Source organism: Desulfovibrio inopinatus DSM 10711, from assembly GCF_000429305.1.
In the GTDB taxonomy this organism is placed as follows: Bacteria; Desulfobacterota; Desulfovibrionia; order Desulfovibrionales; family Desulfovibrionaceae; genus Alteridesulfovibrio; species Alteridesulfovibrio inopinatus.
The window spans coordinates 57,672-111,502 of sequence record NZ_AUBP01000028.1 but is presented as its reverse complement, the minus strand read 5'-3'; the positions used below and the strand labels follow the sequence as shown (position 1 = coordinate 111,502).

Below are 53,831 nucleotides of genomic sequence, written 5' to 3'. Positions count from 1 at the left end.
ATACGCAGCGTTTTCCGCAGAAGAAGCCAGACGCCTTGCGCAACGCCTTGAAATACACCATACCCCCAAGCATGGGAGTTGGTTGAACATTGCTGAAACAGAATTGAGCGCCTTGAAACGTCAGTGCCTTGCCGGCCGGATTGATTGTATTGAGAGAATGCGTACCCAAGTCCAGGCATGGAACGAAGATAGAAACAACCGCCAGTCACAGGTCGACTGGAGATTTACGACCAAGGATGCGCGCATCAAGTTAAAGCGCCTGTATCCGAAATTTTAAATTATACTATGTACTAGTTCGAGACTGTTATTCTTTGCCATACATTTTGGCTAAATCTATGGTGTCCCTATCTGTAAAACGACGGTAAACCCGAGCGTGTACGATTTTGTTGTTTTCGATATTGTAGAATCCTGTATCGTAGAAAATTTCTTTCTCACCTTTTTTTCGGTCTTTGATGTAAAATCCATCTTTGATGGCAATAAGTTCTATTTGCAGCTCAACGGCGACGAGATTATCTTTTTTGATGTAGTGTATGAGGGTAATTTCTTCTTTAACGACAGCACTTAAAACTTGAGAAAAATGGTCTGCAAGATTTTGCGCGCCATGTATTGTATAGCCTGTCTTTTCAAAGATGGCGTCTTCGGCATAATACTTCGGAACGAAGTCGTAAAAATTTCCAGAATTGAAATCATGAAGGTATTTGTGAAATCCTTCTTGTGTATCAATCATTTTTTCTCCACGGTATTGAGGTTATTTTTGACAATAAATCAACCTCGACGAACAAACATTTAGTTGAATTTTGTGTATACACGACATGATGAAATCGTGCCATCATTATCAAATGTATATACATCAGCACACCAAAATTCGACGATACTTCCCTCTGGATATGATTTACCCCAAAATTCACCATCTTCCAAGAACTCCATGGTAATGGGAACCTCCAGATAGGCTGTGTTTTCTCCGAATACGACATTGTGTGGTTTACCAAGAGTTTCCTTAATGGCAGCATGATACGTACACCAGTACGCTTCCATGGCCTGGCGTCCTTGTACGGTCTGTTCCGAGGCGTTCCAGATACAGTCATCGTGAATATACTGAAAGAGAGTATCCCAGTCGCGGGTATTGTATGCCTGAAAAAAAGCTTCGAAATCTTCAGCTGTCCGAATGGGCTTCTTCGCCATGTGATATCTCCTGTTGTAAAGGAGCGAGGAACCAACGGAGTTCCTGTTCTGATTCCAATGACCAGATTCGACGAATAATATCTCGGGCGGTCTGCTTGTCAGTCAAATACGCAAGATAGCTTTCTGCCTTGGCCGTGATGTCTTCATCGCTCAACGGTGTATGCGGGTCTCCTTTCGGATACTCCAAAGAAGCTTCAAGTGGAGGACCTTCTTCACTATGCACCACAATGCGACATGGGGATTTCAGCGGATACGATGTCGTCATATCCGGGTCTTCATGTAAAATAATCTTGGACATGATGTTTTTGAGCGTGGAAGTCTGAGCTGCCTCATCGCTGAACGTATTGTAGTCGATGGTCCCCCACAACAATGCAGCAGCTACACAATAGGGGAGTGAATGGGTTCTTCCCGCACGACTCATCGGGTTTGCGGAATCGGGTGTTCCAGCTTGAATCATGGCCATATGGTAATTCCATACCTCCACATGGCGCACACGGGTAATATCAAGCTGCACAAAGCGCGAATGGAGCTCCAGAGCCGTGTCAATGGCTGTTTGGCAGAAGACGAGCGCTTGCCACCGTTTGAATACGATCCGGTTAAGATCGGGCAATGTTTCCATGAATGAAGAGACATGCGGCAGAAAGCGATCTATCCCGGCTTCCCCGCGATAGATATCCACGGGACCTTGCAATCCTGCACGTGCCATAATTGCTGCGCTGACTCCGCGCATGGCGCACGATGCATATGTACAGTGTTTCCAGTCCGTAATAACGCCAACTCCCGCTTGATTTGGATTCAACCCCATGGCGCCAGCCATGCGTTGCACCTCTATGAGTTCTTTGGGTGTCAATTCCAAGATATGTCCTGTGATCAGAGCCGTGTAAACACCCGAAGCCGCATCATGATCAAAGCCGCCGCCTTCCGGATTGTAGTAATCAGAGAATGCACAGGATAATATATAGGCTATCGCGGTTCCACGCAGAAATTGTTCTCCGTTGAGGTCTCGCCAGTCCGCAAGGGTGAGCATTAAAGAAAGATTGTCCGAGGGGTGGTTCCCCCCCATGTGATCAGGAGACAGATAAGTATTAACCAAGTCGCTTCTCCGACCCAAGATACCATTCATAAAAACGGCATGAATTAACTGCGTCTTGCGGCCGGTGCCCCAAGCAACGACACCATGATCATCCGGAAAAAAGGCCGTATAGTGTTTAAACTTCTCGATCAGCGAAGTGTCCAATAACGAAGCGCAAATCCCTGCGAAGGAGTCCAAAATATTGCGTTTGAGGATGGTTCGTATTTCATCTGACAATTCTTGTTTCTGTAATTCAAGAATTTTTTCAGCAATTAATTTTTCTAGCACCGAAACAACCTCCATATAAAGTTATGCTCGGGTACTATTACATGATTTATTGCATTGTATCACGCATAATTAAATCAATGCATACTTTTGTTGCGATTCCAGTCATAATGATTGGTTAAATATCTGTCGGATATAATGCTTCATGTGTTTTTGATTTCTCACTTATGAAAACAACATGTCGATTTTCATTGATAATACGATCATAATCTGTATCGTAGCGCATTAAACAAGGTTTGTACTATTTTAGGGGGAAACGCCTATGCCGCAAAACTTGATGGGGTACAGAATTTTTATAATCACACTGTGTAGAAGTGATCGGTGTCCAAAAAGTAAATGACAATGTGTTCATGGGCATGTATTTCATACTGAACTGGTTTGTTTATGGACTATACGAAATATAATAATAAGGGCAATTAAAAATTCGTTGAGAAATTTCAATATATGCAAATACATGGTTAAGAAAATTTGATAATGTATGGTTGAGTCATACCATATTGTGTCTGTACTTTTTTTTCATAATGTCACGATTTGAATCGTTTGAGTATTATTATTTTTACAATAACAGAGATCGGTGTAGAATTTCTTTCTATACCCATATTTCTATCTTGACTTTGACTTGCCTAGACATATGGTTCATTTTACTCGCTAATGGTACACCTTTTATTGCTTGGAGTCCGAAGGGCAATGAATTCATTAAAGGAGGACTACGGTATGAATACAGCTGAAGCCCTGCGTCTCGCAAAAGAATCACAAGAGGCTTTTGAGAAATTGCGTGTTTTAAAAAAAGAGCAGGATGAAAAGATAGAGGCGTTGTGCGCCGAAGCGGAAAAGTTAGTCCCTTTGGTTGATATTCATCTCCCCTGGGACTCGTTGAACGATGATCAAAAAAAACAAGCGAATAAGCTCGTTAAAGATCTGGGTCTCGAAGACACACATTCTGCCGACGTGGTTCGAATTCAAGCATAATGTCGGCGGGTTCGGATTAAAATTTTTTTCAGAAGCGAGGGGATATATGGTTGAACAGCAAACCGCTCAAAAAGGATACGCTCCTGAACAAGTGCAGAAGGTTCTCGACGGCGAGATAACAATTAAGGAAGCGTTAAAGCTCGACGACTCAATTGAAGAGGCGATGTATTTACTTGCTTACACCAAAATGCAGTCTGGTCATTGGGGGGAGGCATTTCAGGCGCTCGGTGTCCTCTCTGCGCTTAACCCCGCGGACCCACGGTATCCCAAAGGCATGGGAGTATGCCTTCAGCAGATTGGTCAATATGGACCGGCGGCATTCTATTTTTTATGGTCCAATGCCATTGATGAGTCAGATCCGTCACCTCTTCTGGATGTGGCGCAGTGCTACACTGCAGACGGCGACAACGATCATGCTCGGATGGCGTTGGAGCTTTTTTTGAAGAAAGCGAATGAACTTGGCGGCTACGAGGACAAAGTGAGCCAGGCCGAAGTCATGATGGCGAATATTTTCTAAGATCAATCCTCGCGCTCAAACTGAATTGAGGCATTCGTTTCACAACCATAAGGAGTGAACAAATGGTTGATGGTATATCGACACAAAATTTGAGCAGCTCGTCACAAATGATCATGCAAGATGGTCAACTGGACAAGCAAGTAACGACGGAAGAAAAGGTAATGCAGCAGTTGTCGCCGGATAAGATGAAGATATCATATGAAACGGTGACAAAGCTGTTCAACCCATCGGCTCAGGGGTCGGGGGCTATGGCGGAAATCGGCCAGCCCAAGATGGATGTCATTAAGTCCTGCAACGAATACAAGGCCGGCACCTTTGACGCCAAGTTTCACCATGCGATGGACGATGTCGGGCATTTCTTCGGTGATATGTGGGGAGATATCTGCAAAGGCGCGAGCTTTCTATTGTTGAAGTTACCCAATGAAATCGTGCACGGTGCCTCGGAAGTCATAGGCGACATCACGCCCTTTTTGCAGGCCGCTGCTCCGATGCTGGCTATGATTCCAGGTTGGGGAACTGTGGCGGCAGGCATCGCTGAAGGCGTCGTAAAGCTTAACCCCGAGGTTGAAAAGTTATCTGGTATGGGAGAGAAGCTTGGCACGGATTTGACCAACTACGGCAATAAGGTGCTCGAAGACTCTTCAAAGCTTGGTTCCACCGCCAGTCCTTTCGCCACGCAGGCGGCAAAGTTAGCGAAGAAGTTGACCAGCGAAACAGGCCCCGGTCCCGCCATACCGTCCAATACGGTTTCTTCCAAAATGCCTCAAGGTACTGTGGGAATAACTACCCCGGACTCGACTACGCTTTCTTCCAAAGTGCCTCAAGGTACTGTGGGAATAACAACCTCGGACTCGACTAACCCGTATGCCAATATGTTCAGCGCCATGTCCCGCGTCTTCACCCATGATCTGACCGAGGCAGGGAAGGCCGCAGGAAAGAAGACGGGCAAAAAGGATGTGAAAGTGTTGCCTAACGGGCAGTTCGAAGTTGGTGGTAAAGCTGTGGACTTTTCTGGCCTAATGCTGATGCTGGGCGTTGCCAACTTGAAGAACGAGGATAGCCAGCTCGCAAACATGTATAATGAGACCGAGGCCAAAAATCAGAAGATGCAGACGCTTAACTCGGCGCTGGCTACAGTCAATTCGGTCGCCTCTGAGAAGAGCCCAAGCTTAAGCACCTCGCAGCAGGCGGCTCTGGAGAAGCTGGCCAAAGACGGCGGCGTCACCTTCCCCAATGGTTTTTCGTTCACGAAGCCGACTCAGTCTGACTTAAAAACGTTGGAACAGAACATCAGCTCGGCCATCAGCAGTCAGTCTGGTGAAAATCAGATTCAGATGATGAAGCTAAACCAAGCTGCGTCCGCGCGTAGCACCATCGTGCAGCAGGTCTCCTCGCTTATGCAGACCGCGCAACAAGCAGCCCAGGCAGCTGCAAGGGGATAGTTGTTTTTTGCTCTATCAAAAACAATGCAACCTTGTATATTGCGCTGCATTATATAGCCTATGCATAAGATTTTGACTTTGAGGGCTAATCCTCAGCATTCATGCTGAGGACAAAATAACAGTAATCTCACACACGCGCCGAAGACGAGAAGAATGTTTTCGGCGCGTGGAATTTCAGTACATGGGGAGTAAAACCTTGTAAGAAGGGTGGAATGGTGGTATTTGGCTCGCAATTACGTCGTATCTGTCCAAAATAGTTACACTTGCGTTGTTTAATTTGTTATCGTCCTGGTTATAAAATAATATGCGAGCCCTTTGCCTCCGTGTGGTGTTTATCGCCCTTGTCCTAGCCCCTCTCATCGTCTATTCCAGCGCGCAAAGTCGACCATGGGTAAAGGGATCTTTTACCTATGTTGCGGACAATGTTTCTCTTCGCGATCTGTTGCAAGATTTCTGTAAAGCGCAAGGGGTCACGGGAGTCATCAGTTCCTCCATTACAGGACATGTATCGGGGAATTTCGACACTATTCCTTCCAGTGATTTTCTGTCAATAGTCACTAAAAATTATGGGCTTTCGTATTATTATGACGGAAGCAATGTGTTCTTTTATAAGAACACAGAGAATAAAAGCGAACTCATTAACCTAGGAATTCTTTCCCCTGGTCGACTTATGAGTATGCTTCAATCTCTTGGAGTATATGACCCGCGTTATCCATGGCGTGAATGGCCGGAGGGAAAAGTTATCTTTCTCTCTGGGCCGCCTCGATATGTTGAGCTGGTGGCTACACTCGCCAAGCAATATGGTGAGGCTGCCTTAGAAGAGAAGGTTATGCGAGCCTTCCGCTTGAAGCATGCCTGGGCGGGAGATCATGAAGTGCAGCTTATGGACAAGCAAGTTACCGTTCCGGGTATGGCGACACTGCTACGAGAGATGGTTACTGGACAGAACGCCCTTGATGCCGACGATGACGCTTCTCAGTCTACAGAAACGTCTTTAAAGCTTAAAGATCTTACTGGCGCTAACGATGCGACGGACCCAGCCCAGGCGATTAGCAAGATTCAGACAGGCGGGGTTGTCGACACCGGTCCAGGCTCTAGTTCCGTGAACCAGGGACCGCGCATTCTTGCCGACCAGCGACTGAATGCTGTCATTGTGTGGGATGTGCGCGAGAAAATGCCGTACTATGCAGCGATGATCCGCGAACTGGATGTGCCGGTGAATTTGGTAGAAATCAAGGCCGTGATCATGGATGTTGCCGTAGACAAACTTCGAGAATTGGGTGTGAGCTGGGTGGTGAAAACACCTCCCGAAGGAGGTTCCACTGTCGGTGTTGTCGGCGGTGCGAATGTCGGTACAGACGGTTCAGCGGATGATTTACTGGATGTTGCGGGAGAAGGCCTCAATTTATCCACCATCTATTCTAAAAGTCTCACGCAGATCATGGCACAGGTACATGCTCTGGAAAGCGACGGACAAGCGAAAGTCTTGTCACGTCCTTCTGTGCTTACGATGGACAACATTCAGGCGCAGATGGAGTCCTCACAGACTTTTTATGTGCGTGTACCAGGAACGTATGATACTGATTTATATAAAGTCACAGCCGGTACTGTTCTTAGAGTGACACCTCATCTTGTAGAAGAACACGGTGAACGCAAAATCAAGCTACTGCTGAACATTGAGGATGGAACCCCGGACTCCGGAGAAACCGTAGACGAAATTCCTACGGTTAAAAAAAGCATGATCAATACGGAAGCAATCGTTCCTCCCGGCCAGAGCCTGATTATCGGTGGTCAATACTATGAAGAGATGGAAGTAAAAGACGAAGGCATTCCGTTTCTCAAAGATATTCCTTATCTCGGTACGCTTTTTGGTAAAGAGACCAAAACCGTCAATCGTCGGGAACGTATTTTTATCATTACCCCAAAGTTTGTCGATTACCGACAACATCAGGTTGATGACTTCAAAGAGGAGTTCGTTGTCTCTATGGTGGATAAGAAGAATCCTACGGAGACGGACGCATCCAAGACCGAGGCTACGCAAGGTGTCTTTAAAGACGACTGGGAGCAGTCGGGGTGGGGTGGCTGTTCGCGACGTCCCAGACCTTCTCAAACGACGCCGTAACCCTTGTGCCCATGATGGGTGCCAGGAAAACGCAGAGTGAGACATGCCTGGCGAAGAACTGGTTCTAAAAATTCTCACCGGGCCCCATGCAGGCGCTGAGATCTCCCTTAAAGACGGCGACTACGTCCTTGGGGCGAGTGATGATTGCGACTTTGCTCTGGCAGATTCGGCGCTGGCCGAACACCACATGAGCATTTCCATTTGTGATGGCGTTTGTAGCGTCTCCCCGATGGATGGCGTCGTTATGCTGAATGGCGAGCAAATTTCTCAAGAGACGACGATCCCCCCATTTATACCGCTCGTCGTAGGCGGAACAACGCTTTGTCTCGGGCCGGAGGATGAGCCTTGGCCGCAGATTCCTCTCGGTGAGCTGATATCGCCACCTACAAAGCAGGACGAACCTCAACCTGTCGATACCTCTGACGAAACGGCTTCACAAGATGTAGCCTCTTCAATTCCTGCTACTTCCGTCGACCTCAGTCCATCTGAAGATTCGACTTCTATCGACGATAACGATGCGTCTCCTTTTGACCAATCTTTTGGGATTGATCGTTTTCGACGGTTTGTGAGCAAGCCGACGGGTGCCATCGTGTTAGGTATTGCTACGGTACTGTTTGTCTTCATTATATTGTTCAGCTTGCGACTTCTCTCCACATCTACAGAGATGGAGCATGTTCGAGAGACGTCCCGCTTGTTGCATAACGCGGGCTTTACGGGGCTGCGCGTGACGGAGGGGGGGGACGGCGAAATATTGGTTAAAGGCCGTGTCGCCGACGATAAAAGCTTAGTATTATTGCGTAAAATTGTAGACTCAAGTCGCTATCCACTTCACTTGGATGTCGATACCGCCAAAGAGAGTGCAGAGAAGTTGGAGCATTGGCTCAATGCCAAAAGTACCCCTCTGCACGTTGAAGCAGCGCGCTCCGGCACCGTTAAGGTGCTTGGCTTCGCAGCAACAATGGATGTTTTAGAAAAGCTGCTCAATGAAGCGCAACGCGAACTCGACGATTTGGGAAGTATAGAAACCAATATTGCCACTTATGAACAGGTGGGACCGGAATTGGATTCGCTGCTTGCTTCTGAGGGGCTGGAAGGGATGGTTAAAGTTGAGGTTGAAGATTTCTTCATCAATGTAGAGACGGCTTTCGGCAGAGAACTCGAACCTGCATGGATGCGAGTACGGCAAGCTCTTGATGAAATGTATCCTTTTCAAGTGCCTTTACGAGTCAAACATGTAAAGGTGGAACGAGCAAGGGATGAGACACAGGAGGCGCTTGAAGCAGCCGAAAACGCTGAGGGCACTAAGGATGAGGGAAAAGGATTTTTTTCGGTCGAAAGCTGGAAAACAGTTCGTTCTGTGTCCCTTACCACGATACCCATGGCGTATATTGACGGCGCTGGCCAGTTTCACGAGCTTGGCTCGCTTTTGCCGAACGGTTTTCGTGTGAGTGAAGTGACACCAAATGGTGTGGTGTTGATCAAGCAAGATAACATGATCTTTTTACCCGTAGGGAGGGGGCAAACATGGTGAATATCTATGACGGCGATATCAGCGTCATCATCGAACAGGATGCCAGTGGTTCAACATTACGGGCGATCAAAGATGAAATCGCACAGGCCAAGGCTGTATTACAACGTAAAATCGACGCCGGACTATCTGTTAAAGATTTCCAGGCTGCGGATGGCCTCAAAAAATGTTTTGATGCTGCTGAGACAGGGGTACAGTCCATGTGGGACGCGAAACACGAGTAAATGAATTTTACTTCATTCATTGGACGCGTGGTGATAAGATTATTTTCCATTTGTGGAATTCGGTATTAATATACTTGAGAACACGTCATATGGGAAAACATCACTTTCGCAGTGCTTGAAGGTGGCTGAGGAGCTATTCTTCAATATCTGAGAGCAACTTAAGGGGGAGCATTATGTCATTGCTGGATCAGGTACAACAGTCTATGAGCAGTTCCGTGCAATCGCAGCAGGATCAGCTTGCCAGCGCGGCAAGCGAAAGCAGCTCAAACAACAGCCCGCAAGAGATGATGAAGCTACAGGAATCCGCTGATAACTATTCCATTTCAATGGAAATGGAGAGTGACTTGATGAAAACGATCACCTCTACGGAAAAGGCCATCGCCCAGAATATCCGATAAAAGTTGGCGACTTGCTTGGCGCATAGTTTGGGATAACTACCGGCTTCGTTAAAAGCCGCAGAGGAGGGGTTTCGATGGATTTTGACGCGAAATATTTGCAGCTCGCCGCTCACATAGGCTTTGCGGCCTCCCACGCTCGGCGTTACGATGAGGCGAAAACTATCTTCGAAGGGTTGCACGCCTTTCGACCGGAACAAGAAGGGCCAATTATTGGTCTTGCGTCCGTCTCCATGGCAAGGGGACATCATAAAGAGGCTGAACAAATGCTGGACAAAGAGATTTTGTCCAAAACACCGGACAGCCTTGGTGGCCGTACGTACAAAGGGATGTCTTTGGCCTTGCAGCGTCGTCCTGATGAAGCAAAAGTCATACTGGATTCCGTCATCAAGGACGATAGCAACGCTCCAGAGGCAAAGCTCGCAAAAGGGCTACTTGAATTCATCAATACGATGTAACTCTCATTTTTTTAAGCAAGCGAGGTCGTTATGGTTGGACCCGTTGCAAGTCAGATAAGCAAGGTTGCCCTGGAGCAAGCGAAAGATCACCTTGGCGACAAAACGCAAGATGCCGCAGAGAAGAGTGATGTATCACGCTTTGACCAGGCCATGAAGAAAGGGGATACCCACGGTATCCAACAAGGACAGCCACAGCCGTATCTGGAGACTCCTCATGATACGCCTCCCGGTGGGGTCAAAGGAACCACCGGCGATTCTATCCTGAATAAGCTCTCCCAGATGTCGGGAGAGTTCAGAAAGGAGGGACGACAGATCGTTCAGGATGTGGACAAGCCTGAACTTTCGGAGTCGGACCTGATCAAAGCACAGCTGGCGACTGCCAAGCTTACTACAGACGAAACCGTTACTTCCGAGACGGCCGGCAAAGTCGATAAGGGCGTGGAATCGTTACTCCGCGGCGATTAACGAAGACGTTGGGAACACAAAACGCAGGAGGTCGTGTGTCGCTGTCACAAAAGGGAAGGATGTGATGTCCCGGACCACTGGAAGGAAACATGTCTGCCTTGCGCTTATTGTTTTGGTCTGCCTGCTGCTGGCAGGCTGCAAGGTGGAGTTGTATTCCGACGTAGAAGAGCGCGAAGCCAACGAAATGCTCACCGCTCTGATGAGTTCTGGTGTGGATGCTACGAAAACAGCGACGAAAAAGGGCAAGTGGACGGTTATGGTTGAAGAGGCCGAGTTGCCTCGCGCGATGATGCTTTTAGAACAGAAAGGCTTGCCCAGACCCACGTACGAGAATGTAATCGAGGTGTTTAAACAACAGGGCATGATCTCTTCGCCTATGGTGGAGCAAGCCAAGTATATCTACGCTCTGTCCCAAGAGGTCGCTGCAACTATTGCAGACCTGGATGGTGTGCTTGTAGCCCGAGTGCATCTTGTATTGCCAAAAGTGGATGAAATAACTGAGAAACTCATCCCGGCATCTGCGTCGGTGTTCGTAAAATACGCGTATAGCGCGGATATTCCGGCGCGGGTGCATGATATTAAGAAGTTGGTCCAATTCTCCATCCCCGAGCTTTCGTTCGATAAAGTGTCTGTGTTCTTGTTTCCCAGCGATCAAGGACAATTGTTCCACCTCCCGCCGCCGATGGAGTACGTCAGTGTGCTGGGACTGCGTGTGCGACCGGGGGATGCTCCCATGGCCTGGGGGGTCTTCGGCACAGCGGCTTTATTTTTGGTTCTGACTGGGGTTCTCGCCGTTATCTTGCTGAAGATGCGGAGGAAAAGTGGTGCCTAACCATGTATGGAGTGCCATTCCTCCGCCGTGGGATACGTTGGGGCCTTTGGTTGTTGCGTTCAATATAGGTCTGACACCCCACATCAGCCAATACAGCAAACTTGCCAAAACGCTGTCGCGTGCAAACCTGCTTACAGTAATGAAGGCCTCGCCCAGAGGCGCGGCGCGGCTCAACAGACATCTTGATCTTCTCGTGGAAAGGGGAAGCGATGAAGAATCGCTGAGACCGTATTATGATTTTGAGGAGCATTGGACTCGTCTGGCGCTGCTTGATGTAGAGGAGATACTGCGCTTGGCATGCTTGTTTGGACTGGCCATCGACGCAAAAACAGTGGCCCGACGAGTGGATAAAGAAACCGTCATGGCGCTGAAACAGCGTTTCGGGAAGGACGCTTACATATTTGCGGTAAAACGGGCGGCGTTTCTTCCCTCTGGAGAGTTGGAGGAGGCGCGTGCTGTTCTTGGTGCTGCTGCTCCGACAAAAATCGGAGGAGAAGCTCTCTGTAATGCAATCGAGGAGCACGGCATGGCGGGGCTAAGGCTGTGCTTTCATGGTGCTCCGGCTCCATTGCTCTGGCGGCTCTCGCTGAAGCTGCCTCTCGACATTTTTCCCGTATCGGTGACGAGTACTTCCATAGAAGACTCAAACGCTGTTGCACGAATTCGTTCGTTATTTCTGAAAATTTGCTCCAAGGAGGTCGACCCGCGATGGGTGAGCTGTTTTTGTTAAAAGACATGCCGATCTTCACTGCCGGTCAAAAAGTGATCAAGGCCAAGGAGTTTGCCGAGGTCACGAATTCGAGCAAAATGCTTCGTCAGGCGCATGAGGAAGCCCAACGACTGCGGGATTCGGTTCAGGCTGAATTCGACAGGCAGAAGGCCGAAGGATTTAAGCAGGGCCAGGAAGAAGCCAAGGCGCAGGCAGCTGAGTTGATGATACAGTATACGGCCGACGCCATTAAGTATCTGCACTCGCTGGAGGATATTACTGTTGATTTGGTCATGGCCGCGCTAAACAAAATTTTAGGCCAAATGGACGACCGGGGTGTGGTACTCAAAATTGTGAAGCAGTCGTTGTATTACATCCAGGGACAGAAAAAAGCACGGTTGCACGTGCGACCTGAGGTGGCTCAAACCATTCGGGAAACGATCACCTCGTCAGAGTATCCTGGATTCGAAGTGATTGAGGTGATACCCGATGAACGGTTGAAGAAGGGAGATTGCCTGTTGGCTACTGAAGTTGGCCACGTTGATTGCAGCGTGGATACACAGCTTAAAGCTATACGCAAAGCTTTCGCCAACAGGTTACAAGAGGAGAAAAAGTCAGCATGAGCCTGGATACGTCCATATCTAGGACCCTAGAAGAAGCTCTCCAGGATGTCGATAGCGTGGAGGTGCGCGGCAAGGTCATCGAGGTGACGGGTACGATGATTAAGGCCATGGCGCCGAGAGTGAAAGTCGGTGAGCTTGTTTCGCTACGCAACCATTGGGAACCCGATTCAGAACTTAAGGCCGTCGTGGTGGGCTTTGCCCGTGACGCGGCGTTGCTCACCCCACTCGGCGATATTCACAAAGGTATCTCTTCATCCACCGAAGTTATCCCCTCCAACGATGTGCATAAAATTCCTGTGGGGCCGGGCGTCCTTGGGCGCGTACTCAACGGCCTCGGAGATCCCATAGACGGCGGAGAGCCTATTGAAGCGCTTGACCATTATCCTGTGTATGCCGATCCGCCGAACCCTATGATTCGTCGACGCATTGAACAACCAATGTCTATGGGAATCCGAGCGATCGATGGATTGTTAACCGTAGGCGAGGGCCAACGCATGGGAATTTTTGCCGCGGCTGGAGTTGGAAAGTCAACTCTGCTCGCCTGCCTGATCAAAGGGGCTCAGGCTGACGTAAACGTGTTGGCGCTCATTGGTGAACGCGGCCGTGAGGTTCGGGATTTCGTGGAGCGAGACTTAGGGCCAGAGGGCATGAAACGCACAGTGCTCGTGGTATCGACCTCGGACCGGGCATCTATGGAACGGCTGACCGCAGCATATACTGCAACAGCCTTGGCTGAGTATTTTCGTGATCAAGGGAAGTCCGTGCTTTTGATGATGGACTCGATTACGCGTTTTGGCCGAGCTTTGAGAGAAATTGGTCTGGCCTCGGGTGAGCCGCCGACACGCCGAGGATATCCGCCATCGGTCTTCGCCAGCTTGCCAAAGTTGATGGAGCGGGCTGGAACTTCGGATAAGGGTTCTATCACTGCCTTGTACACCGTGCTTGTAGAGGGCGACGATATGAACGAGCCTATCGCTGATGAAACACGCTCTATTCTGGACGGTCATATTATCTTGTCCCGCGACCTGGCAGCAGCGAACCATTACCCGGCCATTGACATTCTGGCCAGTACCAGCCGTTGCATGGGGGATGTCGTGACCAAAGAACACAAGACCATCGCCGGCAAAGTTCGTAGTTTAATGGCCAAGTATAATGAAATCAAATTGTTGCTGGAGATGGGTGAGTACAAGAAAGGCGCTGACGCAAAAGCTGACGAGGCTATCGACAAAATCGATATCATCAATACTTTTTTGAAGCAGGGCCTGGATGAGCGTTCTTCGTTTGACGAAACACTGGCTGGACTCAAACAACTTGTGGCATGAGCAAGTATCCGCTGGCAGCTTTACTGGAGGTGCGGGAACACAGAGAACGAGCAGCGTTTTCAGAGGTTGCCACGCGGCGGGTGGATGCCCAGGAGAAGCGGGAAGCGGTAGAAGCCCGGCGTAAAGAACTGGCGGATTACATCGAGTGGCGTGAACGTAAGGCGGAGTCGATGATGTCCGAGTTGACAGGAGGGCTGCATTCGCCAGACCATATTTTACGAGTGGTGAGTTACATCCAGGATCTTAAGCACGGCGATGCAGAATATCGGGATAAGGTCGCCCAGGCTGAAGACATCTTGCGCAAAGCCGAGATCGAAGTGGAAAAGGCCAAGGCGAAACGGCAAGCCTTGACCCAGGAAAAAGAGAAGCTGGAAAAGCATAAAGAAACGTGGCTCAATGAGGAAGCCAAGCGGCAGCTCCTTGCTGAAGAGGAAGAACTGGAAGATTTTACCAGCCGCTCCAGGGCTTCATTGTTTGATGGAGAGGACGCACTATGACCGACAAATTGAACGATGTTTCCATGTCGCATGAGTCTGCTCCGACATCCGAGGCCCAGCAGGTACCACGACGTCACGCATCGCATGAGCAGACCGACGAGTTCCATCGCGCTTTGCATCATGGTGAGCATGGAGAACATGGCGAAAAGTCACAGAGTGATGTGCATGACGACGACAGAGAGCAGAGGGGAGACATTCAATCCGTCGTCCAACCCGACGAGTTCCATGACGCTTTACATCACGGTGAACGTGGAGAACGTGGCAAAAAGTCACAGAGCGATGTACATGTCGGTGACAGAGAGCAGAAGGGAGAGACTCAATCCGTCCCCCAGCCACATGCGTTCAGCGACGTCTTGCATAATCGTGAACATGGAGAACGTGGTGAAAAGGCGCACGGCGATGCGCATGTCGGTGGCAGAGAGCAAAAGAGGGACAACCAAGCCGCCGCCAGACCCGACACACTCTTCCATGACGCCTTACACCATAGTGAGCATGGCGAACGTGACGAAAAGCTACAGAGTAATGCGCATATAGGTGACAGAAAACAAAAGTCTGACATTCAACCCGTCACTCATTTTAACGGTAAACCTGCAGTCGGGCGAGATATTGCCTCTAAACGGAAATTCGACGACAAGACGAAAGTCGGACAAAAGATCGATCATAAAAATGTGAAGGATTCCGGTGTCAGTATGGCTGACGCCATACTGAGCCATTTGGGCGGTAAGCCAATAAAGAAAGGCGTCGGAGACAAAGATCATTTTTGGGAGGCGAATTACAGTAAAGCAAAAGACGACGGTAAAGAAAAGCGAGTTGGCGACAAAGGCGCACAAGACGGATTGACTCGCCTTGTAGAGGAAAAAAAAAGCCTGGATCGGCGTGGAGATACGCTGCATGACTCGGACTCCAGGCAACAGCAACGAGATGAAAATGTGGTGGCTGGCAGCGTTCAGCAGCCACAAACACTAGGAGACAGGCTGCTTGATTCTCTTGGTGGAAGCCAGGAAGCTGGTCATACGGTCCAGAATGATCACGCAGGCATGGAGGCCCAGATTCAAGAAGTCTGCGACCGAGTACTTGTTTCTCATGAAGGTACGGCCACGGGGCACGAAGTGCGCATTCAACTGAAAGAAAATGTGATCCCTGGTACGGAGGTTCGCCTGCGCATGGAAGGTGGCAAGCTCTCCGTACAATTGGTGACCAACGACGCGCATTCCTACGCTATGCTCAACGAACTGGGGACGGATCTTGCGAGCCGGCTCAATGGCAAGTTGCCGGAGGATTGTGTGGTGCATGTGGAGATGGAGGACGGCAAGCAGCAGCAATTCGGCCAAAGTAACCATCAGGATCAGGGACGTTCCAAAGAACAACGCAACCTGTATGATGAAATGAACCACGACTCTTAGTAGGTGCAACCAATATTCCTATGCGATTTCTTCCTACCGGAACATCCTACACTGCTTTTGTGCCTCTCGCTATGTTGGAAAACGTCGCGGCGTGGAGAACACAATTTTTTGCCTCAGGTGGACGATTTTTTTTCCAATTGGGCGACGCGTCGCATATGTTGGCGTTCCAACCTTGTCAAACGAAAGCATGTGACCAAGATGCCCTAGTATACGCCAAAGTACGGCTAGGAGGAGTAGAACTGGAAGTTGCTCTGGACAAGCAGGGGTGGCTTAATCTTCTCACTTCGCTCCTCCCCACGGGGATTTCGCTGGAGGACGTCGATGCCTTTCCTCCAGCTATAACCGCAGCGCTGGCCGAGACGGCGCTCGACGGCATGCTTTCCGTCATTGAGCAGGCCACTGGCTTGCAAGCCGAGATCACAACTGTGAACATGGGAAGAAGCGACGACGTAGAAGGGGCAGAACCCTTATCCGGATGCCCAGTCGAATTGTTGCCATTTGAGCTTTGTCGCCAGGATAATCCTGATGATTCAGGGGCGGTGATGCTTCGTGGCGAGCTGCAAATTCCTTGCGATGCAACACCGATTTTCGATGCGCTGGCCGGGCTGGGAGCATCAAGTCGGTTTAGCCCATTAACGCCGCTTGAAGTTTTGAATCTTGACACACTGGTGTTTCCACTTGCTGTTGTTCTAGGACGCGTGCGGCTGGGCTTAACCGAAGTTCGAGATTTGGGGCCTGGTGATCTTGTACTGCCAGATGTCTTCTACCCTTATTCGGGAGATCAGGCCCAGGTGACAGTGGCTGGACGTTTGGCCCTGCCTGTTTCATGGTGCGATACGACAATAACCATCTTGGATACGACTATGACCGACATTTCCGATGAGAATTCTGACAAGCTGAGTCAGGAAGCATATGACGCGAATGAAGACGAAAGTACGAATTCAGAGGGGCAGGACACGCAACCCGAGGCGAGCGATGACACCACTTCGGATGCTGTACCAACGTCGAACGCTGGCCAGCTGGACGATCTACCCGTGGACATCACACTGGAGTTGGACGCTCAACGTGTGACTTTAGGACAGTTGAAGTCGCTACGGCCTGGCATGATATTGCAGACGCAAAAGAGCCTGAAAAATCCCATCACCCTCAAAGCCAATGGCAAGGCCGTGGCCGTGGGCGAGCTGGTGGACATTGAGGGCCGGGCAGCCGTTCGTATCTTGCGCGTGGGGAAAACAAAGATGAAAGGCTAAAACTGTGCCTATTGTACGATTCCGATATGTCCCATACGGACAATTCTCTTGAGGACGGTTGCGCATGTCAGTATTCGATCTTGGACCGGTAACCGTTATTGTCGTGCTTTCCGTGTTGGCGTTGTTGCCGTTTATTGCGGTCATGACGACTAGTTATGTAAAGCTGACGGTGGTGCTGTCGTTGTTGCGCAACGCTTTGGGGACGCAAGGGGTACCGTCAAACTTGGTGGTCAACGCATTCGCTATTGTTCTGACTCTGTTCATCATGGCCCCTATTTTTTCAGAAACGATTGATTTGGTGGAACAGAATGCGCCTCAAGAGTTCACCGGTGTGGAGTCCGTTCGGGGATTATTCGAAAAATCAAAAGGACCGTTTCAAGAATTTTTATACAAGTTTACTTCGTTGGAGACGCGCACGTTTTTCTACCGAGCGGCACATAAATTGTGGCCAAAGAAGCATGTGGAGGGATTGGGCAAGGATGCATTTTCCATTCTTATCCCCTCGTTCCTGGTCTGTGAACTCAAACGGGCGTTTGAGATTGGGTTGTTGCTTTATCTGCCATTTGTGGTGCTGGATTTGGTCATCGCGAATATCCTGATGGCCATGGGCATGATGATGGTACAACCATCGACCATTTCTATGCCCTTTAAATTGCTTTTGTTTGTCACGCTGGATGGCTGGACGCTGGTCACGCAGGGCCTCATCCTGAGTTATCAGTAAATAATAGTCGTGGGGGAACACCAATGGAATTTTATGGAGTGCATGCAACCACGCAGGCCATGACGTTAACGTTGTGGCTATCCATGCCGCCTATTATCGTCGCTATCATTGTGGGGTTGTGCGTGAGTCTCATTTTGGCGTTGACGCAAATTCAGGAGCAGACTCTGAGTTTCGGCGTCAAACTCGTAGCGGTTACCTTGTCGCTTATCGGTACGGCTATGTACCTGGGAGACGACCTCTACCAATTCGCGCACCACATGTTCATTATTTTTCCAGAAGTTACCCGCTAAGGTTAGCGAGAGGCAGAAAGAGGCCGCGACATGGAGATATCCCAAGAACTCATTACCGTGTTGCATCGGCTGGTGTTAGTGAGTGTGTTGGGCATGGCGCGTATGGTACCCATCTTTTCGATGGTTCCATACCTGGGCGGCAAGCTGGTTAATCAAGTTGTGCGTAATGCCATGATGCTGGGATTGGTACTCTTCATATTCCCGGCCATATCCGTCTCGGTTCCGGAAAACGCGAACTTTTCCTGGCATGTGCTGGGGTTGGCTGTCAAAGAAGTATGCATTGGATTGCTGATTGGATTTGAGCTGTCACTCTTTTTCTGGGCCGTGGAAGGCGCAGGCAAGGTGTTGGACAGCCAAAGGGAGCTGATGAGCGCCGGGACGCAAGACCCCATTTCCGGTGAGCAGACCAGCCCATTAGGAAGTCTACTGTTACACGTGGCGGTTGTGTATTTTGTCATGGCCGGTGGGTTGATGTCGTTTCTTACCATGCTTTTTGATAGTTACCGCGTGTGGCCTGTCTATTCTTTTTTCCCTGCGTTTGACGGCTCGGCGTTCGGCGACTTTCTCGCCGGCCAGTTACATCTTCTCTTTGAAATTTTGATCGTCGTGGCTGCGCCATTGTCTATCATGTTTTTTCTCTCTGATTTCGGCCTGGGGCTGGTGGCGAGGGTGGCTTCGCAATTGAATGTATTTCAAGTCTCTATGGCACTGAAGTCCGGCTTAGCGTCGGCGATTCTCATTGTCTACATGTTCTCGGTCTATTTTCATATCTGTGCCAAAGTGGCGAAGGAATACAAGCTTCCAACAATTCTGACGGAGGCGCTGAAATGAGCGAGAAAACCGAGAAACCAACCCCAAAGAAACTCCAGGACGCCAGAAAGAAAGGGCAGATTGCCAAAAGCCAAGACATCCGCACGGCGGCGGTCATGGCGGCGTCTATCTGTTATGTGTGGTTGGGGTGGGACTTTATGTATAAAGAATTCTCCGAGATGTTCCATTCCGTGTTTGAAGCCATGCAGCTCCCATTCCCCGAGAATGTAGAGTTCGCCGGTCCGGTGTGTCTCCGTGCATATACGTCTATCACCTACATGCTCTGCGGTGTGGTGATTGTGGCGTCATTGGCATCCGGCCTCGGACATGTTGGTTTTTTGCTGGTTTTCTCATCTATTGCGCCGGCACTCAAGAACGTGAATCCCACTGGATGGGTGAAAAAAGTATTTTCCATCAAGGGATTATTCCAGTTCTGCATGAGCATTCTGAAAACTCTTGGTCTTGGCGTGGTGCTGGGAGCGGTTATCTACAGCTCCCAGATGGATCTTTTTGACTTGAGTCACCGCGGAGTGGAAGGAATCTGGGCTTTCTCCCAATCCGTGCTTTGGACAGTAGGGGCATGTGCTATCCTGCTTTTTGTTCTGTTTGCAGTTATTGATTTTCTGTTTCAGAAACAGCAGATGACAAAACAATTGATGATGTCCAAGGACGAGGTGAAACGCGAGTACAAAGAGCAGGAAGGCGACCCTGAGATCAAAGCTAAACGCAGACAAATGGCCCAGGAAATCGCAATGTCCGACGCCAGTGCCCAGGTGCGCAAGTCCTCGGTTCTTGTTACGAACCCAGAGCATTTGGCTATCGCTTTGCGGTATAACGAAGGGAAGGATGATCTGCCGGTCGTTATGGCCAAAGGAAAAGGACTCATCGCGCGCCGTATGCGAGAGGTTGCTGAAGAGGAGGGGATTCCTATAATGCAAAATGTACCCTTGGCGCACGATTTGTATGAGCAAGGCCGGGTTATGGACTACATCCCCTCAGATTTGATTGAGCCTGTTGCAGAGGTGCTGGTGTGGGTCCGGGAAATAGCCGCTAAACATGGTGGATAATAAGGGGAGAAGGAGTGAATCATGCCTGACTCCATACGGGGACCCGGCGGGGGAAATCTCTATGCGCCTCAACGTGCTAAAGCCGACGGAACAGCCATTTCGCGAGATGTCTCGAAACTTGAAGGTACAGAGGCAAAGACGCTTTCTGGCATTACCTCCGGCAAGCTCGCCTCTGGCGAGACATCCTTGCGAGAAATGTACGGACCTAGCTTAAGCGGTGAGGTAGACCGTTTTTTGGCTCCGCCGGATTTTGATGCGGAAATATATACCCCTGCGGGCTTTTCCAAGGGATTGTCCAATGCATTGGAAGGTATGCAAAACGTGCAGGAGAAATCCGAGAAGGTGCGTACGGCCGTGGCGTTGTTGCACGTGGATTCCGAGCTTAAAGACGCGCTGCATTATATGCGCACTCTTGTGCAGCGAGGGTAATTCATGGACGTCCAAGGGGTGAACGCACTGAAATTGCTTGGTTACGCATACGCCACAAACGGCAAGGTGGAGGAAGCGATCATGGTCCATGAGGCACTGGAGGCGTTGCCAGCGTTGGACCCCACGATTGATCGAGAACTTGAGGTGTACGCCGCCAGGCGATTGGCCTGGCTGTACGTCAAATCTGGACGCTATGCCGATGCCGTGCCCAAAGCGCAATTTTTTCTGCAACGGGCGGATAATGACAGTGACCGAGCCATGAGCTGGTTGGCTTTGGCTCATGCCTATCGTGCGCTGGGTCAAGACCCTGAAGCCGACGACGCCGTGAAGCGTTTTCTTTCCCTACGAGGCAGGGGCTAGGCATGGCGAATAAGCTCGAAATGTTGGCTAAGAACGCGAGCCAATTTAATGATATTCTGCTGGTTCTTCTTCTGACGGCTATCATCGGCCTGATGATTCTGCCGGCACCAACGCCGCTCCTAGACACACTCATTGCAGTGAATATGTCCATTTCAGTCATTTTACTGCTCATCTCCAATTATATTACGTCACCGCTCGCCTTTTCCGTGTTTCCAACATTGCTGCTGTTTACCACGCTCTTCAAACTGTCGCTAAACGTCGCCAGCACACGGCTCATTTTACTGCAAGCCGACGCCGGAAAGATTATTCAAACATTCGGTGAATTCGTGGTGGGGGGGAATTTCGTCGTTGGTGTGGTGGTATTCTTAGTATTAACCGTGGTGCAGTTCATTGTGTTGGCCAAGGGCGCTGAGCGTGTGGCCGAAGTCAGTGCGCGCTTCACGTTGGACGCCATGCCCGGTAAGCAAATGTCCATCGATGCGGACATGCGCTCCGGGGCAATCGACATGGCCGAGGCAAGGCGGCTTCGCGAGCGAGTGGGGAAGGAGAGCCAGTTTTTTGGGGCTATGGACGGCGCGATGAAGTTCGTCAAAGGTGATGCCATTGCCGCAATTCTCATCGTCGGAGTGAATATTATTGGTGGCCTGACTATCGGGATTACGCAGCATGGTATGTCTGCTGAGGAAGCGTTAACCACGTACTCCATTTTGAGTATCGGTGACGGGCTTGTTTCTCAAATTCCGGCAATTTTCATCTGTATTACAGCAGGAACAATCGTCACCCGCGTTACTACCGAGGATTCCAGCAGCCTAGGGAGCGATATTGGGCGACAGATTCTGAACCAGCCCAAGGCGTTGCTCATTGGCGGCGGGTTATTGCTGCTCATGGGACTCATCCCGGGCTTTCCCAAAATCCAGTTTTTTATTCTTGCGACAATTTTTGGTTACATTGGGTATCATTTGTTGAAGGTGAAAAAAATGCCGATAAAGCAAACTGCCGAGGAAGCACTCTCCAAAACGATGTCCTCGGCGACGCAGCCTGACAGTGCCAAAAAAGAGAAACCCGGCGAAGAAAGTGAAGAAGACGAAGAGGAGCCGATAACAGCTCCATTGTTGGTGTTCGCATCATCGAATCTCTTAAGCTGTTTTTCCGCCGAAGACTTGAATCAGGAGTTGCGACGCCTGCGTAAAACTTTATTTTTGGATCTGGGCGTACCATTTCCAGGCATCAACTTCGACTTCGCCGACACCATGGAGCCCAACAGTTATGTATTGATGATCAACGAAATCCCCATGGCTCGGGGAATTCTCAAACCAGACAAGGTCTTTGTACGAGAAAGCGCAGAACATTTGCGTGCCATGGGCTTTCAGTTCGAGGAAGCTGAACGGTTTCTACCGGGCATCGAAACGATTTGGGTGGATCAAGCCAAAGCACCGTTGTTAGACAAAGCGGGCTTCTCGCATTTGACGCCACCGCAAGTGTTGTCGTTGCATCTGTCACTCCTGTTGACCAAGTATGCGGATGAGTTCGTAGGCATGCAGGTCACAAAATTCACCCTGAATAAGGTGGAAAAATATTATCCCGACCTCTGTCGGGAGGCGCAACGTGTCGTGCCCGTGCCCAAAATGTCTGAGATTTTTCAGAGGCTGGTGCAAGAGGGAGTGTCCATCCGCGACATGAACACCGTACTGGAGGCCCTGGTAGAATGGGGGGGCAAGGAAAAAGACGTGATCATGCTCACTGAGTACGTCCGTTCCTCGCTCAAACGACAAATTAGTTATCGTTATACAGGGGGGCAGAACATCCTTTCGGCGTATATTTTGGACCCGGGCGTGGAGGAAACCGTCCGTGATGCCATTCGTCAGACCTCCACAGGGTCGTTTCTGGCACTGCCGCCGGACACGTCCAAGGCGTTGGTAGACGCAGTTGTAGATAATGTGGGTGATCTGACCGGCGTGAATCCCACCCCTGTATTGCTAACGTCGTTGGACATTCGTCGTTTCGTTCGTAAGCTCATTGAAGCCACGCTCTACGAACTGCCCGTGCTTTCTTATCAGGAACTCACGGCTGAGGTGGTAGTGCAGCCCGTTGGACGCATTACCTTGTGACACCAGAGCTATCGACACAAGATTTGAAATCACGAAGAGAGTCTTTGGACATGACACAACGGTATAAGCGCCAGATTGAACTGGCAGGCTTCGGTATCGACGCGCAATCCCGGTTGGCGCGGGCGAGTGCGATGGTTGTCGGTGTGGGGGCGATAGGTTCTGTGGCGGCAATGCGGCTTGCTGCCGCCGGAGTCGGTCGTCTTGTGCTGGTGGACCACGACCAGGTAGAACTCTCCAACCTGCACCGCCAGACGTACTTCACCATGGACGACTTGGGCGTGAACAAAGCCAAAGCATTGGCACGACGCATTCACGATTTGAATCCGTCTGTGAAGATTGATCCATATGCCGTTTGTGCTGACGCGGCTTTGGCCACCGAGTTAGCCACAGATTGTGACGTCATCATCGACGGAGTCGACGACTTTGCGTTTAAGCTTCAGTTAGGGGACATCGCCAGTGCGGCAGATGTACCGTACGTCTTTGGCGGCGCCAGCGGCTACCTGGCGGTAGTGTCAACGGTGTTTCCCAGGCAGACGCCATGTTTACGCTGTCATTTCAAAAGAGAGATGCCGCCCCCTCCTCATGGAGTATTGGGACCATTACCAGGTGTGACGGGGAGTCTCCAAGCGTGCGAGGCGATCAAAGTCGTTACCGGAGTGGGGAGGCCACTTGTTAAGACGTTGCAGCTCTTCAACATCCTCTCGGGGACGGTGGAGTGCAAACCCTTCTCCCCATGGGATGAATGCCCGAGGTGCAATCACGACGTCGTGCGAGGTGATAATAACCTGAACCAGCCATAGGTATAAACGGCGCGACGACTCTTCAGGTGTTGGTTCAGAATTTCCTGTGAACGCGTTGCAAATCGTCCATTCTTCCTACGTTTATTATGCCGCGGCAGCAGCTGCCACGTCACCCACGACCTCGCCGACCACGTCTCCCACAATTTCTCCAGCAGCTTCGGCCGCGACTTCGGCGGTTTCTTCCGCGACATCTTCGGCCACATCTTCACCCACGTCTTCCGCTACGTCTTCGCCCACATCCTCAGCAGTGTCCACGGACTTTCCTTCAGAGGATTCCGAAAAGTTAACGTCGGAATTATCAGCGGCGCGGGAGGCCTGTTTGATCTGAGCGTAAGCGGCTCCACTTCCGCCAGAGGGACCGCCCCCTCCACCGCCCAGGCCACCGCCCACGTCGTCCCAGTCGCTGTCATCGTCACTTTCGTCAGAGCCGCCGCTGTCGTTGGTCGAAGCTTCTTTGTTCTGCTTGGCGACTTTTTTGACAGCTTCTATAAGTAGTTTCACAATCTGTGGTTGTCCTTTTTGAGTCACTGCTTCAGTTGCTTTAAGTGCTTTGCTGAGCGCCGAAGTGGGCTTGTCGCCGGCACTGAGTGACTTTTTGTAGGCATCCATGAATGTCGTGACGCCTTGTTCGCCTGTATACTTGTCGATGGCTGCAAGGTAATTCTTGAGGTAACCATAGGTGGCGGCGGCTTCATTGACGATCGCTTGCCCAGCCACAACAGGATTTTCATGTTTGCCCATAGCTTTTTGCGTCACGTTATCAAAAACCGAGGCGGCTTGGGAGTAACTCATACCCATAGTGTGTTGCATGTTTTCGAATCGGACACGCTGGTCCATAAGTGTGGCAGCCTTGCTGAAGCTGACGTTTCCCACCAGGTTGTTCATGCCACTTTCCCAGTCTTTGAGGGCGGTATCCGGCGTAACGCCTTGCTTGATTTTGGCGGCGATGTACGTTCCAGCTTGCATCATCAGCTGGCTGGCTTTGCCAGGTTTGATGCCGTAATTGATCAGCCATTTGAAGCCTTGAGCATAGAGCTGTGGGTTTGTATAAGACGAAGAACTCTCAGCCGCCATGGTTTTGTCTACCTCGGCGCAGAACACGCCCTTACCCGCGATGTATTGCATGGCTTGGGTGTAGGTGAAGTCTGTGGCTTTCTGCTCTTGCTTCACTTCATCGTCCACACTGGTGTACAAGGAGTTCATTGAACTCCAAGTGATGTTTTCTCCTTTGGTTATTTTGCTGGACATGGCGATCATGAAATAGGCGGTGTCCTCACCGGCTTTGGTGTAATCCTTGGCGGTTGGGTTCCCTTTGGCCGGGAGGAATTTTTCTTCTGCTGTCATGGCATAATCGAGCATTTTGTTCATACTTGTCTGGGATAATCCTTTTTCCAGCCCTGTTTTGCCCACGATGCCGACGATCTGATAAATTTCGTTGTTGGGGAATCCCGAGCCTTGCATGTTCTCTATCATCGTCTGGACGTCCAGACTGGCCTGTTTGGCAGATACACCATCCTTTTCCAGAGCCTTGATCATATCATGTCGTCCTGTGACGATTTGGTTCGACTTGGATGTGACTTCTTCCATAGCCTGGACAGGATTAAGATTATTCGCTCCCTCAGGTTGATTCTTGGCCAAAATGGCTTGGCACTGTTTATCAACATCAGCCGTGCATGACTTGCGTAAGCTCTTCACCTGGGTTGGCGTCATCTTGCCGCTGGCCTGTGAAGACATCTGGTCCAGGACAGCCTGTTGTTTTAGTTGTACGTACTCAGCGGCTTGCTCAGGCGTCATTCCTTGCGTTTCCGCTCGTTGTATCTCGCTGTCGACCTGAGTTTTGGCTTTTTTTTCGGATAAGCCACTGAGCTGGGCCAGGTTGATGGCTGAAGATTTGTAGTCCTGAATCTCGGTTTTTTGCTCCGGTGTCGGCGTTGGTTGGGCCGTTTTGGAAGTCTGAGGTGCTTTTGTCGATGCCGGAAGGTCGGGAATACTGTAAGGGACGAACCCGCCCACAGCTACATCTTCACTAGCATTCAGTTTCTTGAGCAGGTCGGGACGATTCCGCAAGCTGACTTTTTCAGAGTATCCCTGCAAGGCATTCTTAATGTGACTCGTCGCGTCCTGCAGATGCATTTGATTACAGGGAAAGCCACTTTCGTTGGCCAATTGGGCAAGGTGCTCTCCAGACGGTGCCTGTTCGACTTTATTCCAAAGTGAAGGGTCCTGTACCGCCTGGTGTATGAAATTCATTGCATTTCCAAAGGACATAATCGCCTCTTGTTCCGACTGTGCGTGAATATAATATGCCAGGACAAATTGTGGTCACATGGCATAATAATGAAAATTCTGTAAAAATTACATCGAATACGTATTCTCGTCCAGTGTATCTGAACTATCTGTACTTTTGTTTTGGTTGAAAAGTCTATGCAGAACGGAAAACTTGCGTATCCACGATCGCCATAAACCTACCACGATACTTGCAGCGGGCACTCCGCATTCGTTGAGCCATGTAGCAGGAGAAACCGCCAAAGGGCGACCACGTAGCGAGAAGTGCTCTCGCAAGGCTGCGTCGATTCCTGTACTATCCAGAAGAAACGCTTCGTCGTCGTTCTGAGGAAGCCGTTCCACCGCCGCTTTTTCGCGGGCCGCGGAATCAGCCAGTTCGGGGTAGACCCCAGCGATACGGAATTGATTGATGAGTGCACGTACACCGGCAAAAGGGCGTTTTGCCCCCGTAAACCATGCCTGCATTTTGCGACATATTGCGAGTTCCTGTATCAATTCATCAAACTCGTCTTGCCGCATGTTATTTTCTCGCAACCATGTTGCGTAGTCGTCCTGAGAGACCCCTCGTTCAGCCCAAAAACGTTGTCCCTCCAGTTGAATCTCCGCGGTTGTGGCTATGACGCCGAAGTGTTCAGCGAGCATGACAGTGACCCCCTGGTTGAAGGCACTTTGTGCCAGATGACCACAGCGGTTGTCGTTGAGAGCGGCATGGGCCGCGATCTCTGTGAATGAGACGTCGGCAGACTCGCGGGTCGCTTGGGCGAATTTGTCAGCGTCGAACAGTCTGACTTGACTACGGGAGCGGGGAGTTGGACTGGTTCTGTGTGGTCGCTCTTGATTTACGAGAGTAAGCGCTTCTCTGGTGTCCGAGGCTAGGATATCAACATAGTTATGGCGAAGGATCGTGTCGAGTGTGGTTGCGGCCGTGTTGTAGAGCCCGGCAGCTACTGCTGCCGATATCACGCCTTTGCGACTGCGGGCACGAAAGTTCAGTTTTTCGGCGGCAGACAGGATGAGTTCTCGCTCTTGCAAAGAGAGCGAAGTCGTCTCCGCAAGGGTTTGGCGTAGATTGACCATGGGTTCGGATAATCGTGGGAAACCTTCTTCTTCTGGACCAAAAGCGCAGGCAACAAAGTCCTCGTCAATGAGTCGGCCTGCTCTCACGCTTTTGAAGACCTGGCCGACACCACACATGCCTAGTGCATGGAGTTCGGCTGCAAGGAATGCCCCGGTTGCACCGGCACCATAGACTGCAACTCCTGCCTCGATAGCCTGAACCAATTCCGCTCCCCAAGGTACAAAGCGTTCCGGGTCGCAGTCGATGAGCACGATGGCATCGGGAGGATGGTTCTGCAGCAGCGTGAGGATATCACCTTGTCCGGCCGGAGGGAGAAAAGTGGCGTCGAGGAGGGTGTGGGCCTCGTCCCGTGGCAGACTCGGGCCAAGAAAGACATAATAATTCATTGCTGCTGTCCGTTGGCATATTGCTTCGACCGTTTACCAAAGCGGCAGAAACTAAATTCATATAACCCTTCCAGTCCTGGGGTCAGCGCCCGCACGACACATGTCTGCATTCCGGGAAGCGTCATATCGAAAAGCAGGACTCGCTCAACCCCTACACTCTGTAGCCGGTGGAGACAGATATTCAGGTCACCGTGGAAGCTATCCGTAGAACAATCGGACCACGCTCGGGGCGAGGCCATCTCGGGTGCATCCTCCAAGGCGGAGAAATACGTGGAGAAGTCCTGACACGTTTTCATGGTTTGCCAATCCGAGCCTCGGGTCATACGTGTGCCGAGATTGTTTTCGGCAGCACCGAGCACAGCCTCGGTTGTCGCACGAAGCATCGCCACCCGAGGGTTCAGACTGGCACCAAAACCTTGCGCGATCATCGGCGGTCGTCGGGTCTGGTCAAAAATACAGGCCGTATAGATTGGGACTTCGGTATCTACTGTGCAATCGAAAAGCGCCACGTTTGCATCATGTTGGCGTATGCGCTCAATGACCGACTGAAGCATTGTGTCGTCAATGTCGGCGAGCCGGATTCGGCGTAACGGAAAGCGGGAGCCGTTCTTGAGGGAGAGATATTTGTGGAGTTTGAGACCGTCACGTTCAATGAGCTCCAAAAGGGCTTGGCATGCAGCTTCGGCAAGGACGACGCCCGCGGCTAAACCGTTTGTTGAGGACTCGAATGCGCCAAGGGAGCCCGGCCGTCTGTACGCGCCGAACACGATCAGGTCTACGGGAACGGGGACTTCTTCCTGATTGACGATGTCCCAACCAAGACCCCACTCGATCTCCAGATCTTGATGAAAGAACGATTGTTTGCTGAGCAGGAGTTGGTCGATCCTGATCATAGGATAGGATTGGCTCAGTTCACGATATGAAGCCCGAAGGAGGGGGCCACTGTAGATCTCGCCGGCGGCGCGCTCTATCGCTTCCATTCCGGCCGACGCCATCGCCTGGTCCCGTGAAAGTCCTTTGCCAAGGGCAGGACCGGGATTGATTCCTTGTGGACGGTACGCTGCGGCGCACGGCACGCCCAGCCCGGCGTATCCTGTGAGAAATCCGCGGCGAGTGACGCCTATTTGCCTCAAGTCTTTTTCCAATATGGACAGGACTTCGGCCGTCTCTGCGTATCGCGGCGTGGAGCCAAACCAGCGCTTCGCGGCCGTATATTTTTTCCCCCTAAACAGCATGCCTCCGTCCTTCACCCTGGAGAACCCCTTATTTCCCTGCATGTTATCGAAGGTTATGCCAGGACATTGTGTAGCCGTTGCATTTTTTCCAACAGTTCGACGTCGTCCGTCTTGGAATCTTTCGCCGCTTCAGAGTTCGCATCCACCAGGATGACGAAGTTGCCTTGGGGATCTCTGATCAGACAATGCCGGGAAGGACCGTCTCCCCGAGGGGGGGCAGCCACTTCTCCTCCCAGTTTGACCGCCTTATCGGCAGCCTCATCGACATTCTGTACGGCGATGATCACTCGCCATACGGGCTGGGCTTCCGGGTGTTTGTGCGGCGGAAAGGAGACAATGCTGGCCACCGGCTCCTCCCCGAAAAGGGCGAGAACCGATTTGGAATCATACGGAGTTTCGACTTCTTTGTAGTGCCAGCCTACAAGGTCAGAATAGAAATCTTTCGCTTTATCCATATTTTCGGTCATGAGCGCGACGCCCACGACTTTTCCCAGTCTGGAATGTGGAGCCATATCTGAATCTCCTTAATGTTTGTCGTATTCAGACAACAGTAGGGCGGTTGCAGAACATGCGTATTTAATAACCATGGTATTATCCTTTCATAAGAAGGGTGTTATGGATACTGAAAAAATCAAGGCTATTCTTTCCGCCTTTGCGGACTATTTCTGAACCAGTCTCGGAACGTGATTCAGGAGTTACACAACGTGGGTGAATCCTCTGTTGCAATTGTTGGCTACATCCCAAGCTCCATCAGGCCCACTTGCGTCTTGTAAAGCCTGGATTGCGACTCGGTTCAGGTCAGCGAAGACTACAAGAATGGCTTTGAATTTTTCAATATCCATGACACTCTCATTCCAGAGAAAGAATACTATGTATACCAAGTCTAACACGAGTCGAAAACAGAACCAAGAAAACATACAACCTCTTGCCGAGCAATGAGAATATACACTTTCGTTTGAAGGCGATGTCTTCACCACATCTCCAAGGCGTTCAGGTTTAGGGGTACACAAAGGAGGAGATTATGTCATTTGGTGTTGCGATGAACTATTTTCAACATCTCTTTCAGGATCAGAACTCCATGACTGAAGTGCAAGGTTTCTCCTCGGCGGGTGAAGTCGTCGCACACGCGCAACAACATGGATATCAGGTCAGCGAGCAACACCTCAAGCAAGCGGCGGAGCACGTAATTGGCAGTCTCAAGGGGGTCACCCCTGGTGACCTGAAGCAACGACCTGATCTTATTAAAAAGATTGACGTTCAAGAAAGACAGATCGGAATTAGCACGCCAGAGGGGCATCCTCTCTCGAATACTGAAAAGGCACAAATGGAAATCGCCAGTCCAGATATCGTGTCCACAGGAGAAGAATATACAAATATCGACGAGCTAGACCCTACACTGGGGAATATTTATGGCGTCCCCGTTCAGGATACTCAACCTATGACGCCACAACAGAAGAGCGTCTACACTCAAAATTACAACTCGGCCATTAACCTCGCTCAGGATACCGGGCTGTCAAAAAAGAAGGCTGTGGAGGCGGTTAAAGCACAGATATTTGACCTGGAAATGAAAGGAATGAGCCCGGCGAAGGCCGCCCTGTATGTTCGTGCCAAGGAGCAGGCCATCGAGAACAAGATGTCTATTGAGGCTCATGGGGACATGTCCAGCAAGGAAGTGACCGCCTTGCGCGAGAAGTGCGCCAAGGAAGTAGACTCTGCTTATGAAAAAGCCAAATCCCTTGCAGGCGGCTCTGTCAGTCCTCTGGAGGCCATGCAGAGCGTCTCCAATATAACCGGAACAGAAGTACTGGCGTATAGACACATGATGAGCGCTTTGGAAGCAGGTGGACTCAGCCCCAAAGAAGCCCAGACGAAAGTTCGTGAAATGCTCGCGAATCTCAACCGTAAAGACATTACGGGGGCAAACGCCTATGAAGTCTTAGGCGTTCTCGGCCATGCAGCCTTGAAGAACAAGCTTTCGCTGTCAAGCATCATCGCTCTCTTTAATACCGCCGTCAGTGTTGAGACCCGTTTCCCTTCCGTGGAGATGGCCAACGACCCAGGAAAAATGGACGTACAATACATGACCGTGGTTTGCTCCAAAATCACGCCAGGTGAAAACGTCACCCCAGAAGCGGCCAAGAAAATTCTCGACTCTTTTCACGACCAAGTGGCGGCCATGGCTGAGAAAGACAACCTGAACTACGACCAGGCAGCGCAAATTCTTTCCACCGAACACATTTTTAGCTCCACCCTCCCCACAGGAGGGGACAGTGCTCAAACATATCAGGCCTTGAACAGCTATCTCGAAAAGAAATATCCGAATATGCCTCTGGCCGAGCGTGATAAATTGATCATGGAGGCTGGTGTCTATATTGCCGCCAAAATGCAACAGGGGGGGGCCGCCCAGAACGCGCTTGAGGATTTTGAATCGCAGATGAACGCCATGCCTGCCTCTTATTCGCCGGAGGAGGCGGTCACGATCATCTCTAGTCGCGTCGATTTTGAGAACATCCAGTCCGCTATGGGCGTGAGCAAGGACCAGGCAGACGCAATGTTCGACGAAAGATTCAAAGAAGGCATAGCCGAAGGGGAAAGCCCGGCCATGGCGGCCAAGCTCGCCACTCAGAATGTCGGTCACGAGTACAACTATCTCAAAAATTTTCTGGCTAATATCAAAAAGGTTTACGGGGAAAAAGGCGTCAAAGCTTTTCTAAAAAAGTATGAGGATGAAGTTCAGGGCGGCATGAATCCGAAGAAGGCTGTCGGGGAGGCCCTGAAGGAGCTTTTTTCTAAAGCAAAAGGGAGTAACTGGACGGGGACCGCTCTCAAGACAAGTATGGAATGGCTTCACGACCAGGAAAAACTGGCTTTTGGTAAGGATGGATATTTTACTACTGAACCCGCACCAACCAATGACAATCCTGAAGCCGAGAAACAAGTGTATCACAGCTACGGAAGGTTCAATACCCCGGAGGACGGCGCCGTTGACGCTGACAGTGAGGGTGCTGGGGCTCAGGACTCCGTCAACGCCGCAGAAGATTCCTCGGACGTGAATTTTTCAAAGGCTGCGGAAGGATCAGAAGTTGACACAGCAGCCGATGTCGGCGCCGACGCTAGCGAAGCTGCTGTGGATGACGTCGTCGAAGCTGCTGTGGAAGCAGGAGTGGAGGCAGGAGTTGACACCGTCGTTGACGCAGTAGAAGTAGGTATGGACGTTGCCGCCGCCGCTGCGGGTTAATACGAGTTGTTATTTCTATTTTATAATTATTTCAATGAAGAAATTGGGGCATATCTCATCTGGTCGCGGTAATTTTGAAATGCTTTCTTGTGAGGAGAAACGCCTATTTCCTGGCGTTGCGTCTTTGAAATACGTCTATACAACGACTGTCCAGCAAAAGAGGCTAAAATTGAGATCATGGTACACAAGCACAAAGCATTCACCGAATTGGTGTTCAAGAGGCGGCAGATGACCATCCACTTTACCCCCCACATACTCATTTTTCCTTAATCATGTCGAAATATGGTTTGATCGAGCTTTTAGCAAAATCGTTCAGGTGAATCTACTCCTGAAAGCCTCAGACGGTATAAGTATAGATGAAATCCAAGGACATAACATGATATTCTGAGCAAAGACGACAGAATCATCTATTTGTTTCAATCGGGACAACCACAACAAAAAAGGGCCTCAAGAGGCCCTCTATGTCGATTCGTGTATTTTGCGCTTTATTTGGTGGAGGCGGGGGGAATCGAACCCCCGTCCGAGAAGGCTCCACGCAAAGCTTCTACAGGCTTAGACCGGAACATGGTTTGACTTCAGGCGGGTCTTCCGGCCGGACATCCCGAAGCGGTCTCACTAAGGTCTCGTGAATATCATAGTGAGCACATGATATTCACCAGCCTGATAGGGGTTGGCGTCTCGGTCCGGCTCATCAGGCGTCGGCCAGTGAAACGCTGACTGTCAACTAAGCAGCCAGGGCGTAATCGTAATCGTTGGCAATTAAAGCCGTTCCGCGTGTTTAACGAGGCCTCGCGGCCACCTCGGCCTGCTACTTTGGCTTTACTCTCCCCGTCGAAACCAGGGCGCCCCCGTCAAGAGAATAATTATAAGGCGTCGGGAGAAAAATGCAAGTCCTAAAGAGAAGATATCAAGAAATTATTGTGTACAGACCATCTTGGGTTCATATCCTCTCGCTTCCATACAAGCCGTTGAGTCGTCGGTAATCTTCAGGCCAGCATCCTCCGGGTAGGGTGGAGTGAAGGCGTCCAACGCTGCTTTTGAGTAACAATCTGTATAGTCGGCCTCGGTTTGCGCCATATTGTTTTGTCCGTTGCTGAATTGCGGTTTGGTGCAGCCCAAAACGAGACAGGCGGAAACGAGAAGTGTCGCGACGATGATGCGTGGCATGGCGGTTCTCCCTTATCGAGTGGAACGATAGCAGTATGTTAGGTTGCCTCACTCTTCAAGTCAACGGAGGATGTTGCCTCCATTAGTGCGATATCAACTATAACACGATATGGCGTTTAATGAATGTAACGACATCTTCAGGTGAGTCGTATACCACAAATAAATCGAGATCCGCCGGATTGGCGTAGCCAGCGCTGATAAGGCGTTCGCGAATCCAATCGATCATTCCTCCCCAGAAATCTGATCCCATGAGAATAATGGGGAAGGGGCGAATACGACGCGTCTGGATGAGTACAAGCGCTTCGAAAAGTTCGTCCAACGTACCGAATCCACCAGGCATTGCGATGTAGGCCATCGCATATTTGACGAACATCATCTTACGAATAAAAAAATACCTGAAGTCACACTTGAGACTTAAAAAATCATTCGACTGTTGTTCAAAGGGCAGGTGGATATGCAGTCCAACGGATGACCCGCCTGCGTCGGCCGCGCCTTTGTTTGCGGCTTCCATGAGGCCCGGACCGCCTCCCGTTATAACGGCATAGCCTGCCTTGGCCAATAGGTTGGCTAAGTTCTGTGTCAGTTGGTACACAGGATCATCGGGCTTCGCTCTTGCCGAACCGAAAATGGAGACTGCGGGTCCAATATCACTCAACGACTCAAAGCCGTCCACGATTTCAGCCATGATCTTGAAAAGACGCCACGACTCCTGCATGGACAAGTCGTCAATGAGGTACTGCTTAGATTTCGGCATGCTGCCTCGATTGTACCGAAGTTGACAAAAAAACATGCGGACGTTCATCGGACCGCATGCTGATCAGAATACGAACAACAGAGGGAGAAATCTCCCTTCACAATACTATTTCATTCTGTATGTAATTCTGCCACGAGTGAGGTCATATGGAGACAGCTCGACCCGTACTCGGTCGCCAGGCAGAATACGTATATAAAATTTGCGCATTTTTCCGGAAATGTGAGCAAGGACTTCATGCCCATTTTCCAGCTCCACGCGAAACATTGCGTTGGGCAACGCTTCTTGAACGACGCCGTCGACCTCAATGGCTTCTTCCTTGGCCATGAACTTCTCTCCCTTGGTATTTTTATTGGCTGTATTGTGCTATAAACCCGACGGCTCGGGTGCCTTGATGCATGGTTGTTCAAAAAATCACGTGAGCGACAATCGAAAAAGTAAAGATAGCCCCTGACCACGGAAAAATCAATGGAGGGAATGGTGAAGAAAAGCGATTAACGTTCAGAATGGGAGCTTGATTTTGTTATCGTATTTTTACATGGATCGGATAGACAATTGTGAAGCACCAGGGTTGCCTTTACTCCTTCCAAAGGCTCGTTTTCTAAGGTGAGATCTCCACCAAGTTCATGGAGAGCCCGTTTGGCTTTGCACAAGCCCATGCCAACCCCGACAGCTTTGGTTGTAAAGAATGGATCAAATAGAAAAGGGAGAGATTCTGAATGAATACCACATCCTGTGTCTGTGATCTCCAATATCACTCCATTTTCTATGGGGTTACTTCTTAAGACTATGTGTTTACGCTCATCATCTCTCTGTGATTCCAATGCCTCAATAGCGTTCAGAAGAACTTCGTATACAGCGACTTTTAAAAGATGAGGATCACTGACAAGTGTCTGTTTCGTGACCAGAAGTTCAAATGAAATCGCGTTTATTTTTTCAAAATGTGTTTTTTTTAAAGCAGATCGGGTTTCTGAGATAATTTCATGGAGAGAAACGGCACGTTTTCCCTGGAATGAAAGCGCATTGAATTCACTGACGGCCGTAACGATCGTTTCAAGCCGACCAGCACCTTCCATTATGGCCTCAAGCCATGCCGCATCACGTTCATTTTCTTGGCGTTTCTTCAGGAGCAGCTTCGCGAATCCGCTAATGGTCATCATGGGATTACGAATTTGATGGGCAATTGCCATGGAAAAACTATTGAGACTTTCAATACGTTGCATTTGCAGGAGACTTTTCTCCTGGAGCATTTGTTTTTCCCGCTCGTGAAGGGAAACAATTTCCGTAACATCATCAAATTGGATGAGAACGCCGAAAATTTTTCCGTATTGTTCAAGTAATGACACCGAAACAGCAAGCGTCAGTGTTTGCCCTTCTGGGTGGGCATAATGCAGTTGTATAGGAGAAGTCGACAGCTGATTGGAGTTGGTTTGATCCAGTAATTGCCGCAGCTTATCAGGATCATCGAACCGATCAAGAATAATCGGGGAAAAGAAACTGTCTTGAATAGTGTCGAAACTTTGTCCGAGGATGCGGGATGCCGAGGCATTCCCAGCGTAAACGCTGCCTTTGGTGTTCATAATGATCACTCCGGCAGCAAGGCTTTCAAGCAGATGGTGAAAATATGATGAGTGGATAAATTGAATCATGGCGTTTGGGATCTTTTTGTCTGGGAATGACCAAATGTATTTTTAAGAGTATCGCAAAAAGACGTTACAGGTGTATGGCACAAACGTGTCCAGTCTTGGCAAAGAGAACAAATCGTGTGAAGACGACGGTTCAAGCGAAAGGTCGAGGTACAATACTTCTTAATAACTGATAGCATCGGGAGATGCCACGTGTATTCGAAATCTCTTCTCGAAAAGTATGCGGATGTCCTTGTCTGGGGACTTACCACATCGAGAACATCGGCGTACGCCGAAGGCGACATCGTATTACTTCAATTCCAGGCTCCTGCATTGAAACTTGCTGAAGCGCTCTACACCAAGCTGCTTGAACGAGGGATTCACCCTGTTTTTCGTATGGGGTTAACCGCACCTATGGAGCGCGATCTTTTCATGAAAGGGAATGACGACCAAGTCACATTCTATCCTCCTGGAACGCGTGAACTCTATGAAAGTCTGAATGGCACTGTGTATATTCTGTCTCCTGATAGTTTAACCCATTTGCAGCATGTAAACTCGAAACGAATCGCGGCTGCGGCAGTCGCCCGGAAGCCATACCGCGACATTCTGAACAGACGCGAAGAGGAGGGCTTGCTTGGGTGGACATTGTGCTTGTACCCAACTCCCGAACTGGCAAAATATGCCGGACTTTCCTTGGACGAATATGGCAATCAAATTGCGAAAGCTTGTATGCTGGACCAGTCAGACCCGACAGCGGCCTGGAAAACAGTGTTCGAAGAAGCCAATACCATTAAAACGTGGCTAAACAGTCTGCGCGCAACGACATTTCATGTTGAATCCGACGATATCGACTTGACCGTGTCGATGGGTAAATTCCGACGGTTCATCGGGATTTCCGGTCATAACATTCCAAGTTTTGAAATTTTTACTTCGCCGGACTGGCGTTATTGCAGCGGCACGTTCTACGCCGATCAACCATCGTATCGCAGTGGAAACTTGGTGCGTGGCGTCCGGTTGACATTTGATAATGGTCGAGCTGTATCTGTTTCAGCCGAAGAAGGGGAGGACTTTGTCAAAGAGCAATTGGCTATGGATGATGGAGCCAATAAAATCGGAGAGTTTTCTTTGACAGATAAACGCTTCTCCAAAATCGATGCATTTATGGCGAACACGCTTTTTGATGAGAACTATGGTGGGGAAAATGGGAACTGCCATATTGCCGTCGGGAGCGCATATACCGACACTTACACGGGCGACCCCGTCACTTTGACGTCAAAGGCCAGAAAAGAGCTTGGTTATAATGATTCGGCGCTTCACTGGGATTTGGTCAATACGCAGAAAAAACGGGTACGTGCAAAACTTGAATCCGGAGAGTGGATCACCGTTTATGATGATGGGCAATTCACTTATTAACTTCTTATAGTACACTTGCCAGACGAGGGAGCTTTCACTATTATTCACAATACGGTGGTGTTCTATAGTTTGATTCAACTCCAACGCCCGTCTTCTGGAGGACGTGATGAATGTACGTATTTCGGGACTTGGTATTATAGGGTTCTTCACAAGCTTGGCCCTCCTTTTGACTGCACCGGCATCCTTCGCTCATTCCGGCAAATACGCAGGCTGGGAGCGAGGAGGGAAGTATGACCAGCTTTATGATGCGAGTGAATTGGATTCATTCAAAGGACGCGTCGTAGATGTAGTTGAAATCATTCCCTTCCCCGGAATGGCTCCAGGTGTAGGTCTTATTGTTGAAGACAAAAACGATCGGCAGAAAGAAACGGTCCATTTGGGTCCGAAGGGATTTGTGAACCTTGATTCCATAGGGCTTCGTGTTGGCGATATGGTGAAAGTTCGAGGTGTATGGGCCGAGATCGATGGTAACGACGTTGTATTAGCCAACAAAGTAAAGAAAGAACAAGATCAGATCAAAGTTCGGCGCACAAAAGATGGGTATCCTTATTGGGAAATGAGTCCGGAAGATGTGAAAAAAGAACTTGGTGAAGAGTAGTCTTTCCCTTGCATTCGGAATAAGGAGGCGATTTGATCGTCTCCTTTTTCTTTGGCAAATTTCAACAACAAGGAGTCGGCATGATTGATGAAAAATTTTCCGATGGGCTTATGAAAATTGACCTGGGGCGTGGTGTTATTCGACTTGATTTCTATTCGTTGTCTGCCGATAAAGTTGACGCCAAAGGCGAACCTCTTCGAGAACGGTGTCAGCGAATTATTCTGACTCCTCAAGGGTTTGTTGAATCTTTTAATATGATGCAAAATGTGATGGATAAATTTATTGAATCAGGGCTTGTCCATAAACAAGAAGGCGCCCAAGCGCAGCCCGCTATGACAAATGAGAGAGGTAATGCATAGCGTTCCGAATGCTCTTTCTCTCTATTTTTAGTACAGAATATTCTTTTTGAGCAGAGTAAGGCCCTCTCCGTGTGGAGAGGGCCTTACTCTTTGAAGGGCACTGAAGAGTGTTTTTTCAAATTGAATCGTATACGTTCTTTAAAATGACCATGAATCCATTTTTTATTTCATCATAGACAATCTAAATATGAAACAAAAAGAGAAAAGATCAACAAACAGAAATTCAATTTATGTGCAGTTATCTAGTGTGAATTTGCTATGTACTATTTCTTCGTGCTGTATTATTCTATAACAAACTATAAACAAGATAATTGTATCATTTGTTCTGCGCTTTATTAATTTATTTTTAGATAGAAGATTAATGTGTCCATTGTATTGTCTGTCATCGATGAGTGACAGTAGGTGCACGCAATCCATCCTAAATCATAAAAAATAAATTGTTATTATTTTATATGATTCAAAATGTTTATCGGTTTGTATTCTCTGATATATATATTGCTTGTTGAGAAGATAATACATTGATGTATCCGTTGAGATCTCCATCACGTTGTGTGTTATTTTACGATATTACATTTTTATCGCAGGCCACAAAATATATATATTGGCTACATCTCTTTATATCGTGACTCGACAATCAAAAATAAGCATTACGGCAAAATTTTCATGCTACAAAAAAATAATTCATATTGATCAAATAGGAAAAATGATGTTAGATGTAGAGGTCTCTTTGTACACCCCAAAAGGAATACTTACATGTGGCAAGAAAAAAACACTCCTCAAAGGGGAGCTGCGCGTTATTCTCGAAGGTTCTGGGATCTTGAAGACCGACCAAGAAGAATAAAGGCGCAGTTACTTTCAATTCTGACAATTTTGATAGGCGGCTATTACCTGTATTGGGTTTCTCTCGCTGTTAACAGAGAATTCCCCGTGGTGGCTTTTTTCTTTGTTCTTGCTGAAGTAGCGTGCTGGCTCCTCTTTATTTTTGCGACTGTAGGATTGTGGCGTCTTCGATATAAACCCAAAGAAGGATTACCGATTGCGGTAGCCTATAGTATTGATGTCTTCATCCCAACCTACAGTGAACCTGTTCAATATCTGACCATGACGTTGCGGGCAGCGAGTCGTATCAAGTATGATGGACCCATTAGCCGGTATGTTCTTGATGACGCTGGTCGTCCGGAAGTGGAGGCGTTGGCGCGTGAATACGGTTTTCACTATCTTTCTCGTCCTCAAAGCAATGTTCCCAATGAAAATGCCAAATCTGGAAACTTAAATTTTGGAATGCGCCATTCATCTGGAGATCTTATTCTTGTCTTGGATGCCGATCAAATTGCGCAGCCCAATATTGTTAATAGTCTTCTTGGATATATGCGTTTCGATTCCGTTGCGTTTGTGCAATCCAAACAGAGTTATTTAACCCAAGAAGGCGATCCTTTCTATAATAAATCGCAAATATATTACGATATTGTCCAACTTGGTATGGACAACAATGATACGGCACTTTCCAGTGGCTCTGGTGTATTGTACCGACGAAAGGCACTCGATAGTATCGGTGGTTTTGTTGAGTGGAACATCGTCGAAGACCTGACCACTTCCTACGAACTTCACGCACACGGTTGGAAATCATTTTATTTTCCTCATGCGTTGAGTCGTGGGTTGTCGCCGACGAGTATCAGTGGAGTCTACCAACAGCGTGGACAGTGGGCTCTTGATACGATGCGTATTTTTTTGTGGGATAATCCTTTTTTCAAAAAAGGATTACGTTTTATCGCTCGCATGGAATACTCGACAGTGGCACTGTCTTACATTTGTTCCGCCTTCATTTTTCCATTTTTCTATCTCATACCTATTTGGAGTTATCTCACTGGGAATACGATATTACTCCGTCCTGAATTAGAGTTTATCGTCTTACGCTCTGTGTATTTCCTGGTGATGGTGCTGGCCACCCGCTATTTGTGCTATGGACAACAGCCTGGCAAGCAGTTTCGTATGCTTGCGGGGCTGTTTCCTATTTATATGCGGGGGATTATACGGGCTTTTTTTTACCCTAAAGGGAAAAAACCGAGCTATTGTCCGAATAATGCATCGTTACGATGCACACTGGCAGCGAGTAGCAGGTCGTCATTTTGGGCTGTATTTCCGCAGTCTTGTATTTTGCTCCTTAACCTGACGTTACCTTTTGTCTCACTTTTCGCAGAGCTGTGCGAACCGAAAATCATTGCCGCGAACGTCCTTATTTCAGCTATTGCCATTTGGAGCATGTCGCAGGTGGTATGGGCGTCCCTGAGCCCAGGAGAATGGGAACCAGAGGAGGATCCAGAGAATGTCTACTCCCTCGACTAAATCCAAACGACGTACGGTGTTCCTGACCCTATTTATTCTTTTTTGGGTCGGAGTAACGCTGTGGACGATTAATAAGGTTAAACCAGAATTCTGGAAAGATGGATACACATATTACCAGGAAGCCCAAGGCCTTTCTGGGGCCGGCGAGACGGAAAAAGCTCTTGATGTTCTTGATAAAGCACTGAATCGAGATCCGAACAATGCTGGATATCTTGTTTTCAAGGCATCGCTTGAAGAGAAAGCTGATCGATTGAGTGACGCTATGGCGTCCTATTCTCGGGCACTTGAACTGAAGCCTGGTGATCCTGAAGCATCACTTGGGCTGGGAAAATTGCTTCTCTCCGAAGGGCAAGAAAAAGAAGCCGAAAAAGTTCTCGCCACGCTTCCACCAGAGGGTCTGGAAATTCCTTTGCTTGAACGTCGAGCCGGTTTGCAAGCACAGTACGGCGAACAGGTTGATGCAATTGCCGATTATGAGCATTTATTAAAGCAATCTCCTGGTAATCCAAAGTATTTGCGAGCCCTCGCAGCTTCTGCCATGGCAATAAAAGATTGGGGGAGAGCAGACGATGCATTGAATAAATTGCTTTCGGCGTCAAATGACCAAAACGTTCAGAATTGGGCTCAAGAGCAGTTGATCATCGTGCTGCGTGCAGAAAACAAGCCCGCTGAAGCCTATGCGCTGCTGAATGCACATCCGGATGCTTCCAATGCCCCCTTACGCGCACAGCTGGCCATGGAACTCGAACGTTTTGACGAAGCTGTCCCCTTACTCGAAAAAATCATTCAATCTGATCCTACAAACGTCAAGGCGAAGAACCAGCTTGCCATTGCCTTACGTGCCTTGGGAAAATCAGCCGAAGCCTATGCGTTGTTCACGAGTGTTCCCGATGCGGACAATTTGCGCGCGAGAGCTGAATTGGCACTCGAACTCGATAAATTCGCGGAAGCTGCAACACTTTATAAAGCATTGGCAAAAGAATATCCGAATGATGTCCATGTGATGGAGCAACTGGCGTATGCCTTGGATCGAACAGCGCAAACTCTTCAAGCACAAACATCTGGTTCGACAATGGATGAGACGGAAAGCGTACAGGAAGAGGTTGCTTCCTCGGGTGATACCGATGGAGAAGAAGCATACCGTCAAGCTCTGGCTTCCGGAGAAGCCTCTAAGGGAACGCGAGTTCGTTACGCATGGCTTTTGATGCGGGAAAAGCGCTACGCGGAAGCATTCGATGCGCTTGGTCCATTGGCTAACGTTAATGCTTCGAGGGATATATTAAAACTCGCAGCGAATGCTGCATTCCTGGCTGGAAAATTTGACCAGGCTCAACCACTGCTTGAAAAACTTCATGAGCTCGAGCCGGGAAATAAAGAGGTTACCAACCAGCTGGCCATTGCCATTCGCACTGTGAAGAAACCGGCTAAAGCATATGCATTATTTACGAGCGTTCCTAATGTGGACAATCTGCGTGCACGAGCCGAATTAGCACTTGAACTCAACAAATACGCCGAGGCTGCAACCCTTTATGCGGAGTTAGCCAAAATACATCCGGATAACGTTAAGATCAAAGAACAATTAGCCTATGCATTAGACCAGTCCACCCAAGCATCTCTTCCTGCAAAAACTGAAGAGAAAACTTCCGCCGAAGTTGCCTCACTGGATGATTATGCTGCAGAGAAGGAATACCGCAAAGCTTTGGCTTCCGGAAAAGCTTCTGAAGAAACACGTATTCGTTATGCGTGGCTTCTGATGCGGGAAAAGCGCTACGCGGAAGCATTCGATACGCTTGGTGACGTCGCTCACACCGATGCCCGTGAGGAAGTATTAGAGCTTGCGGCCAATGCAGCCTTTCTCGCCGGAAAATATGATCAAGCGATTCCGCTTTTGCTTGCATGGTCCGAGCGTCAGCCACAAAATGCTTCTGTTTGGCTGGATTTAGCTGATGCGTATGACGCTCGGAAAGAGCCGGGCGCTGCAGCTCAAGCAATGGGACAGTATCTGAAATTAACCCCGAATGACGACAAGAACATGTTGAAGTGGGCTGGACTTCTGGCCCGATCTGGCAAGACGTCGCAGGCGGAAGCTGTCTATCGTCAACTCCTCGCTAACGACCCTGGAAATCAGCAAGCTGTCATTGAATTGGCAACGTTATACGAATCGCGGCGTCAATTTTCTGCAGCCATCTCGGTATTGTCCAAAGGTGGAGCCGAGTCTCGTCAAGCCTATCCGAATATGCTGTATCGACTTGCCAGGCTGTATAGTTTTACGAAAAATTATCCGGCTGCAATCCGTGCATATACCCACTTGCTCGCCATGAAGGGAGTTTCTCCACGTGCCCGCGCAACGTCGAATACCAGTCTTATCGAAGCGTATCTTGAAGTCGGTGACTCAGCCGGTGCACAAAAGCGCCTGAAAGCGTTGCACGCCTGGGATTCCAGGAATCCCAAACTCCTTGTTCTTGCCGCCCGGGCTTCTATGGACGGAAAAAATCCGAAGTTGGCTGTCAAAGCGTTGGAACGTTTGTCCTCTCAACGCTCTCTAAAACCGGTTGAATTACAATGGCTGGCAGGTCAATATCGCTTGATCGGTCGTAAAGACAAGGCATTGGCTCTCTATGAAAAGCTCTTCGCCTCCAGAGAGCTGAAAACGGTTCAAGGGCTTGAGGATCTTGGTGACCTCCGTTTTGATGCGAAAAAGTACTTATCAGCGGTGAAAGCATACGAACTGGCAATAAAAGCAGGTGGAAAGGCAAATCTTTCGCTTAAACTGGCTCGTGCAGCCGATAAGGCCGGGAATAAGGCTCTTGCCCGATCAGCGTATAATCGTTTTCTGGCAACCAATCCGAATAATCCTGATGTATTGTTAGAAATAGCGCGTTTTGCGATCAACTCCGGAGAATATGTCCAGGCATTATCCCTATATGATCGTGTCGTCGCTGCTCGTGGTTCCAAAGGTCTTCTTTTGGAACTGGCTCAAGCGAATTTGGCCGCGAAACGGTTTGGCGCTGCGGAAGAATGGGCTCGCCAGGCAATGCAAGCAGGTGAAGGCTATAAAGCGACGTTAGCATTGGTCCAAGCTTTGCACTTGGAAGGGAATAGTGCCGAAGCTGACAAACTCCTCCGTGAGCACCGTCGGGAAATTATGGCACATCCAGAAGGCCAGAAGTGGTTAGGGTACGTGGATGTCGCTCGTAATCGACAGTTGCAGGCGTATGACATCTTTACCGATCTCGCCAAAGAAAAGGGACCGGACGAAGGAAAAATGTGGCTGTGGCGGGGTATCGCTGCGACCCGACGTGGTGACTATGCTCGAGCTCGAGAGAGTTTCGAGAAGGCCAAACAATTTGGTGCCACTGTACCGGAGGGACTCACAGGACAATAGCCGTTTGTGGAATTGCTGGTAGACGCGAGTATGCTGACACGAAAGGATGAGAGCCATGAAATGTATCTTCAGATTTCTCCAGGCCATTGTTTTACTGGTCTTGATCACAACCGGAGCAGCAGCAGCCTCCCAACAGGAACTGGGTGAAACGGAGGCAAGCATAACTCGTGGACCGACCACGACCAGTTCTATGGATATGTCCGTAGCGGTGACGAATGCTGATGCTTTAAGTGCGGAAATTGCCAAAGCCGAAGCGGAACTCAATGAAAAGATGAGACCCTTTGCCGGGGTATATGGTGCCGGATTTCGTGACCAGAACGACATTACTGTTTTGCATGGTGGAATCTACGGCGGGGGGACGTTATGGGATGCTCTCAAGCTCCGTCTCCAGGCCATGACGGGGCAGATTCATCAGGATGCCAAAGGGTCGCGTCATGAAACTGAGGTGTGGCGTACGGCCGTGTCATTGGGATTTGTTGATCTTTTTGTGACACCGCGCTTCGTCCTGTGGGGGGCTTTGGGATACGAAAATTTTCAATTGCAAAGCTCTGAGGGTGCAATCTGGCGAGATAGCAATGGTGATCTGAACTCGTGGCTGAGAACCCCCATGTATCGGGGATATGTCGTTGGCGGTAAGCTCGGGTTGAAATACATTTTCGATAACGAATCGGAAATCGGTGCAGAAGCGAAGCGTGAAAGTATGTGGGCCGAACACGACAAGTATGATACACGACTTTTCAACCGCATTACGGACATGACCAAAATGGCTCCGGACTTGGCCGTGAATAAGGCCCGTATTTTCACCAACATTGTCACCTTTCCAGAGCATCAGCTTCATCTCGAAGGCGGACTTGATTCCATGGAAGACGGTAACCTGCGACAATGGGGATATGCGCACTATCAGGTTCCAATCCTTTGGAGCCGAGATAAACATTGGACCGTTATTCGGCCGAATGTCTATATGGAATCCAATACCGAAGATAAACCAGGTTATTTTTCCCCATATTATCATATTACGACAGGGGTGATGTTCCATACTATTCAGGATTTCGGCTTCCTCGAAGTGGAAGCCGAGGTGAATCCTCAATTGCTGTGGACGAGGGATTCGACCAAGGATGGAGATACGCAGGAAGGTATACATGGGTTGCTTAATATCGCCTATAAATATGAATCACTCCGCATCGGCGTTGGGGTATTCGCCTACACTGATACAGATGGCTATTGGCTCAATCGAGGTAATTTTTTTCTGAAATATTCCTTTTGAGGAGTGAAAATGTTTCGCATTCTTTGTGGGCAATGTATGGCGCTCGCGTTGATTCTCTCGTCGTTGATACTTGGCTGCCAATCACAGAAGAATTCACATTCGAGCCTGGCATTTCTTGATACGTCTTGGGTGGCCTATAAGGAGACCTTCCTTCGGCCTGAGGGATATGTATGGGATGAGGCACGGCAGGAGGTGACGAGTGAAGGACAATCCTATGCCTTACTTCGCGCCGTGTGGATGCGAGACAAAGAAACGTTCTATCGCGTTTTCAATTGGACGGAAGCCCACCTTGCTCGTCCGGACGGGTTGTATTCCTGGCAATGGACTCCCAAAGATGGTGGGCGCGTTCTTGATGCCAATACCGCGACGGATGCTGATCAAGATATCGCGTTTGCGCTGATATTAGCAGCTAAAGCATTCAATATGCCCGAATACCGTGATCGAGCGAAAGCACTGATTACGGCTATACGCCAGATAGAAGGAATTCCCGTCGATGGAGGCTGGATTCCCAGCGCCGGGAACTGGGCTGTCTCTAACCGTATTATTAATTTTTCATATTTTACATTTTACGCCTATCCACATTTTGCGACTCTCGATCCGGAAGGAGATTGGCTCGGGGTACGTGAGCGATGTTACGATGTGCTGACACGCTTTCTTGAACAAAAAAATGTTCTCTTGCCAGCTGATTTTGCCATTCTCGACAAATCTGGACACTTTGTTCCTCTGGCTGAAAAAGGACGGCTTTCCGGAGATTTTTCATTCGATGCGATGCGCGTATACTGGCGCGTTGCAGTGGACTGTCTTCTGAACAACTTCCCTCGGGCGTGTAGCGATCCTGCCCGCACAACAGCCATAGTTGATATTTTGGCGAGGGACGGAGCTTTATACACACAGTATTCTGTTACTGGAGTGAAGAAAAGTGATGTCACCTCAATAAGCTTTTATGGGAGCATTTTGCCGGCACTCAAAATGTATTCACCACAGCTTGCGACGGCCTTGGTGAATGACAAGCTTTCGCCCGCAAACCTGGCTTCCATATTACGCAACCCGGATCACTATTATGACAATAACTGGACATGGTTTGGCCTGGCAGCTTGGGCAGGGCATTTGACGGCGATGGAAGATGATATGCGTTAGCTAACTTCTCCTGTTTTTCAAAAATATTATTCTCTGTGCGAAAAAGCCCCTTTAAAAGGGGGCTTTTTCGCTATCCTTAGAAAGCAAAAGTTCGTCTTCAGGGAGCATTTATGGCGTACCAAAGGTATCGAGCATTGCACGCACAACAGCCGCGTTACCGGCGGGGGTCATGTGCGTGTCGGTAGGCCAATAGTAAGTACCAACATTCGGGTCAGCGGAAAGCAGAGGGAGTAGATTCAAGGTTGGCAGGGGAGCATCTTTTAACACCCCGAGAATAAAATCAGTCATTCCATTTAAGTTGGCGATGATCTTTTTGTGCTCTGTGGCATATGCTGACGTGGGGTCCACGCGATCCATATCGAAATGCGATGCCAGCACTTGCAAAGCCGTTGGAATAACAACGAAGCGAAGGGTCAAGTCATGGGCTTGCGCTGTATCTTTGAGTTCAGCGACAAGAGATCGTATCTCCTGGCGATCCGCATCGGTAAACCATTCCATATTGATAAACGTACGATAGAAAGGATGGAGGGCAAACGGCTGATCAACGCCTGACGTGAGTTGAGGATATGATTTCCCTCCATCTTTCAGGTGAAGGGGATAATACCCTAGGGGATCGGAATCGGGAGTCGTGGCGGCATGCGCTTCCGGAACAGCGGAAAGCCCGTTGGAATCTCGTAAAAATGTGATGAGATTGCGCAAAGACATCAATCGGAAAAAGCGCCATGGTGTTGTCTGTTCTTCGGTAACACGCTTATTATACACGATAATATCAGCAGCTAAATCATTTCCCATGTAGAGCAGCACATACACCGTTTTTCCTTGGAAGCGCGAATATCCTTCAGAATCCTTGCTGGTCATGAAATCAAGAATTTGTTTGTAATGCGCTAACCCGTATCCGCCTTTGCAAGCTGCATAGACTGGAATATGCGTTCGCTGCTCATACTGGTTATAAATACTATCGGCCGATCCGGTTCCGGCTCCGTAACAGAAAGAATCCCCGATAAAAAGTGTTGCGGCTTTAGCTGGAACAACATGATTGTGCCAGCCCAAAGTATCAGTGGGCTCCAAGTCGAAAGTTGGTTCCGGATTGGCTGTTAATCCATAAGCTTTATATGAATCAATGGCCGATCCTTTTTGTGTTGGAGCATTCGGTTCATAAACAAATCCCTTGAGCCATGGACGGTATAACGGGTGTGTCGAAGGAGCAATGACACCGTAGGAGTACAGAAGTTCCACTTGTTTTTTGGAAAAAACGCCGAGGTTTCCAGCAAAATAATAGAGCAAAATATCTACGGCCAATAACGCCAAATATAAAGAAACGGCGACAATGACGATATTGAGGCTGAATTGAGCAGCCCTGTTCGCAGGGGGCATACGCATAATGATTGTGTCCGTGTGTTACACCGAAACGGTGTGGGGTGGGTTTATGAGGCCGCACCGGTCGGTGCGGCCTCAATGCATTACAGGTTGTACAGTCTGGAACCTGGAACAATTGTCAGATTGTTCTCTTGCAAAACCTCAATAGCTTGATCTGTTCTATCGAATCGGAAGATAATGATGGCGGTTTCGGCACTCTGATGAACGAAGGCGTACATGTATTCCACATTAATACCATTGCCGCTCAGCAGTTTGAGAATGGAATGCAAGCCGCCTGGTTTGTCCGGCACTTCGACAGCAACAACAGCAGTACGTCCAACGGTAAAGCCATTATCTTTAAGTGCTTTTTTGGCGCGTTCATGATCCGAGAGAATAAGACGCAGAATACCGAAATCAGATGTATCGGCCAGAGATAGCGCGCGAATACTGATGTTTTCTTCGGCCAGAATCCGGGTCACTTCTTCCAGACGACCGGCGCGGTTTTCCAAAAATATGGATATCTGTTCGACCTTCATAAGGGATCTCCCTGATAAAAGTGCACGGAATGCGGTTGGTTACCGCATGTCCAGAATGCGTTTGGCCTTGCCTTCAGAACGTTGGATGGCTCTCGGCTCAACGAGTTTGACGACTGCCGTGACACCCAAAAATTCTTTGATATTTTTCTGAATTTTCGCTTCAAGTTGTTGAAGCTTCTTGACTTCATCAGAAAAGATTTTTTCATCAACTTCCACTTGAACTTCCAAAGAGTCAAGTGTGCCTTCGCGTTTGATAAGAAGTTGATAATGTGGGGACAGACCGTCAGTTTCAATGAGAATACTTTCGATTTGCGATGGGAAGACATTGACCCCACGAATAATGAGCATATCGTCACTTCGTCCCATCACGCGATGCATCCGAGCTAATGTACGTCCACAGCGACAGGGAGTGATGTTCAGCTTTGTGATATCGCGGGTACGGTAACGAATAAGCGGCTGACCTTCTTTGGTCAGTGTTGTGATAACGAGTTCGCCGGTCTCTCCAGGAGGTAAAGGTTCTCCGGTGATGGGGTCGATGATTTCGGCTAGAAAATGATCTTCCATGATATGGAGACCGTTTTGAGCCGTTTCGCATTCGATGCCGACACCTGGCCCCATGATTTCGGACAGGCCGTAAATATCGATCGCTGTGATGCCTGTACGTGATTCAATATCGCGGCGCATTTCTTCAGACCAGGGTTCGGCTCCAAAAATACCGATGCGAAGTGGTAATTCCTTGAAATCAATACCGGACTCCAAAGCCGCTTCATACAGATGGAGAAAATAGGAGGGGGTACAGCAAATGACTGAGGCTCCGAAATCGCGAAGCAAGGCTACTTGACGTTTGGTTGCACCGCCCGAGATGGGAATAACCGTACACCCCAAGGTCTCGCCGCCATAATGCGCACCGAGTCCGCCTGTAAAGAGGCCGTAACCATAGGCGTTGTGGACAATATCTTTGGGGGTTGCGCCAGATGCCATGAAACTGCGGGCCATAAGCTGCCCCCAAATTTCGACGTCACGCTTCGTGTAGCCAACAACCGTGGATTTGCCTGTCGTTCCAGAGGAAGCATGAATACGAACAATATTATCTTTGGGAACTGCGAACAGCCCATACGGATAATGATTGCGCATATCCTGCTTTTCTGTGAAAGGCAGATACTTGACGTCGGAGAGCTTTTTGATGTCTTCAGGCTTGATTCCGACATTGTCGAAAGCTTTTTTGTAGAAGGGGACATTGGCGTACACACGGTGTACCAGAGCCTGAAGCCGACGCAGTTGCAGTGCTTCCAGTTCCTCTCTGGGCATGGTCTCGTTAGCAACATCGAATATCATGTAAAATCCTCCAGGGCGCGAAATAAGAAGAACCTGTTATCAGTGCCTGAAAACGTTGTTTGTCGTCAACCATATCGGCATGATCGGCACTGTATACTGCGCTATTTGCGTAGCGAATCGAAATCCTTTACAACCGGCATGCCGTTCGGCGCAATGATTTTGAACAGACAAGATGCCTTTGTCCATCAACGTTTCACCACAAGATAAAGCAAATTTATGACGACACTCGATAAGGCCAAAATCGTGGCCTCCTGGCTGGATGAAAAAAAAGCAACTGATATCGTTGTTCTTGATGTCGCTGGCCTATGCTCTATTGCCGAAGCCATGGTGATTGCCTCCGCCGCCAACCTCCGTCAGGCCAAGTCGTTGGCCGATGATATACTTAAGCGGTGCGGTGAAGAGGGCATTTCCTTCCTTGGAATGGAAGGCTACAAGAATAGTCAATGGATTCTCGTCGACTTAAATGACGTCCTTGTTCATGTGTTTCTTGAAGAAGCCAGATCTTTTTATAATATTGAGGGTTTGTGGTCACAAGGGACGCGTATCGACTTGCCTGGCCACACCTCGCACGGGGAAGATGAATGAAAGCCAAACGATCGGTTGTCTTATGCATCCTTGATGGTTTCGGCCTTGCTCCGGAAGGACCAGGCAATGCAGTGACCCAAGCGAAGACGCCGCGTATTGATGCGCTCTTTTCCGAATACCCCCAGACCAGCCTGGAATGCGCCGGTCGAGCCGTCGGGTTGCCGGAAGGATTTATGGGCAATTCCGAGGTCGGCCATATGAATATCGGAGCTGGCCGCGTTGTGTATCAGGATATGACACGCATTGATATTGCCATTGAAAACAATGAACTCGAGACGAATGCGACCTTGATCGATTTGATGGAGAAAACCCAAGCTCGTGGAGGCAGTCTTCACCTTATGGGGCTTCTGTCCGATGGAGGCGTGCACAGCCATATTGAGCATGTGAAAGCGCTCCTCCAGATGTGTAAAAATAAAGGGTTGCGTTCTGTTCATCTCCATGCGTTTCTTGATGGCCGCGATACCCCACCTACAAGTGGAAAAGGGTACGTTGAACAAATTCTTGGCGCGATGAACGACATCGGAATCGGTGACGTCGCGACCGTCACGGGACGGTTTTGGGCCATGGATCGGGACAAACGCTGGGAGCGCGTTGAAAAGGCGTATATTGCTTTGACCTCAAGTCAGGGGGAAACGGCTCCTGATGCCCTTTCTGCTGTTGCTGCATCCTATGATCGCGATGAAAACGATGAATTCGTCAAGCCGACGATTATCCTTGATGAATCTGGTGCACCGGTTGGACCTATTCGCGACGGAGACGGTGTCTTTTTCTTTAATTTCCGTGCCGACCGTGCCCGTGAGTTGACACGTGCCTTTATTGATGAGTCTTTTGAAGCATTTGATCGCGTGACCCGGCCTGATTTGGCTGGCTATGCCACCATGACGGAGTATGAGTCCTCGTTTGGCGTACCGGTTGCCTTTGGTCCACAGACCATTGTCAATTCTCTTGGAGAAATGGTGTCGCAAGCCGGGATGCGGCAATTGCGCATTGCCGAGACTGAAAAATATGCCCATGTCACATATTTCTTTAGTTGTGGGCGTGAGAGTGAGTTTCCTGGAGAAGAGCGCGTCCTCATTCCGTCCCCTCGTGATGTCGCCACGTACGATCTCAAACCGCAAATGAGCGCCTGTACCGTTGCCGATGCACTCGTAGAACGCCTGGAAAGCCGCGAGCTTGATTTTGTCGTGGTCAACTTTGCCAATCCAGATATGGTGGGGCATACAGGAATATTGGCGGCAGCCATTCAAGCGATTGAAACTGTTGACGGTTGTGTGGGGCGGGTTGTCGATACGGTTTTAGAGCAAGATGGCATACTCATCATAACGGCCGATCACGGGAACGCTGAAGTCATGATGACGCCGGATGGAGCTCCAGTCACCTCGCACTCAACGAATAATGTTCCCTTTGTACTTGTCGACCCTGCGCGCAAAAGTGCGACATTGGAGACAGGCAAATTGGGAGATATTGCCCCGACTGTCCTGCATTTGCTTGAACTGGAGCAACCTGGAGACATGACAGGCAAAAATCTTATTGTTTCTTCAAATCAAGGATAGTGACTGTGCCCTCCGCCAAAAAACCAATGACTCCAGTCAAACCGGTGGGCGTGGAGCTGATTTATCTCTACCCCTGTCCTGCATGTCGGCGGGAAGTTCCCGTCATTGCCCCGACCAAGCCGGCTATGGCACAATGCGATGTGTGCCGCGCCAAGTTCCCCATTGTTCCGATTGATGAACGTGCTATGCGCTTCGTGAAAATCATGTTGGGCAACGGCAAGGCTGCTATTGACCCTGACTTTTTGTAATCCGTGCGGCCTGCATGGCCGCACGCCCAGCGAGGAATCATGTCGGATATGGCAATGTCTTCCTCTCCACCGATGCGGAATCAAACGGCGCGGCAACGCATTCTCGACGTGTTGAAAGCTGCAGATGAGCCACTTTCGTCCAAGGATATTTCCTCCTTGGCTCGGGTTTCGGAAAAAGATCTTTTTCAACACCTCGATCATCTGCGTCGTTCCGCGAAAGGAGAGGCTTTGCGGCTTGATATGGTTCCCGCCCATTGTATGGCCTGTGGGTTTGTTTTTGCGAAACGGGAACGTACAACTCGACCGGGGCGTTGTCCTCTCTGCAAAAGTACGCGTGTCAGCCCAGCGCTTTTTTTGTTAAATTCTTCCTGACGGGTGGACATAGCGATAAATTTGGGCAATATCCCAAGAAGATGTATCGATTGTCGTCTTTGATGTACCCAATACAATTGCAGGAACACGTGCACAAGGAGAACTGACGCATGGCGAAAAGCCCCCTGGCCGGAAAACCGGCACCGCATTCCATGCTGGTAGATATTCCTAAACTCATTACAGCATATTACAGCGATGCCCCCGACGTCGCTATCCGGGAACAACGCGTCGCGTTCGGTACATCGGGACATCGTGGGTCTTCATTAAAAACGTCTTTTAACGAGCATCATATCCTCGCTGTTACACAAGCCATTTGCGATTACCGAAAAGAACAAGGATATGACGGCCCTTTGTTTGTCGGAAAAGATACTCATGCATTGTCCGAACCGGCATTTATTACGGCTGTTGAAGTGCTTGCCGCCAATGATGTCGCTTTTTATTACCAGGATGATTTCGGGTACACTCCAACGCCTGTTATTTCCCACGCTATTCTCACCTACAATGCTGGACGGACTGAGCACCTGGCTGATGGCATTGTTATCACCCCGTCGCATAATCCTCCACAAGATGGTGGATTCAAGTATAATCCACCTCATGGTGGCCCAGCTGATACAACAGCAACAAAGATTATTGAAGATCGGGCAAATACCATTCTGGCTGAAGGCTTGAAAAGCGTAAAACGTGTGTCGAGAACGCGCGCATTTGCTGCAAACGGAGCAAGTGCATACGACTATATTGCTCCCTATGTTGCCGATTTGGCCAACATGGTCGATATGGATGCTATTCGGTCGGCAGGCTTGAAAATTGGCGTTGATCCACTTGGAGGGTCGGGTATTGCATATTGGCAGCCTTTGGCTGAACGATATGGGCTCAATCTTGAAGTGGTCAATCCCCGTGTCGACCCAACTTTTTCTTTCATGACAGTCGACCATGACGGCAAGATTCGTATGGACTGTTCCTCTCCGGATGCCATGGCGAGCCTTATCCAACATAAAGACAAATTCGATATCGCCTTTGGGAATGATCCTGATTATGATCGACACGGTATTGTCACAAGAAGTGTTGGGTTGCTCAATCCGAATCATTACCTTTGCGTGGCAATTCATCATTTATTCAGCAACCGACCGAACTGGCGAGCCGATGCGGCTGTTGGAAAGACCCTCGTCTCCAGTTCGATGATTGATCGTGTGGCTGCCGACCTCGGAAGAACGCTGTCTGAGGTACCGGTTGGCTTCAAATGGTTTGTCGACGGGCTTCTCGATGGATCGTATGGTTTTGGAGGAGAGGAGAGCGCGGGGGCTTCGTTTTTACGAAAAGACGGAACGGTTTGGACAACGGATAAAGACGGTATCATCATGGATCTTCTTGCTGTTGAAATTACCGCCACAAAAGGCAAAGATCCGGGACTGCTTTATACCGAATTGACCGAACGTTTCGGGAACCCGGTGTATGAACGCATAGACAGTGCGGCCACTCCCGAGCAAAAAGCCAAATTGAAAAATTTATCGCCGGAAAATGTCACAGCCGATACGCTTGCCGGTGAAACCATTACCGCCGCTATGACAAAAGCTCCGGGCAATAATGCTGCAATCGGTGGTTTGAAAGTCACGACGAAAAATGGATGGTTTGCGGCCAGACCGTCAGGGACTGAAGATATCTACAAAATATATGCTGAAAGTTTTCTTGGACGCGATCATCTCA

General features: G+C 49.3%; 53 protein-coding genes and 1 other RNA gene (1 of these 54 only partly in view). 38 read left to right on the top strand and 16 right to left on the bottom strand.

What is annotated here, in order from left to right:
- The coding region (locus tag G451_RS0117200; protein WP_027185236.1) for a transposase at positions 1 to 277 on the top strand (277 nt) is incomplete at its 5' end.
- 27 nt (positions 278 to 304) lie between these two features.
- Here G451_RS0117200 and G451_RS0117195 read toward each other — a convergent pair.
- The 3 genes from G451_RS0117195 to G451_RS30020 are packed head-to-tail and all read right to left on the bottom strand — an operon-like array spanning position 305 to position 2,542.
- The gene (locus G451_RS0117195; protein ID WP_027185235.1) at positions 305 to 727 is read right to left on the bottom strand and encodes a nuclear transport factor 2 family protein; all 423 of its coding nucleotides are present in this window, start codon (positions 725 to 727) and stop codon (positions 305 to 307) included.
- 59 nt (positions 728 to 786) lie between these two features.
- Entirely contained in the window at positions 787 to 1,182 is a 396-nt protein-coding gene (locus G451_RS0117190) for a nuclear transport factor 2 family protein (RefSeq protein WP_027185234.1), read from the bottom strand.
- Positions 1,154 to 2,542, bottom strand: a complete 1,389-nt coding sequence (locus G451_RS30020; RefSeq protein WP_051261612.1) for an MmgE/PrpD family protein — start codon at positions 2,540 to 2,542, stop codon at positions 1,154 to 1,156. Before G451_RS30020 ends, G451_RS0117190 begins: the two co-directional genes overlap by 29 nt.
- Before the next feature lie 711 nt (positions 2,543 to 3,253).
- Here G451_RS30020 and G451_RS0117175 point away from each other — a divergent pair.
- The 24 genes from G451_RS0117175 (at position 3,254) to G451_RS30010 (ending at position 23,880) form a co-directional block, all read left to right on the top strand.
- Positions 3,254 to 3,508 (top strand): hypothetical protein, encoded by a 255-nt coding sequence (locus tag G451_RS0117175; protein WP_027185233.1) that lies wholly within the window; start codon positions 3,254 to 3,256, stop codon positions 3,506 to 3,508.
- A 46-nt stretch (positions 3,509 to 3,554) separates the two neighbouring features.
- A complete protein-coding gene (locus tag G451_RS0117170; protein WP_027185232.1) occupies positions 3,555 to 4,025 on the top strand; it encodes a hypothetical protein in 471 nt (156 codons plus the stop codon).
- 62 nt (positions 4,026 to 4,087) lie between these two features.
- A complete protein-coding gene (locus G451_RS0117165) occupies positions 4,088 to 5,467 on the top strand; it encodes a hypothetical protein (RefSeq protein WP_027185231.1) in 1,380 nt (459 codons plus the stop codon).
- Positions 5,468 to 5,771: 304 nt separating this feature from the next.
- Positions 5,772 to 7,589 carry a type III secretion system outer membrane ring subunit SctC gene (sctC, locus tag G451_RS0117160; protein ID WP_027185230.1) on the top strand — a complete coding sequence of 606 codons (1,818 nt, stop codon included), beginning with the start codon at positions 5,772 to 5,774 and terminating at the stop codon, positions 7,587 to 7,589.
- A 43-nt stretch (positions 7,590 to 7,632) separates the two neighbouring features.
- Positions 7,633 to 9,120: a type III secretion system inner membrane ring subunit SctD gene (sctD, locus tag G451_RS0117155; protein WP_027185229.1), complete on the top strand. Its 1,488-nt coding sequence runs from the start codon at positions 7,633 to 7,635 to the stop codon at positions 9,118 to 9,120.
- Entirely contained in the window at positions 9,114 to 9,341 is a 228-nt protein-coding gene (locus G451_RS0117150; RefSeq protein ID WP_027185228.1) for a hypothetical protein, read from the top strand. Before sctD ends, G451_RS0117150 begins: the two co-directional genes overlap by 7 nt.
- A gap of 173 nt (positions 9,342 to 9,514) precedes the next feature.
- Positions 9,515 to 9,739 (top strand): EscF/YscF/HrpA family type III secretion system needle major subunit, encoded by a 225-nt coding sequence (locus G451_RS0117145; RefSeq protein ID WP_027185227.1) that lies wholly within the window; start codon positions 9,515 to 9,517, stop codon positions 9,737 to 9,739.
- A 74-nt stretch (positions 9,740 to 9,813) separates the two neighbouring features.
- Positions 9,814 to 10,194 (top strand): tetratricopeptide repeat protein, encoded by a 381-nt coding sequence (locus tag G451_RS0117140; protein ID WP_027185226.1) that lies wholly within the window; start codon positions 9,814 to 9,816, stop codon positions 10,192 to 10,194.
- A 30-nt stretch (positions 10,195 to 10,224) separates the two neighbouring features.
- Positions 10,225 to 10,659, top strand: coding sequence for an EscI/YscI/HrpB family type III secretion system inner rod protein (locus G451_RS0117135; RefSeq protein ID WP_027185225.1), 435 nt, complete (start codon positions 10,225 to 10,227; stop codon positions 10,657 to 10,659).
- Positions 10,660 to 10,723: 64 nt separating this feature from the next.
- Positions 10,724 to 11,491, top strand: coding sequence for a type III secretion system inner membrane ring lipoprotein SctJ (sctJ, locus tag G451_RS30015; protein WP_034642595.1), 768 nt, complete (start codon positions 10,724 to 10,726; stop codon positions 11,489 to 11,491).
- On the top strand, positions 11,484 to 12,221 hold the full coding sequence (locus G451_RS0117125) for a SctK family type III secretion system sorting platform protein (RefSeq protein ID WP_027185224.1): 738 nt from the start codon (positions 11,484 to 11,486) through the stop codon (positions 12,219 to 12,221). The genes sctJ and G451_RS0117125 overlap by 8 nt, the downstream gene beginning before the upstream one ends.
- Complete coding sequence (locus tag G451_RS0117120) at positions 12,200 to 12,823, top strand: HrpE/YscL family type III secretion apparatus protein (RefSeq protein ID WP_027185223.1); 624 nt, start codon at positions 12,200 to 12,202, stop codon at positions 12,821 to 12,823. The genes G451_RS0117125 and G451_RS0117120 overlap by 22 nt, the downstream gene beginning before the upstream one ends.
- Positions 12,820 to 14,145, top strand: a complete 1,326-nt coding sequence (gene sctN, locus G451_RS0117115) for a type III secretion system ATPase SctN (protein WP_027185222.1) — start codon at positions 12,820 to 12,822, stop codon at positions 14,143 to 14,145. The genes G451_RS0117120 and sctN overlap by 4 nt, the downstream gene beginning before the upstream one ends.
- Positions 14,142 to 14,642, top strand: coding sequence for a type III secretion system stalk subunit SctO (sctO, locus tag G451_RS0117110; RefSeq protein WP_027185221.1), 501 nt, complete (start codon positions 14,142 to 14,144; stop codon positions 14,640 to 14,642). The genes sctN and sctO overlap by 4 nt, the downstream gene beginning before the upstream one ends.
- Positions 14,639 to 16,045 carry a type III secretion HpaP family protein gene (locus tag G451_RS0117105; RefSeq protein ID WP_027185220.1) on the top strand — a complete coding sequence of 469 codons (1,407 nt, stop codon included), beginning with the start codon at positions 14,639 to 14,641 and terminating at the stop codon, positions 16,043 to 16,045. Before sctO ends, G451_RS0117105 begins: the two co-directional genes overlap by 4 nt.
- A 20-nt stretch (positions 16,046 to 16,065) precedes the next feature.
- Complete coding sequence (sctQ, locus tag G451_RS0117100) at positions 16,066 to 17,295, top strand: type III secretion system cytoplasmic ring protein SctQ (protein WP_027185219.1); 1,230 nt, start codon at positions 16,066 to 16,068, stop codon at positions 17,293 to 17,295.
- Positions 17,296 to 17,359: 64 nt separating this feature from the next.
- Positions 17,360 to 18,016: a type III secretion system export apparatus subunit SctR gene (gene sctR, locus G451_RS0117095; RefSeq protein ID WP_027185218.1), complete on the top strand. Its 657-nt coding sequence runs from the start codon at positions 17,360 to 17,362 to the stop codon at positions 18,014 to 18,016.
- A gap of 23 nt (positions 18,017 to 18,039) precedes the next feature.
- Positions 18,040 to 18,306 carry a type III secretion system export apparatus subunit SctS gene (gene sctS / locus G451_RS0117090; protein ID WP_027185217.1) on the top strand — a complete coding sequence of 89 codons (267 nt, stop codon included), beginning with the start codon at positions 18,040 to 18,042 and terminating at the stop codon, positions 18,304 to 18,306.
- A gap of 30 nt (positions 18,307 to 18,336) precedes the next feature.
- Complete coding sequence (gene sctT / locus G451_RS0117085; RefSeq protein WP_027185216.1) at positions 18,337 to 19,137, top strand: type III secretion system export apparatus subunit SctT; 801 nt, start codon at positions 18,337 to 18,339, stop codon at positions 19,135 to 19,137.
- Positions 19,134 to 20,183 (top strand): type III secretion system export apparatus subunit SctU, encoded by a 1,050-nt coding sequence (gene sctU / locus G451_RS0117080; protein WP_027185215.1) that lies wholly within the window; start codon positions 19,134 to 19,136, stop codon positions 20,181 to 20,183. Before sctT ends, sctU begins: the two co-directional genes overlap by 4 nt.
- A 21-nt stretch (positions 20,184 to 20,204) precedes the next feature.
- Positions 20,205 to 20,612: a hypothetical protein gene (locus G451_RS0117075; protein WP_027185214.1), complete on the top strand. Its 408-nt coding sequence runs from the start codon at positions 20,205 to 20,207 to the stop codon at positions 20,610 to 20,612.
- 3 nt (positions 20,613 to 20,615) lie between these two features.
- Positions 20,616 to 20,972, top strand: coding sequence for a tetratricopeptide repeat protein (locus G451_RS0117070; RefSeq protein WP_027185213.1), 357 nt, complete (start codon positions 20,616 to 20,618; stop codon positions 20,970 to 20,972).
- A gap of 2 nt (positions 20,973 to 20,974) precedes the next feature.
- Positions 20,975 to 23,080: a type III secretion system export apparatus subunit SctV gene (sctV, locus tag G451_RS0117065; RefSeq protein WP_051261611.1), complete on the top strand. Its 2,106-nt coding sequence runs from the start codon at positions 20,975 to 20,977 to the stop codon at positions 23,078 to 23,080.
- A 50-nt stretch (positions 23,081 to 23,130) separates the two neighbouring features.
- Complete coding sequence (locus G451_RS30010) at positions 23,131 to 23,880, top strand: HesA/MoeB/ThiF family protein (protein WP_051261610.1); 750 nt, start codon at positions 23,131 to 23,133, stop codon at positions 23,878 to 23,880.
- An 84-nt stretch (positions 23,881 to 23,964) separates the two neighbouring features.
- Here the strand turns inward: G451_RS30010 and G451_RS0117055 are convergent, their stop codons facing one another.
- The 5 genes from G451_RS0117055 to G451_RS0117035 all read right to left on the bottom strand — a co-directional run bounded on the left by G451_RS0117055 (position 23,965) and on the right by G451_RS0117035 (position 29,707).
- On the bottom strand, positions 23,965 to 26,148 hold the full coding sequence (locus tag G451_RS0117055; RefSeq protein WP_027185211.1) for a Nif11 family protein: 2,184 nt from the start codon (positions 26,146 to 26,148) through the stop codon (positions 23,965 to 23,967).
- An 87-nt stretch (positions 26,149 to 26,235) separates the two neighbouring features.
- Positions 26,236 to 27,630, bottom strand: coding sequence for a TfuA-like protein (locus G451_RS33010; RefSeq protein WP_051261609.1), 1,395 nt, complete (start codon positions 27,628 to 27,630; stop codon positions 26,236 to 26,238).
- The gene (locus G451_RS0117045) at positions 27,627 to 28,865 is read right to left on the bottom strand and encodes a YcaO-like family protein (protein ID WP_027185210.1); all 1,239 of its coding nucleotides are present in this window, start codon (positions 28,863 to 28,865) and stop codon (positions 27,627 to 27,629) included. Before G451_RS0117045 ends, G451_RS33010 begins: the two co-directional genes overlap by 4 nt.
- Before the next feature lie 53 nt (positions 28,866 to 28,918).
- Complete coding sequence (locus G451_RS0117040; RefSeq protein WP_027185209.1) at positions 28,919 to 29,377, bottom strand: VOC family protein; 459 nt, start codon at positions 29,375 to 29,377, stop codon at positions 28,919 to 28,921.
- A gap of 183 nt (positions 29,378 to 29,560) precedes the next feature.
- Positions 29,561 to 29,707 (bottom strand): hypothetical protein, encoded by a 147-nt coding sequence (locus G451_RS0117035; RefSeq protein ID WP_156921689.1) that lies wholly within the window; start codon positions 29,705 to 29,707, stop codon positions 29,561 to 29,563.
- 179 nt (positions 29,708 to 29,886) lie between these two features.
- Between G451_RS0117035 and G451_RS0117030 the strand changes: the two genes are divergently transcribed.
- Positions 29,887 to 32,103: a hypothetical protein gene (locus G451_RS0117030; RefSeq protein ID WP_027185207.1), complete on the top strand. Its 2,217-nt coding sequence runs from the start codon at positions 29,887 to 29,889 to the stop codon at positions 32,101 to 32,103.
- Positions 32,104 to 32,593: 490 nt separating this feature from the next.
- Here the strand turns inward: G451_RS0117030 and ssrA are convergent.
- From ssrA to G451_RS29995, 5 genes are all read right to left on the bottom strand, one after another.
- Positions 32,594 to 32,953, bottom strand: a transfer-messenger RNA (tmRNA) gene (gene ssrA / locus G451_RS33730).
- A gap of 65 nt (positions 32,954 to 33,018) precedes the next feature.
- A complete protein-coding gene (locus G451_RS30000) occupies positions 33,019 to 33,270 on the bottom strand; it encodes a hypothetical protein (RefSeq protein ID WP_034642593.1) in 252 nt (83 codons plus the stop codon).
- Positions 33,271 to 33,367: 97 nt separating this feature from the next.
- Positions 33,368 to 34,024, bottom strand: a complete 657-nt coding sequence (locus G451_RS0117020) for an LOG family protein (protein WP_027185206.1) — start codon at positions 34,022 to 34,024, stop codon at positions 33,368 to 33,370.
- Positions 34,025 to 34,129: 105 nt separating this feature from the next.
- Complete coding sequence (gene infA / locus G451_RS0117015) at positions 34,130 to 34,348, bottom strand: translation initiation factor IF-1 (RefSeq protein WP_027185205.1); 219 nt, start codon at positions 34,346 to 34,348, stop codon at positions 34,130 to 34,132.
- A 167-nt stretch (positions 34,349 to 34,515) separates the two neighbouring features.
- Positions 34,516 to 35,670 (bottom strand): two-component system sensor histidine kinase NtrB, encoded by a 1,155-nt coding sequence (locus tag G451_RS29995; protein WP_051261608.1) that lies wholly within the window; start codon positions 35,668 to 35,670, stop codon positions 34,516 to 34,518.
- Between the two features lie 189 nt (positions 35,671 to 35,859).
- On the opposite strand from G451_RS29995, the gene G451_RS0117005 reads away from it, so the two are divergent.
- The 7 genes from G451_RS0117005 (at position 35,860) to G451_RS0116970 (ending at position 46,145) form a co-directional block, all read left to right on the top strand.
- Positions 35,860 to 37,059, top strand: coding sequence for an aminopeptidase (locus tag G451_RS0117005; protein ID WP_027185204.1), 1,200 nt, complete (start codon positions 35,860 to 35,862; stop codon positions 37,057 to 37,059).
- A gap of 106 nt (positions 37,060 to 37,165) precedes the next feature.
- A complete protein-coding gene (locus G451_RS0117000) occupies positions 37,166 to 37,657 on the top strand; it encodes a MamS/MamX family magnetosome protein (RefSeq protein ID WP_034642591.1) in 492 nt (163 codons plus the stop codon).
- 80 nt (positions 37,658 to 37,737) lie between these two features.
- Positions 37,738 to 38,016 carry a hypothetical protein gene (locus tag G451_RS29990; RefSeq protein ID WP_156921688.1) on the top strand — a complete coding sequence of 93 codons (279 nt, stop codon included), beginning with the start codon at positions 37,738 to 37,740 and terminating at the stop codon, positions 38,014 to 38,016.
- A gap of 927 nt (positions 38,017 to 38,943) precedes the next feature.
- Entirely contained in the window at positions 38,944 to 40,359 is a 1,416-nt protein-coding gene (locus G451_RS33005; RefSeq protein ID WP_051261606.1) for a glycosyltransferase family 2 protein, read from the top strand.
- Positions 40,340 to 43,744: a tetratricopeptide repeat protein gene (locus G451_RS0116980; protein ID WP_027185202.1), complete on the top strand. Its 3,405-nt coding sequence runs from the start codon at positions 40,340 to 40,342 to the stop codon at positions 43,742 to 43,744. The genes G451_RS33005 and G451_RS0116980 overlap by 20 nt, the downstream gene beginning before the upstream one ends.
- A 55-nt stretch (positions 43,745 to 43,799) precedes the next feature.
- On the top strand, positions 43,800 to 45,008 hold the full coding sequence (locus G451_RS0116975; RefSeq protein WP_027185201.1) for a hypothetical protein: 1,209 nt from the start codon (positions 43,800 to 43,802) through the stop codon (positions 45,006 to 45,008).
- Between the two features lie 9 nt (positions 45,009 to 45,017).
- Positions 45,018 to 46,145 carry a family 8 glycosyl hydrolase gene (locus G451_RS0116970; protein WP_027185200.1) on the top strand — a complete coding sequence of 376 codons (1,128 nt, stop codon included), beginning with the start codon at positions 45,018 to 45,020 and terminating at the stop codon, positions 46,143 to 46,145.
- A gap of 108 nt (positions 46,146 to 46,253) precedes the next feature.
- On the opposite strand, the gene G451_RS0116965 is transcribed toward G451_RS0116970, so the two are convergent.
- The 3 genes from G451_RS0116965 to G451_RS0116955 form a co-directional block, all read right to left on the bottom strand.
- Entirely contained in the window at positions 46,254 to 47,525 is a 1,272-nt protein-coding gene (locus G451_RS0116965) for a hypothetical protein (protein WP_034642589.1), read from the bottom strand.
- Between the two features lie 80 nt (positions 47,526 to 47,605).
- A complete protein-coding gene (locus G451_RS0116960) occupies positions 47,606 to 48,037 on the bottom strand; it encodes an ACT domain-containing protein (protein ID WP_027185198.1) in 432 nt (143 codons plus the stop codon).
- Positions 48,038 to 48,076: 39 nt separating this feature from the next.
- A complete protein-coding gene (locus G451_RS0116955) occupies positions 48,077 to 49,372 on the bottom strand; it encodes a phenylacetate--CoA ligase family protein (RefSeq protein ID WP_027185197.1) in 1,296 nt (431 codons plus the stop codon).
- Between the two features lie 216 nt (positions 49,373 to 49,588).
- On the opposite strand from G451_RS0116955, the gene rsfS reads away from it, so the two are divergent.
- The 5 genes from rsfS to pgm all read left to right on the top strand — a co-directional run.
- A complete protein-coding gene (gene rsfS, locus G451_RS0116950; RefSeq protein ID WP_027185196.1) occupies positions 49,589 to 49,957 on the top strand; it encodes a ribosome silencing factor in 369 nt (122 codons plus the stop codon).
- Positions 49,954 to 51,510 (top strand): 2,3-bisphosphoglycerate-independent phosphoglycerate mutase, encoded by a 1,557-nt coding sequence (gene gpmI, locus G451_RS0116945; RefSeq protein WP_027185195.1) that lies wholly within the window; start codon positions 49,954 to 49,956, stop codon positions 51,508 to 51,510. Before rsfS ends, gpmI begins: the two co-directional genes overlap by 4 nt.
- 26 nt (positions 51,511 to 51,536) lie before the next feature.
- Positions 51,537 to 51,758 (top strand): hypothetical protein, encoded by a 222-nt coding sequence (locus G451_RS0116940; RefSeq protein ID WP_034642610.1) that lies wholly within the window; start codon positions 51,537 to 51,539, stop codon positions 51,756 to 51,758.
- Between the two features lie 39 nt (positions 51,759 to 51,797).
- Complete coding sequence (locus G451_RS0116935) at positions 51,798 to 52,130, top strand: hypothetical protein (RefSeq protein WP_051261605.1); 333 nt, start codon at positions 51,798 to 51,800, stop codon at positions 52,128 to 52,130.
- A 110-nt stretch (positions 52,131 to 52,240) separates the two neighbouring features.
- On the top strand, positions 52,241 to 53,831 hold the 5' portion of the coding sequence (gene pgm, locus G451_RS0116930) for a phosphoglucomutase (alpha-D-glucose-1,6-bisphosphate-dependent) (RefSeq protein ID WP_027185192.1). Its footprint extends 50 nt past the window's final position; only the first 1,591 of its 1,641 coding nucleotides appear in the window; the start codon lies at positions 52,241 to 52,243; the stop codon falls past the right edge of the window.

Coding starts and splice junctions, on each gene's coding strand:
- G451_RS0117195 (WP_027185235.1), bottom strand. CDS start 727: ATGATTGATACACAAGAAGGATTTCACAAATACCTTCATGATTTCAAT.
- G451_RS0117190 (WP_027185234.1), bottom strand. CDS start 1,182: ATGGCGAAGAAGCCCATTCGGACAGCTGAAGATTTCGAAGCTTTTTTT.
- G451_RS0117175 (WP_027185233.1), top strand. CDS start 3,254: ATGAATACAGCTGAAGCCCTGCGTCTCGCAAAAGAATCACAAGAGGCT.
- G451_RS0117170 (WP_027185232.1), top strand. CDS start 3,555: ATGGTTGAACAGCAAACCGCTCAAAAAGGATACGCTCCTGAACAAGTG.
- G451_RS0117165 (WP_027185231.1), top strand. CDS start 4,088: ATGGTTGATGGTATATCGACACAAAATTTGAGCAGCTCGTCACAAATG.
- sctC (WP_027185230.1), top strand. CDS start 5,772: ATGCGAGCCCTTTGCCTCCGTGTGGTGTTTATCGCCCTTGTCCTAGCC.
- sctD (WP_027185229.1), top strand. CDS start 7,633: ATGCCTGGCGAAGAACTGGTTCTAAAAATTCTCACCGGGCCCCATGCA.
- G451_RS0117150 (WP_027185228.1), top strand. CDS start 9,114: ATGGTGAATATCTATGACGGCGATATCAGCGTCATCATCGAACAGGAT.
- G451_RS0117145 (WP_027185227.1), top strand. CDS start 9,515: ATGTCATTGCTGGATCAGGTACAACAGTCTATGAGCAGTTCCGTGCAA.
- G451_RS0117140 (WP_027185226.1), top strand. CDS start 9,814: ATGGATTTTGACGCGAAATATTTGCAGCTCGCCGCTCACATAGGCTTT.
- G451_RS0117135 (WP_027185225.1), top strand. CDS start 10,225: ATGGTTGGACCCGTTGCAAGTCAGATAAGCAAGGTTGCCCTGGAGCAA.
- sctJ (WP_034642595.1), top strand. CDS start 10,724: ATGTCCCGGACCACTGGAAGGAAACATGTCTGCCTTGCGCTTATTGTT.
- G451_RS0117120 (WP_027185223.1), top strand. CDS start 12,200: ATGGGTGAGCTGTTTTTGTTAAAAGACATGCCGATCTTCACTGCCGGT.
- sctN (WP_027185222.1), top strand. CDS start 12,820: ATGAGCCTGGATACGTCCATATCTAGGACCCTAGAAGAAGCTCTCCAG.
- sctO (WP_027185221.1), top strand. CDS start 14,142: ATGAGCAAGTATCCGCTGGCAGCTTTACTGGAGGTGCGGGAACACAGA.
- G451_RS0117105 (WP_027185220.1), top strand. CDS start 14,639: ATGACCGACAAATTGAACGATGTTTCCATGTCGCATGAGTCTGCTCCG.
- sctQ (WP_027185219.1), top strand. CDS start 16,066: ATGCGATTTCTTCCTACCGGAACATCCTACACTGCTTTTGTGCCTCTC.
- sctR (WP_027185218.1), top strand. CDS start 17,360: ATGTCAGTATTCGATCTTGGACCGGTAACCGTTATTGTCGTGCTTTCC.
- sctS (WP_027185217.1), top strand. CDS start 18,040: ATGGAATTTTATGGAGTGCATGCAACCACGCAGGCCATGACGTTAACG.
- sctT (WP_027185216.1), top strand. CDS start 18,337: ATGGAGATATCCCAAGAACTCATTACCGTGTTGCATCGGCTGGTGTTA.
- sctU (WP_027185215.1), top strand. CDS start 19,134: ATGAGCGAGAAAACCGAGAAACCAACCCCAAAGAAACTCCAGGACGCC.
- G451_RS0117075 (WP_027185214.1), top strand. CDS start 20,205: ATGCCTGACTCCATACGGGGACCCGGCGGGGGAAATCTCTATGCGCCT.
- G451_RS0117070 (WP_027185213.1), top strand. CDS start 20,616: ATGGACGTCCAAGGGGTGAACGCACTGAAATTGCTTGGTTACGCATAC.
- sctV (WP_051261611.1), top strand. CDS start 20,975: ATGGCGAATAAGCTCGAAATGTTGGCTAAGAACGCGAGCCAATTTAAT.
- G451_RS30010 (WP_051261610.1), top strand. CDS start 23,131: ATGACACAACGGTATAAGCGCCAGATTGAACTGGCAGGCTTCGGTATC.
- G451_RS0117055 (WP_027185211.1), bottom strand. CDS start 26,148: ATGTCCTTTGGAAATGCAATGAATTTCATACACCAGGCGGTACAGGAC.
- G451_RS33010 (WP_051261609.1), bottom strand. CDS start 27,630: ATGAATTATTATGTCTTTCTTGGCCCGAGTCTGCCACGGGACGAGGCC.
- G451_RS0117045 (WP_027185210.1), bottom strand. CDS start 28,865: ATGCTGTTTAGGGGGAAAAAATATACGGCCGCGAAGCGCTGGTTTGGC.
- G451_RS0117040 (WP_027185209.1), bottom strand. CDS start 29,377: ATGGCTCCACATTCCAGACTGGGAAAAGTCGTGGGCGTCGCGCTCATG.
- G451_RS0117035 (WP_156921689.1), bottom strand. CDS start 29,707: ATGGATATTGAAAAATTCAAAGCCATTCTTGTAGTCTTCGCTGACCTG.
- G451_RS0117030 (WP_027185207.1), top strand. CDS start 29,887: ATGTCATTTGGTGTTGCGATGAACTATTTTCAACATCTCTTTCAGGAT.
- G451_RS30000 (WP_034642593.1), bottom strand. CDS start 33,270: ATGCCACGCATCATCGTCGCGACACTTCTCGTTTCCGCCTGTCTCGTT.
- G451_RS0117020 (WP_027185206.1), bottom strand. CDS start 34,024: ATGCCGAAATCTAAGCAGTACCTCATTGACGACTTGTCCATGCAGGAG.
- infA (WP_027185205.1), bottom strand. CDS start 34,348: ATGGCCAAGGAAGAAGCCATTGAGGTCGACGGCGTCGTTCAAGAAGCG.
- G451_RS29995 (WP_051261608.1), bottom strand. CDS start 35,670: ATGATTCAATTTATCCACTCATCATATTTTCACCATCTGCTTGAAAGC.
- G451_RS0117000 (WP_034642591.1), top strand. CDS start 37,166: ATGAATGTACGTATTTCGGGACTTGGTATTATAGGGTTCTTCACAAGC.
- G451_RS29990 (WP_156921688.1), top strand. CDS start 37,738: ATGATTGATGAAAAATTTTCCGATGGGCTTATGAAAATTGACCTGGGG.
- G451_RS0116980 (WP_027185202.1), top strand. CDS start 40,340: ATGTCTACTCCCTCGACTAAATCCAAACGACGTACGGTGTTCCTGACC.
- G451_RS0116975 (WP_027185201.1), top strand. CDS start 43,800: ATGAAATGTATCTTCAGATTTCTCCAGGCCATTGTTTTACTGGTCTTG.
- G451_RS0116970 (WP_027185200.1), top strand. CDS start 45,018: ATGTTTCGCATTCTTTGTGGGCAATGTATGGCGCTCGCGTTGATTCTC.
- G451_RS0116965 (WP_034642589.1), bottom strand. CDS start 47,525: ATGCGTATGCCCCCTGCGAACAGGGCTGCTCAATTCAGCCTCAATATC.
- G451_RS0116960 (WP_027185198.1), bottom strand. CDS start 48,037: ATGAAGGTCGAACAGATATCCATATTTTTGGAAAACCGCGCCGGTCGT.
- G451_RS0116955 (WP_027185197.1), bottom strand. CDS start 49,372: ATGATATTCGATGTTGCTAACGAGACCATGCCCAGAGAGGAACTGGAA.
- rsfS (WP_027185196.1), top strand. CDS start 49,589: ATGACGACACTCGATAAGGCCAAAATCGTGGCCTCCTGGCTGGATGAA.
- gpmI (WP_027185195.1), top strand. CDS start 49,954: ATGAAAGCCAAACGATCGGTTGTCTTATGCATCCTTGATGGTTTCGGC.
- G451_RS0116940 (WP_034642610.1), top strand. CDS start 51,537: ATGACTCCAGTCAAACCGGTGGGCGTGGAGCTGATTTATCTCTACCCC.
- G451_RS0116935 (WP_051261605.1), top strand. CDS start 51,798: ATGTCGGATATGGCAATGTCTTCCTCTCCACCGATGCGGAATCAAACG.